Source organism: Streptomyces sp. AA1529 (assembly GCF_000280905.1).
Lineage (GTDB): Bacteria > Actinomycetota > Actinomycetes > Streptomycetales > Streptomycetaceae > Streptomyces.
In genome coordinates this window covers 1-47,691 of sequence record NZ_ALAP01000031.1, presented here as the reverse complement: position 1 = coordinate 47,691, position 47,691 = coordinate 1, and the positions used below count along the sequence as shown (strand labels likewise).

The following is a 47,691-nucleotide window of genomic DNA, read 5'->3' as shown; positions in this document are numbered from 1 at the left end:
CATCCCGCGCGCCGCCCGGCTCCCCCGCCGGGAGCCGGGGGCGCTCCCCCGGTGGGTCAGACCTCGACGTCCTCCAGGATGCCGAGCGCGTCGGGCACCAGGACGGCGGCCGAGAAGTAGGCGCTCACCAGGTAGGAGACCAGCGCCCGCTCGTCGATGCCCATGAAGCGCACGTTCAGGGAGGGTTCGATCTCGTCCGGGATCCCGGTCTGGTGCAGCCCGATGACGCCCTGGTCCTCCGCCCCGGTGCGCATGGCCAGCACCGAGGTGGTGCCGTCCGCCCGGATCGGGATCTTGTCGCAGGGCAGCAGCGGGATGCCCCGCCAGGCGTGTGCCGTGCTGCCCTCGACCTGGACGCGCTCGGGGTAGATGCCGCGGCTGCTGCACTCCCGGCCGAAAGCGGCGACGGCCCGCGGATGCGCCAGCAGGTACCGGGTCTTGCGGCGGCGGGAGATCAGCTCGTCCAGGTCCTCCGGCGTGGGCGCGCCGGTGCGGGAGCGGATGCGCTGGGTCAGGTCGGCGTTGTGCAGCAATCCGAACTCGCGGCTGTTGACCAGCTCGTGCTCCTGGCGCTCGCGCAGCGCCTCGACGGTGAGCCGCAACTGCTCCTGCACCTGGTTCATCGGGTCGTTGTAGAGGTCGGCGACCCTGGTGTGGACGCGCAGCACGGTCTGGGCGACGGCCAGCTCGTACTGGCGCGGGTTCAGTTCGTAGTCGACGAACGTGCCGGGCAGCGGAATCTCACCGAGATGGCCGGAGGCCAGGGCGATGTCGGCCTCTCCGCGCCGGTTCTGCGCGGGCAGGGTGCGGGTGAGGGCGGTGTCGAGGTGGTGGCGCAGCGGCGGGGAGGCTTCGGCCGTCCGCCGGAACGTCTCGCGGGGCAGCGCCAGCACGGTGCAGCGGGTGGTGGCGCGCAGGGTCTGCTGCCAGTTGCCGGGGTCCGGGGTGAGGATCTGGTCACCGGCGTGGTCGCCGTCGGCGATGACACCGAGTTCGATGTCGTCGTCGTACTGTCCGGCGGCTTCCTGGACGACCCGGCCGTGCGCGATCAGCAGCAGTTCGTCCGCGGGTTCGCCGCGCACGGCCAGTGCGTCGCCGGGCTCGTACTCGCGCTGGACGAACCCGTCGGCCAGGGCGCGCAGGGCCGCTTCGTCGGCCAGGCCGCGCAGCAGCGGGATCTCCCGCAGCTCGGCGGGGATGACGTCGACCTCGGCACCGGTGGAGACGAACTCGATCCGGCCGTCGCCCAGGGTGTGGGTGAGCCGCCGGTTGACGCGGAAGGTGCCGCCGGTGGTCTCCGTCCAGGGCAGGACGCGCAGCAGCCAGCGCGGGGAGATCCCCTGCATCTGGGGCGGTGTCTTGGTCGTGGTGGTGAGCTTGCGGGCGGCCGCCGTGGAGAGGCTGGCGCGGTCCTGCCGCAGTTCTTCGGGATGCGTGGTCATGTGTGCCCGGTTTCCTGGTGTTTCCGACTGCCTGTTTTCCTGAGGACGCTTGTCCGGTCACCGCCGAGGACGGTTTTCCGGGCCGGGGACCGATGCCCCGGCGCGCGGGTCAGTGGCCGATCTCGACGTCCTCGAGAACTCCGAGCGCGTCGGGCACGAGAACGGCGGCGGAGTAATAGGCGCTCACCAGATACGACATGACGGCCTTCTCGTTGATCCCCATGAAGCGGACCGAGAGACCCGGGCTGTACTCGTCGGGAATTCCCGTCTGGTGGAGTCCGACCACGCCCTGGGCCTTCTCGCCGGTGCGCATCGCCAGGACGGAGGTGCTGCCCTGCGGGGTGACCGGGATCTTGTTGCAGGGCAGGATGGGGACGCCGCGCCAGGCGGGCACCGAGTGCCCCTCGTGGTCGACGGACTGCGGGTAGAGCCCGCGCCTGCTGCACTCCCGGCCGATCGCGGCGATCGCCCTGGGGTGGGCCAGGATGACGCCGGGGTCCTTCCACACGGTGGCCAGCAGCTCGTCCAGGTCGTCCGGGGTGGGCGGTCCGGAGCGGGTGTGGACGCGCTGCCGCGTCCCGGCGTTGTGCAGCAGGCCGATCTCGCGGTTGTTGACCAGCTCGTGCTCCTGGCGCTCGCGCAGCGCCTCGACGGTGAGCCGGAGCTGCTCCTCGAGCTGGTTCATCGGGTGGTTGTACAGGTCGGCGACCCTGGTGTGGACGCGCAGCACGGTCTGGGCGACCTCGAGTTCGTACTCGCGGGGGCTCAGCTCGTAGTCGACGAACGTGCCCGGCAGCGGCGCCTCCCCCACGTGTCCGGACGCCAGCTCGATCGCGGACTCGCCGTCCCCGGTCCGCTGCGAGGGGATGAGGGCACCGGCGGATGCCAGGTGGGAGCGGAGCGAGCCGGCGCCGGCCAGTACGGCGTCGAACGCGCTGCGCTCCAGGGTGAGGACGGTACCGCTGGTGAGCGCGGTCAGGGTGCGGTCCCAGGTGCCCGTCTCGCCGGTCATCAGCTGATCGCCGACGAAGTCGCCGTCCGCGAGCACGCCCTGGGTGACGTCCTCGTCGTACCGGCCCCGGACCGACTGGCGCAGTTTGCCGTGTGCGATCAGTACCAGCCGGTCGGCGGGCCGGCCCTCCTCCAGAATCACCTCGCCGGGGCGGAAGTCGCGCTGCTCGCACCGGTCGGCGAGGGTCTCCAGCACCGCGTGGTCGTCGTAGCCGCGCAGCAGCGGCAGCTCGGTGAGCTCCAACGGGATGACCCGGACCTCGGCGCCGGTGGAGACGAACTCCACCCGGCCGTCCCCGAGTGTGTGGGACAGCCGCCGGTTCACCCGGAAGGTGCCGCCCGTCACCTGCACCCACGGCAGGGCCCGCAGCAGCCACCTCGAGGTGATCCCCTGCATCTGCGGGGGCGTCTTCGTGGTGGTCGCGAGATTCCGTGCCGCTTCCGTGGCGAGGCTCTGCTGCGCCTGGTCCGCACTCCCGTTTCCGGAATTCCGCTCCGCCGCAGTCGTCATCCGACACCGCCAATCCTTGTGATGCGCCGTCATATGGCCTGATGCGCAGAGAAGTTAAATGGGTCGCGGGAGAGGCGGCAATCGCCCGAAAGAGATGGGCACGCCCCGAATGCCCGCGCGATCCACGGGTAAGATCACCAATTTTTCTTACCGAGCGTGACAATCTCGCGGAGCACCTCACCGTGTGCGACATTCACACCGCATCGCGGCCCTGCCCACTCCCCGGCCCGAGCAGATGTGCGGAAAAAGTGGGCGTACACATGTCCGACCCGCGCCCGGTGTCCGGCACCGGAAGGCCACTCAGTAAACTCTGCGGATCACGAGGGGAAAGCAGCGAGCCCGCGACCAGCCCGAGGACGGAGAGGGGACCGACGGACCCGAAGAACCGGCAGCCGGTCGCACGGCAGCCGGTGAGCTGTACGGCCCGGGGCTCGACGCCTCCTCCCGTGCGGGTACCGCACCCGGTGGACGAACGGCGAGAGGGGGTGCAGCGGTGCGCGCTGTCTCCGGTCTGTGGCGCTGGCGGAGGAACCCGCTGTACCGGCGCACCGACCGCCGGGAGGCGTGGCTGACCCTGTGTGCGGTGCTGCTGATCGCTCTCGCCGCCCCGCTGGCGGGATGGGCCGCCACCGAGACGGCCCACGCGGCACTGCTGCGCACCGCACACGAGCAGCAGCACCAGCGGTCGCGGATCCCGGCGACGGTCCAGCACGTGCGGGTGCTGCCGCCGTTGGACTCCGAGACCGAGACCGGCGCCGGGGCGCAGAACCGCCATCGGATCACCGCGCGGTGGGAGGGGCCGGACGGCACCCCGCACACCGGCGTCGTCGTGCTCCGGCACCCCGTGGAGCCCGGCGCCCGCTTCCCGGTGTGGACGGACGCGCACGGGCGCCTGACCTCCCGTCCGATGAGCACGCACAGCGCCCGCTCCTACTCGCTGCTGGCCGGACTGGCCATCGGCGCGCTCACCGCCGGAGGGCTGGAGGCCGCCAGGCGGCTGACCGTACGGTTGCTGCTGCGGCGCCGGTACGCACGCTGGGACGAGGAGTGGGTGCGCATCGGCCCCGACTGGGGCCGCACCGGAACCAGCACCTGACAACCGCCCCTTCCCGGCATGTCGGTTCCGAGCGGGTGTCCGCGCCGGTCACTCGGTCGGACCCGTCACCGCAGAGCACCAGCGCACGCTACGGTGGTGCGGCCGGCCCGGACAGCGCACGCAGCGCTCCGCGCGACCGGCGCAACGCATCTCCGCACGCACGAGGTTGGGGCACAGCACTCCATGGCACAGGGCTCGGTCCAGGTGACGCACAGCGGCACGTCGCGGTGGCGGCGGCGCACGGGCGAATACGCGTCGTTGTCCGCCGCGCTGGAGGTTGCGGGCGACGGCGACGTCCTCACCGTGGCACCCGGCACCTACCGGGAGAACCTGGTCATCGAGCGCATGGTGACGCTGCGCGGCCCCGAACGCGGCGGCTCCGGACCGGTCCGGATCGCCCCCGCGGACGGGGTGGCGCTCACCGTGCGGTCCGCCGCGCTGGTCCAGGACCTGCAGATCGAGGGCCAGGACTCGGCCGTGCCCGCCGTGCTCGTGGAGGACGCGGCGCCGGAGCTGGCCGGGCTGCGGGTGATGACCCGCTCGGCCTCCGGGATCGAGGTGCGCGGCGGGGCCCGGCCCACGGTGCGGCGCTGCACCGTGGACAACCCGGCCGGGATCGGCTTCAGCATCACCGGGGGCGCCGGGGGCGTCTTCGAGGAGTGCGAGGTGGTGGCGGCGGGCCAGTCCGGCGTCCTGGTGCGGGACGGCGCCCGGCCGCGGCTCGCGCACTGCAGGGTGCACCTCGCCTCGGGCGCGGGCATCGCGCTGCAGGGCGAGGGCAGCACGCTGGAGGCGCTGGGCTGCGAGGTGTACGAGATCAAGGGCAGCGGCCTGCGCGTCGCCGGGCGCGCCAGCGGGCACTTCACCGACTGCCGGGTGCACCGCACCTCGACCGACGGGGTCACCCTGGACACCGACGCCGTGCTCACCCTCGCCGACTGCGACATCCACGACATCCCGGAGAACGCGGTCGACCTGCGGTCCCGCTCGGTGCTGACGCTGACCCGCTCCACGGTGCGCCGGTTCGGCCGCAACGGCCTGTCGGTGTGGGACCCGGGAACCCGCGCGGACGCCAACGGCTGCGAGATACACGAGAGCACCGGCGACTACCCGGCGGTGTGGGTCAGCGACGGTGCCACCGCGGTACTGGACACCTGCCGGGTGCATTCGGTGCCCGACGCGCTCTTCGTCCTGGACCGGGGCTCCCGTGCCGACGTCCTGGACAGCGACCTCTCCCAGGTGCGCGGCACCGCCGTCTCGGTGAGCGACGGCGCGGTCGTGCAGCTGGACGACTGCCGCATCAGCAAGGCCGGCACCGGCGCCTGGTTCCGCGACCACGGCAGCGGCGGAGTGCTCAACGGCTGCACCATCGACCAGGCCGCGACCGGAGTGATCGTCACCAAGGGCGCCGATCCCACCATCGAACGCTGCACGGTCAGCGGTTCCGGCGAGGCCGGGTTCTACGTGTCCGCCGAGGGACGCGGTACGTTCCACAACTGCCGGGTGTCCGGCTCGCGCGGCTACGGCTTCCATGTGATCGACGGCTGCCGCACCACGCTGCGCCGCTGCCGCACCGAGCGGTGCACGCGCGGCGGCTACGAGTTCGCCGAGGAGGGCCCGACCGTCGAGGACTGCAGCAGCGACGAGAGCGCCGCCGCGGTCACCGCGACGCCCGCCGCCGCACCGGTCTCCCCCGCCCCGCCCGCCGACGGCTCGGCGGGACTGCTGACCGCGCAGGCCGCGGTGCCCCGGCAGCGCTCGGAGAGCCCGTCGCCGGCAACGGCACCGGCGGCGTCCGCACCCGGCGACGACGCGGCCGACGCGAACGGGGACGAGGAGGCACCGCGCCCCGCCAAGGAAGTGCTGGGCGAACTCGACGAGCTGGTCGGGCTGGACGCGGTCAAGCGCGAGGTCCGGGCGCTCACCGACATGATCGAGGTCGGCCGCAGACGGCAGCGCGCCGGGCTGAAGGCGGCGTCCGCGCGGCGGCACCTGGTCTTCACCGGGTCGCCCGGCACCGGCAAGACCACGGTGGCCCGCCTCTACGGCGAGATCCTGCACTCCCTGGGGGTGCTGCGCCGCGGGCATCTGGTGGAGGTCTCCCGCGTGGACCTGGTCGGCGAGCACATCGGGTCCACGGCGCTGCGCACCCAGGAGGCGTTCGAGAAGGCCAGGGGCGGCGTGCTGTTCATCGACGAGGCGTATGCGCTCGCCCCGCAGGACTCGGGCCGCGACTTCGGCCGCGAGGCCATCGACACCCTGGTGAAGCTGATGGAGGACCACCGGGACGACGTGGTGGTCATCGTGGCGGGCTACACCACCGAGATGGAGCACTTCCTGGCCGCCAACCCCGGTGTGGCCTCGCGCTTCTCCCGCACGATCACCTTCGGGGACTACGCGCCCGAGGAGCTGCTGAGCATCGTCGAGCAGCAGGCCGAGGAGCAGGAGTACCACCTGGGCGGCGGCACGCGGCAGGCGCTGCTGGAGTACTTCGGACAGCTTCCCAAGGGCCCCTCGTTCGGCAACGGGCGCACCGCGCGGCAGACCTTCGAGGCGATGGTCGAGCGGCACGCGGGCCGGGTCGCGCAGCTTCCCGACCCGAGCACCGAGGACCTCACCCTGCTCTACCCCTCGGATCTGCCCGGCCCGGGCTGAGCGGCCCGCCGGCCCGGCGCACCGGGCCTCCGCCGGTCCGGCTGCCGGCCGGGACGCCGGACGGCTTCCTGCGGCGGACGCCGGGGCGCGACGGCCCGCCGCGCGCGGTCCGCGAGGCGGGCCAGCAGCCCGGCCCGCTCCTCGGCGAAGGCCGGATCCGCCTGGTAGTCCCCGTGCGCCAGGATCGGTTCGGGCAGCGGCAGCTCGCGGGTGCGGCCGTAGGCGACGGGGTCGCGCAGCGGACCGCGGTCGACCCCGAGGCACGCTTCGGGCGGTCCGGGCTCGGGGGCACCGGCGCGCTCGGGCCGCACGGGACCGCCGATCGGGTCGGTCAGCCGCCACAGGTTGCGCCAGCACTCCAGATCACCGTGCAGGGCGGCCAGCCGGTGCGGACCGAAGTAGGCGGGGAACCAGCGCCCGTACAGCCGTTCCAGGGGTGAGCCGTAGGTGAGGAGGGCGACCTGGCGGCGGGTACCGGGATCCAGTTGCCAGACCGCCGCTGCCGCCAGGACGCTGCCCTGCGAGTGGCCGGAGATCACCAGGCGCCGCTCGGGCCGCCCGTCGGTCCACATCGCCATCCGCCAGGCCAGGTCGGGCACGGCGCGCTCGGCGTAGCAGGGCGGCGCGAACGGGTGGGCGCAGCGCGGCCAGAAGGTGCCCACGTCCCACAGGATGCCGATGGTGCGGCGGGCCGAGGCGTCCCGGTAGGCGCGGCGGCCCCAGGCGAGCAGCAGGACGAAGGCGAACCCGACCAGCCAGGAGCCGAGAGCCTGCACGGCGTCGGCGGTTCCCGCGACGACGCCGGGGGCCCCGTCCGTGGCGCGCCCGGGAACCTGACCGGTCAGCAGCGTGCCGAGCACGGCCGCACCGCCCATCACGAGTGTGGCGGCGGCGACGGCGGCCACCAGCCGGGGTGCCCGGTCGGTGAGGCCGGCGCGGGCGATCGTGGCGGCGATCCGGCGGGAGCGGGACGGGTCGGGCAGCGACGCGGGGTACCCGGCCGCCACGTCGTCGGTGAGTCGCCGGGTGTCGCGCCACACGTGCACGGCGGACCAGCCCGCCAGCAGCAGCACCAGGGCGAGCAGGACGGGGATGACGGACGCCTGCCAGGTGAGGACGGCCGGCGGGCCCGCGATGCGGCCGCCGCTGCCGCCGGACCCGCCGGGGCCGTCGAGCCAGTCACCGACCCGTTGGCAGACCCCGCCGGAGAGCACGCCGCCCAGCGAGCAGGCGAGCATCGCCACGCATCCGGAGGCCGTCCCGTGCAGCGCCGTGCGAGGGACCCGCGTGCGGCGGTGCAGTCGCAGACCCAGCACGCCGAGCGCGACCACGAGCGTGCCCTGGAGCACCGCGAGGACGCTGAACGTCTCGTCGCCGGGGAGGGTACCGCCGGAGGTCCATTCCGGACGGCTCCAGCCGGTGTGCACGACGGCCGACAGCAGCACGGCGAGGGAGGCCGGGGGCAGCCCGCGCACCGCGAGCGTGTCGGCACCGTCGTCGGGTTCGGTCTCCTTGCGGCCCCGGCCGCAGACGACGAACAGCACCCAGGCGGCTCCCGCCAGCACCAGTCCCGTCAGCAGCCGTCCGGACAGGTCCAGCGCGGTGCTGCCGCCGGGTGCCCGGTCGTGCCGGGCGGTGGCGGCGGTGAGCGCGGCGGCGACGGTCAGGAACCCGGCGGCGGTGTGCGCGGCGCGCAGCCGGGCGACGAGGCGCTTGCCGTACCAGAAGCCCGGCAGCGACAGCGGGGGCCGCCCCTCGGCCGCGGGGGCGTCCTCGGGGACGGTGCGCTCCAGCGGCGGCTGGGATTCGTAGGCGCTCCAGGTGCGGTGCGAGAGCCACCACAGCAGGGCGGTCACGGCGGCCGGCAGCACGGCGGCCAGGGCCAGCCGGCGGCCCGGCTGGCTCCACCAACTGCCCGGGGCCGCGGTCTCCTCGGGCGCCGCCAGGAACGCCAGCCAGGAGCGTTCCCCGGCGCAGCGGGCGGCCCCGGCGCACTGCCAGGCGACCAGGTCGAGTGCGACCTCGCAGGCCGCGGCGACCAGCAGCACCGTCAGGGAGAGCGCCAGCAGCCGGACCAGCAGGCCGTGCAGCCGTACGGTGCGGGCACGGCCGCGGGAGGCGGGCCGGGTCCAGTGGGCCAGGTTGGCCACCATGAACGGCAGCAGGATCAGCCACAGGGCGCGGGCGCCGTTGCCGGAGGTCAGGTTCGACCAGCAGTAGGCCTCCGGTACCGCTCTGCCCGTGTAGTCCTCCGGGCGCTGCTCGGCGTCCGTGTCGTCCGTGCGCCGGTGGATGGCCGCCGTGCCGTCCCCGGTGACGCGTTCGGTGCGCGGGTCGCCGAGCATCTCGGCGGCGGTCGTCCCGCCCACTCCGTGTACGAGCAGTTCCAGTGCGAGGCCCGGCGCGTCGCCGGGTGCGCCGCTGGGTGCGTGGTCTGTCGGCACTGTGCTTCCCCCCGGTTCCCCCGAACGGTGTGTCAGCTTCGTGTCGGCCGGTGCCAGCATCACTGCCCGCGCCGCGCCGTGCCAGCCCCCCACGGGTGAAAGCGGGGTGCGCGGGGGCTCGATCGAGACAGCGGCGCGGCTGTGGCGCGCGTGGGAGGATGGGCCGACCGGAGGCCTCCCCACAGCCCCGACACCCGGTCGCGAAAGGAACGGAGACAGCGGCAGTGAGCGACAACCAGAACCTCCTCGCCGAACAGCGGCGCGCGCTGATCCTGGAGGAGGTGCGGCGCCGGGGCGGCGCCCGGGTCAACGAGCTGACCAGGAAGCTGTCGGTCTCGGACATGACGGTGCGGCGCGACCTGGACGCGCTGGCCCGGCAGGGCGCCCTGGAGAAGGTGCACGGCGGCGCCGTGCCGGTCGCCGAGGCCAGTACGCACGAGCCGGGGTTCGAGGCGAAGTCCTCGCTGGAGCTGAGCGCGAAGGAGGACATCGCGCGGGCGGCGGCCACCATGGCCCAGCCGGGCACCGCGATCGCGCTCTCGGGCGGTACGACGACGTTCGCGCTGGCGCGGCACCTGCTGGAGGTGCCGAACCTGACGGTGGTCACCAACTCGGTGCGGGTCGCCGACGTCTTCCACGCGGCGCAGCGGAGCGGCGCCGGGGCGGGAACGGCGGGGACCCGTCCGGGCGCGGCGACGGTGGTGCTGACGGGCGGGGTGCGGACGCCCTCGGACTCGCTGGTGGGTTCGGTGGCGGACGCGGCGATCCGCTCGCTCCACTTCGACGCGCTGTTCCTGGGGGTGCACGGCATATCGGTGGAGGCCGGGCTCTCCACCCCGAATCTGGCGGAGGCGGAGACGAACCGGCAGTTCGTGGGCTCGGCCCGCCGGGTCATCGTGGTCGCGGACCACACCAAGTGGGGCACGGTGGGGCTGAGTTCGTTCGCCTCGCTGGACCAGGTGGACGCGCTGGTGACGGACGGCGGGCTGCCGGCGGCGGCGCGGGAGGAGATCCAGGAGCGGCTGCCGGAGCTGGTGGTGGCCGGCGAGCAGGACGGCGAGGGCTTCGCGGGCGCGCTCTGACCCCGGGCCCGCGGCCGCCCGGCGCGGCGCCGGGCGGCGGGACGGGACGGGCAGCGGGACGGGACGGGCTACTGCGGCTCGGCCCACTCCCCCGAGGCCAGGAACCGCTCCAGGGTGCGCGTGTAGGGAGCGATCTCCAGGCCCTGCCGGGCCAGCCAGGAGTCGGCGTAGTACTTGTCCAGATACCGCTCGCCCGGGTCGCACAGCAGGGTGACGACGCTGCCCTGCTCGCCGGCGGCCAGCATCCGGGCGACGATCCGCAGGCTGCTCCACAGCCCGGTGCCGGTGGACCCGCCGGCCTTGCGGCCCAGCACCCGGTCCAGCTGCCGTACGGCGGCCACGCTGGCGGCGTCCGGGACCTTCATCATCCGGTCGACGGCGGCGGGCACGAAGCTGGGTTCCATCCGGGGCCGTCCGATGCCCTCGATCCGGGAGCCGCAGTCGCTGGTGGCCTCCGGGTCGCCGCGGGTCCAGCCGTCGAAGAAGCAGGAGTTCTCCGGGTCGGGGACGCAGACCCGGGTGTCGTACTGCATGTAGCGGATGTAGCGGGCGAAGGTCGCCGAGGTGCCCCCGGTTCCGGCGGTGGCGACGATCCACGCCGGTTCCGGGTACCGCTCCCCGGCGAGCTGCTGGTAGACGGACTCGGCGATGTTGTTGTTGCCCCGCCAGTCGGTGGCCCGTTCGGCGTAGGTGAACTGGTCCATGAAGTGGCCGCCGCTCTCCGCGGCGAGCCGAGCCGAGACCTCGTAGACGGTACGGGGATCGTCCACCAGGTGGCAGGTGCCGCCGTGGAACTCGATCAGCCGGGTCTTCTCGCTGCTCGTCGTGCGCGGCATCACCGCGATGAACGGGACGCCGATCAGCTTGGCGAAGTACGCCTCGCTCACCGCGGTGGAGCCGCTGGACGCCTCGATGACGGGCCGTCCCTGCCGGATCCAGCCGTTGCACAGCGCGTGCAGGAACAGCGAGCGCGCCAGGCGGTGCTTGAGACTGCCGGTGGGGTGGGTCGACTCGTCCTTGAGGTACAGGTCGACGCCCCATTCCTCGGGCAGCGGGAAGGCCAGCAGGTGGGTGTCGGCGCTGCGGCCGCTCTCGGCCCGCACCTTGCGTACCGCCTCCTTCAGCCAGCCGCGGCGGTCGGGGTCGCTGCGGTCCACGTCCTGGGTGGGGAGGCCGGGGACGGGAGGGGCGGGTTCGGTGGTGCTCACAGGCCGATCATAGAGGGGGGTCGGTAGACAGCGGTGGACATGGGCATGCTCCCGGCAAGGGGCTGGGCTCTCCGGGGGTGTACGCGCACCGCCCGGGGGTACCCCGGTACCTCTGCCGGGCAGATCCGGTGGGAGCCGGTGGGAGGCGGTGTGCAGTGGCGGAGCCGGAGTTCGACGCGACTGGGGTGGGGATCAGCCGGATGCTCCGCTCCCTCACCCGGGCCGGCCATGTGCTGGTGCGGGACGGGGAACTGGTGCTGCTGACCAGCTACGGCAGCGAGATCGACAGCGCGCCGGTCGACGAGGTGCGGATCAGCGGCTACGGGCTGCGCGACCAGGTACCGGCGACGCTGCGCGGCAGAAGCTACCTGCTGCGCCTGGGCCAGGAGCACCGGGAGGGCCTGCTGTCGGCCCTGCGGACGGCACGGGCGAAGGCCGCCGCGGAGCGCGGTGTGCTGGGCCGGTGAAGACGATCACCTGCCGCCGCTCCGTGACCGGATCGTCGCAGCGCGTTTGCGCCGCGGCCGGTCCGCTCCCATCCTGGCCCTGTAGCGCACATCACATGTGATCCGTCCCCGCCCGCCGGCGGCCCCTCGTGAGGGAGTCACAGCCGTGATCAGTCCACCGAGCAGCACCCCTGCACCGGCCCCGGCGCGGCACTGCGCCGTGGAGTTCCAGGCGCTGCCCCCGCGCATAGGGCAGGTCCGAAGAATCGTCTCCGCGCAGCTGCGGTACTGGCGGCTGGACGCCGTCCTGGACGTCGCGGCCCTCCTGCTGACGGAGTTGCTGGCCAACGTCCACCGGCACGCGGATCCCCGGCGCTGCGACGCCGGTCCGGCTCCCGCCGACAAGCACTGCACCGTGGAACTGTCCCTGGTCGGGGACCGGCTGACGGTCTCGGTGCACGACCACGACCCCCGACTGCCGCGGGTCCGCGGCGCGGCGTCCGACGAGCCGCTGCCCACCAGCGGGCGCGGCCTCGCCCTGGTGGCGTCGCTCAGCGAGAGCTGGGGGGTGCGGGCCCGGCCCGACGGCTCGGGAAAGACCGTGTGGTTCTCGCTGCCGGTGCCGGCCCCGGAGCCGGCCGCGCCGGCCGGGGGCCGTACCTGCCGTGCCGCCCGGGACGCCGCCGCACCCCGGCAGCCGGCCGCCGGTCCGGCCCCGGTGCCGCCCCCGGCCGAGGTGGAGCCGGCGGCAGCGGGCTGAGGAGGCATCGGCGCCCGGCGCCACCCCCGGTGACCGGCACCGGCACCCACCGCGCCATGCCCCGCAGCGGGCCGCGGGTCCGCCGGGTCGGGCGGAGCAGGGCCGGCTCCCAGGCCTCGCGGGGACCGCGAGGATGAGGGTGTCGGTGCCCGGCGGCACGCCGAGCGCCGCCGGTCCCCCGCAGCCGCCGAGTCGAGGGCAGGGGTCGTCGGGCTGCGGCGGTGCGGCTCGTCATATGCCGCCCGGGCGCTCCGCGTGCCGCTCGCGGGTGCTCTCGGCCAGCACGGAGGTGCGCCGCCAGTACTCGTCCTCGTCGATCTCGCCCTGCGCGAAGCGGCGGTCCAGGAGTTCCAGCGGGCTCTCGGTGCCGTGCGGGGCCTGCTGCCGCCGCTGCCAGGGTCCGCGGCGGCCCCGGAGGACCGTGCGGCGCAGCAGGAGGACGCAGGCCGCGACGAGGGCGGCCCAGATGAGCGGGAAGAACAGGATCCAGGGGCCGGGTCCCCCCGCGCCGTGCCAGTGGGCCAGGGTCTGCATGGTCGTCAACTCCTCGGTAGCGGCCGGGTGGTGCTTTGCGCTACCGAGACTGCGCGCGGGGAGGGGCTCGGCGCATCGTACGGCCGGCGGCGGTGCGGCTACCTCTCCGGGAGCAGCGCGGGGGGTGCCGGGCTGCTCCACGGTCGCACGCGGGGCGGCCCGGCGCGGCTACCCCACCGGGCGAGGGCCGCCGCGCGTCGGGGCGGCGGCCTCGCGGCGCATGCACACCCGGGGCCGGCGGTCCAGCCCGGCGGCGGTCTCCCGGGACCGGATCGCGCGCGGACACTGCCGGGTGGGCGGCTCGTCGTCGGCGATCTCCGGCATGCCGATGCCGCGGAACCACCGGCCCGCCGCCCGTTCGACCTCCTGGAGCCTGCCGAGCTCACGTGCGGCACCCGCTCGGATGCGCATGGGGGTCATCCCCCCAGCACCGCGAGCGGGTCGTCGAGCACCGGCTGCCAGGCCGACTCGGCGGCCCCGACGAGGGAGTTGTGCGCCAGCTCGCTGGGCAGGACGGGGACGCCGCCGCTGCGCCCCCACAGGCTGCGGTCCGCGACGACGCCGCGCAGCCGTTCGCCGTCGGCCTCGACCAGGGCGCGGTGCAGTCCGGCGAGCACGATCCGGTCGGGGTTGAGGATGTTGACGAGTCCGGCGAGTCCGAGTCCGAGCCGGTCGACGAGCCGGCCGGCCGCCTCGCGGACCGCGGGGTCGGTGCCGTACTCCGTGCGGAGCAGTTCGGCGGCCTGGGTGAGCAGGGAGGTCCCGGGGCTGGCCGGACGCCCGGCGGCGGCGAGGAGCGCCGCGGGGTCGGTCTCCACGTCCAGGCAGCCGCGGCTGCCGCAGTGGCAGGGGCGGCCGTCGGGATCCACCGTCAGATGGCCGACCTCCAGGGCCAGGCCCGAACTCCCGGTGTGCAGCCGCCCGTCCAGCACGAGCGCGCCGCCCACGCCGTGGTGGCCGGTGCCGACGACGAGCAGGTGGCGGGCTCCGCGTCCGGCACCGTGCCGGTGCTCGGCCAGCGCGGCGACGTTCAGGTCGTTGCCGGCGAAGCCGGTGACGGTGGCGCCGTCGGCGCCGGTGACCCCGGCCTCGGCGAGGCAGGCGCGGAAGGTGTCGCGCACCGGGGCACCCGCCTCCCAGGCGAGGTGCAGCGGGTTGAGCGCGGTGCCCTCCGGTTCGGCCACCGCGGAGGGCACGGCGAGTCCCGCGCCCACGCAGCGCCGTCCGCGGGAGCGCAGCAACTCCGCGCCCGCGGCCACGACTTCGCTGATGACCTGCGCGGGGTCGGCGTCCACGGTGCCGCAGCCGGGCGCCGTGGCGACGATGCGCCCGCCGAGACCGACCAGCGCCGCGCGGTAGCCGTCCGCGTGGATCTGCGCGGCGAGCGCGACGGGTCCGGCGGGATCGACGGCGAGCCGGTGCGAGGGCCGGCCCTGGCTGCCCACGGGTGCGGTGGGGTGGGGGTCGACGGTGATGAGTCCGAGGGCCTCCAGTTCGGCGGCGACGGCTCCCGCTGTCGCGCGGGTCACCCCCAGTTCGGCCGTGAGCACGGCGCGGGTGGGCGCCTGACCGGTGTGGACCAGCTCCAGTGCGGGCCCCAGGGCCGAACGCCCTCTTTCCAACCTCGTTGTACGTGTGCGGGTCACGCCTCTATTCTCTCTTTGTGCCGACACTAAACAAAATACGGTCGGCGCTCGCCGGTGCGAAGGAGCGCGGCGGCCGGTACCCCGCCGCTCCCCACCGTCCGGACCTGCGCCGCTTCCGCCACGCCCTGACCGTCTTCTTCGCTCTCGATGGCTTCCTCTTCGCCGGATGGGTCGTCCGGATCCCCGCAGTCAAGGCCCGGACGGGCGCCTCGGACAGCGCGCTCGGCCTGGCGCTGCTCGGCCTCTCGGCGGGCGCCGTGGTCACCATGATGGCGACCGGACGGCTGTGCTCCCGCTTCGGCAACCAACCCGTCCTGCTCGGCTGCGGATTCCTGCTGCCCCTCAGCGTGGCACTTCCGCCGCTCACCCGCTCCCCGCTCGCCCTCGGCCTCGTGCTGCTGGTCTTCGGCGCCGCGTACGGCGGGATGAACGTCGCCCTCAACAGCACCGCGGTCGACCTGGTGGCGGCGCTGGACCGCCCCGCGATGCCGGGCTTCCACGCCGCCTTCAGCCTCGGCGGCATGCTCGGCGCGGGCCTGGGCGGCCTGCTGGCGGGCGCGTTGAGCCCCACCCGGCACCTGCTGCTGCTCGCCGCGGCCGGGCTGGCCCTGGCCGCGCTCGCCGCCCGGCCGCTGCTGCGCTTCCCGCTGACCGCCGCCCGGCGCCCGCCGCGCCCCCGCCGTGCCGGCCCGGCGCCCGGACACGACACACCGGGGGCGGACGCCGGTCCCGTACCCGCGCCGGATCCGCCCCACCGCGCCCGCCGGGCGGTCGCGATCCTGGGGGCGATCGCACTGTGCACCGCGTACGGCGAGGGAGCGCTGGCCGACTGGAGCGCGCTGCACCTGGCGGAGGACCTGGGCGCCGGCCCGGCCCTGGCCGCCGCCGGCTACTCGGTGTTCGCCGGCGCCATGACGGTGGGGCGGCTCTCCGGCACGACGCTCGTCGAGCGCCTGGGGCCCGGCCGCGTACTGATCTGGGGCGGGGCGCTGGGCTGCTGCGGCATGCTGCTGGGCGCGCTCGCACCGTCGGTGTGGGCGGTCCTCGCGGGTTTCGTCCTGACCGGCCTCGGCCTGGCCAACGTCTTCCCCATCGCCATCGGACGGGCAGGGGATCTGGCCGGGCCCGGCGGGGTGGCGGCGGCCTCCACGCTCGGATACGGCGGAATCCTGCTGGGCCCGGTGGCGATCGGGTTCCTGGCGGAGCGGTTCTCGTTGCAGGCGGCGCTGTTGACGGTCGCACTGCTGGCGGGAGCCGCCGCGCTGACCGCGGCGGCGGCACGGCGCGCCGTGCTGCCGGGCGGGTGAGCACGGGCCGGGCTCCAGCTGGCCGGATCCTTGCGTTCATCGTCACTCCAGCCAGTGGTCCGGCGGCCCCGCGGCCCGCAGAGTGGTGCGCATGAACGACACCTGGACGCTGGATCGCAGCTACGAAAGTGCCCTGGGGACCGTACGCTGGGCCGCCCTGGGCGACCCCGCGCTGCCGCCCGTCGTACTGCTGCACGGGACACCCTGGTCCTCCTACACCTGGCGGAACGTCGCCCGGAGCCTCGCCGGAGGCCACCACGTCCACGTGTGGGACATGCCCGGATACGGCACTTCGGCCAAGTACGCGGGGCAGGAGGTGTCGCTGCGCGCCCAGGGCGAGCTGTTCGCCGAACTGCTGGACCACTGGGGCCTGGAGCAGCCCGCCGTGGTGGCGCACGACTTCGGCGGCGCCGTGGCGCTGCGCGCACACCTGCTGCACGGTGCGCGCTACTCCCGGCTGGCGCTGGTGGACGTCGTGGCTCTGGCCCCCTGGGGGTCCCCGGCCTACCGGCTGCTGGGCGAGCACTCCGAGGTGTTCGCCCAGCTCCCGCCCGCACTGCACGCGGCGCTGGTACGGGAGTACGTCTCCTCCGTCGGCGGTCCCGGCCTGCCCGGGGACGTCGTGGCGCAGCTGGCCGCGCCGTGGCTGGACCCGGCGGGACGGAGCGCGTTCTACCGGCAGATCGCCCAGAACGACCAGCGCTGGACCGACGAGATCGAGCACCGGTACGGCGAGCTGGCGCTGCCCGTCCTCGTCTGCTGGGGCACCGACGACGCCTGGATCCCGGTCGAGCGCGCGCACCGGCTGGTCGCGGCGATCCCGGGCGCCCGGCTGCGGCTGCTCGAGGGCGCCGGACATCTGGTCCAGGAGGATGCCACCGCGGAGCTGACGAGGACGCTCGCGGGCTTCCTGGAGGAGTGAGCGGATGCCGCCGGCCGGACCGGCCGGCGGCCCGCCAGCCCGGCGCCGGCCCGGCGCGGGAGTGATCACCGCCGCCTGTTACTCAACAGTAGGAGCGTGGTAGCTTCACGGCCATGGCTCACGTGCTGCGCACCCCGAAGGGGTTGCTGCGCGCCCTGAACTGGTACCCGCCGTACCGGTTCGCGGGCATCCGCGTCCTGGAGATCGCCGACGACTGGAGCAGCGCCCGGGTCCGGCTGAAGCTCGGCCGGCTGAACCGGAACTACTTCGGCACCCAGTTCGGCGGGTCGCTCTATTCCATGAGCGACCCCTTCTGGGCGCTGCTGGCGGTCAACCGGCTCGGCCCGGACTACGTGGTGTGGGACAAGAGCGCAGAGGTCGAGTTCGTCTCACCCGGCCGCGGCGACGTCTACGCCGACTTCGAACTCACCGAGGACCGGCTGGAGGAGATCCGCGCCGCGACGGCGGACGGCGCCAAAGCGCTGCCCTGGTTCGAATCGACGGTCACCGCGGCCGACGGCACCGTGGTCGCCCGCGTCCGCAAACAGCTCTACGTGCGCCGCAAACGGGACAGGTGACGGGAGGCGGTCCGCTCTCCCGGCTCCGGCGCGCGGAGTCCCGCCCCCGGGGGTCCGGCTCCCCCGGTTCACCGCGCGGGTTCCGGCCGGAGCGGCTCCGGGCGCGGCGCTCAGCCGAGCCAGCCCGGGCGCACCAGGCCGGATTCGTAGGCCAGGACGACGAGCTGGGCACGGTCGCGGGCGCCCAGCTTGACCATCGTCCGGCTCACATGGGTCTTGGCGGTCAGCGGCGAGACGACGAGCCGGCGGGCGATCTCCTCGTTGGAGAGCCCGATCCCCACCAGCGCCATCACCTCCCGCTCGCGCTCGGTGAGTTCGGCCAGCCCCTCGACCGCGGCCGGCTCCTTGGAGCGGGCCGCGAACTCCTCGATCAGCCGCCGCGTGACGCCGGGCGACAGCAGCGCGTCCCCGTCCACCACGGCACGGACGGCCCGCAGCAGTTCGTCCGGCTCGGTGTCCTTGACGAGGAACCCCGAGGCTCCCGACCGCAGCGCCTCGAACACGTACTCGTCCAGCTCGAAGGTGGTCAGCATGACCACCTTGACCGCGCTCAGCTCCGGGTCGGAGGTGATCCGCCTGGTGGCCACCAGGCCGTCGACCAGTGGCATCCGGATGTCCATCAGCACCAGATCGGGGGCGCGTTCGCGTACCAGCGCGACCGCCTCCGCGCCGTCGGCCGCCTCCCCCGCCACCTCGATGTCGGGCTGCGCGTCCAGCAGCGCACGGAATCCGGCCCGCACCAGAACCTGGTCGTCGGCGAGCAGCACACGGATCACGGTCTCTCTCCTCGGTTCGCCGGGCCGCTCACTGTAGCGGCGCCTGCTCCTCGCCGGAGGACAGCGGAAGCGTCGCGCACACCCGGAAGCCCCCGTCCGCGCGCGGGCCCGCCTCGACGGTGCCGCCGAAAGCGGCGATCCGCTCGCGCATCCCCACCAGCCCGTTGCCGCCGCCGGGCGGCCCCGAGCCGGTGGCCGGGCCGTCGTCGTCGACACGCAGCTCCAGCACGTCCCCGCCGTAGCGGACCCGTACGCGAGCGGTGCGCGAGCCCGAGTGGCGCACGACGTTGGTGAGCGCCTCCTGGACGACGCGGAACGCCGCCAGGTCCGTCCCCGGCGCCAGCGGCACCGGCGTGCCCTCGGTTCCGGTGGTCACCCGCAGCCCGGCGCCCGCCGCCTGCTCGGCCAGTTCGCCGAGCCGGCCGAGGCCCGGTGCGGGCGCGCGGGGCGCCTCCCCCGGCGTCCGGAGCGTCGCGAGCACCTGGCGCACCTCGCCGAGCGCCTCCCTGCTGGCGGACTTGATGGTGCCGAGCGCGGTACGCGCCTGCTCCGGGTCCGAGTCCAGCAGCGCGAGCCCGACCCCGGCCTGGACGTTGATCACGGAGATGCTGTGCGCCAGCACGTCGTGCAGCTCCCGGGCGATGCGCAGCCGCTCCTCGTCCGCCCGGCGCTGCGCGGCCTCCGCCTCCTCCCGCTCCCGCCGGGCCCGCTCGGCGGATCGCACCCGGGCCAGTTCACCGGCCGTGCACAGCGCCACCGCCCAGGCGGCCATGAACAGGTCGGTACCCCAGGCCCCCGGCCCGTCCCCTCCCGGCGGCAGCCAGCGGTAGCAGACGTGGGCCGCCAGCAGCCGGCCCACCAGCAGCATCGCCAGCGCGCTCCAGGTCGCGTACCGGTACCCGGCGACGAGCGCGCCGAACCCGGCCACCACGACGCTGAGCAGCACCGGCCCATAGGGGTATCCGGCCGCCAGGTACCCCAGCGTCACCGCCGAGGTCCCGAACACCGCGGTACGCGGGAAGCGCCGGCGCAGCAGCAGCAGGAGCGGCCCGAGCGCGAGCAGCAGCCGCGCTGCGGGGTCCAGCTCCGCGGCGGTGTCCCGCTGGTTGTGCGCGGCGAAACCCGAACCGACCTGCTGGATCACGAGAACGGCGAGCGAGGAGGGCCAGGGCAGGCGCCGGGGCCGGGGGCCGGTCCCGAACCGGGGCCACCACCGGAAAGGCGTTCCCGGCGTCCCCGCGGCCGGTGCCGGCCCGGAGCCGGTGGTCCGGGGCTGCTCCGCGGTGCCGGACGCCGGGCTGGGAGAGGACGGTGTGCTGGTCACGTCCTGCACGCTAGCCGCGCCGCGGGCGGCGCCGCGTCAGCCGGGCGCGGTGGTCCCGGCTACTCCGCGGGGAGTACGCGGGCGGTTCCCGCGGGCGAACGCCTCGGCGGGGCGCGGCTCAGCGGCGGAGGCCCACCTGGTCGGCGAGACGCTCGGCGGCGTGGTCGAAGAACGCGTCCCGTGCGTCGATCACGTTGGCGAACTGGCCGAACAGCTCGAAGCCGACCAGTCCGAACAGCTGCGCCCACGCGGCCACCGCCTCCGCGGCGACCGCCGGGGGCAGCGGCACCGCCAACTCCCCGACCAGCCGTTCGGTGTCCCGCAGTACCGGCGCGGGCGCGACCGCGGCACGGGCGGGCACGCGCAGCGCCCCGACCGCGTAGGCGTCGCTCAGCACCGTCAGCAGCGCCAGAGCGGCGCGGGAGGCCGGCCGGATGGTGGCGGAAGGTGCCGCGTACCCGGGCACGGGCGAGCCGTAGAGCAGCGCGTACTCGTGCGGATGCGCCAGGCTCCAGCCGCGGACGGCGCGGCAGACGGCGCGCCAGCGGACGAGGTGCGAGTCTCCCGCCGACTCGGCTTCGGCGAGCGCCTCCTCGGCGGCTGCCCCCAGCGCGTCGTAGGCGTCCATGATCAGTGCGGTCAACAGCTCGTCGCGGCTGGGGAAGTAGCGGTAGAGGGCGGAGGAGGCCACCCCGAGTTCGCGGGCGACGGCGCGGAGGGAGAGCCGGGAGGCGCCCTGCTCGGCGAGCTGGCGGCGCGCCTCTTCCTTGATCGCTTCGGTGATCTCACCCCGCGCCCGCTGGCGGGCGCCCTGCATCCTGCTCATACGGAGCAGTGTGCCAGCTGCGGGAGCAGTGCTCAACAGTGAGAGCACCGCTCACCATACCGCTCACCGCCGCGCACCTCCGCGCACCGCCCGCCACTCATCGCACGCCACGCACCGCCCCGGCATGCCGCGGTCTCCGCCGGCGCCCGGTGTGCGAACAGCGCACAGCAGCGAGAGCACCGCTCACATCCCGGGCCGGCGCGGTCCCCGAGCGCCGACGATATGGCACCCGGCGGGTCACCCGGGGTCACCAGCCGATCCCCGCCGCCACCGGCCGGTGGTCACTGCCCGTCGCCGGCAGCAGCCACGCGCTCTTCGGCTCCACACCGCGGACCAGGATCCGGTCGATCCGCGCCATCGGGAACCTCGCGGGCCAGCTGAAGCCGAACCCGTCCCCGGCGACCTCCTGGGCGGAGCGCAGCCGCGAGGTGAGGCCGGCGAACGCGCGGTCGTCCATGGTGCCGTTGAAGTCGCCGAGCACCAGCATCCGCTCGCCGCGCTCGGCGGCGACGGCCGCGGCGAGCTTCCTCGCGCCCGCGTCCCGCGAGTCCGTCCAGAACCCGCTCCCGGGCATCACCCGCACGGACCCCAGATGCACCACGTACACGGCCAGCGGCCCCTTCCCGGTGACCACCGTGGTGCGCAGCGCGCGGGGCGGTTCCTCCGGCCCCTCGGCCCGCGCCTGCTCGGCCAGCGGCCCGGCATCGCCCCGCAGGACGTCGACCGGCCGGGTGTCCGACAGCGGCAGCCTGCTCCACAGGCCGACCGTGCCCCGCACGGTGTGGTACGGGTACTCCTTCGCCAGCTCCTTCCCGTAGCTGCCCACGGCCCGGTCGGTCAGTTCCTCGAGCGCCAGCAGATCCGCACCGGAGGCCGCCAGCTCACGGGCGGTGCCGACCGGATCGGGGTTCTCGGCGGCGACGTTGTGACTGACCACGGTGAGGTCACCGCCCCCGTGGGAGCTGTCGCCCAGCAGCCCGCCGAACAGGTTCAGCCACACCGTGACCGGCAACAGCGACGCGACGGCCGCGGAGGCGGAGCGGCGCCGCAGCGCCCCGGCGAGCAGCACCGGGACGAACAGGCCGAACCACGGCAGGAAGGTCTCCACCAGGCTGCCCAGCCCGGCCCGGTCGGTGAGCTGCCCGTGCAGCAGCAGAAGCAGGCCGAGCAGCAGCCCACCCGCCGTGAGCAGCGGGCCGCGCCGCCACGGGCCCGGCCGGGGGCGGTCCTCGGTCCGGGCTCCTGCGCCATCGGCCGCCGGACTGTCCGCTCCGGTCGCCGCCGGGTCCGCCTGGATCATCGTCGTCTGCTCCCGCTCGTCCGTGCTCTCGCTGTTCACCGGGACTCCCTGCTCACTGCCGCATGCGCGGGTCACGGGTGGGGTCGGCATATCTCCGCGGGCAGCCACCGGTGGTCGCCCCGGCGCGCAGTTCGTAGTGCCAGGGTTCGTTCTCGTAGATCCGGCACAGCCCGTAGGCGGCACCGTGCCGGGACAGCCACTCCGTCGCCCGGGAGCCTCCGACGTCCACCGCCTTGCCCGCGACATGCGGGGAAGTCGCCGCGGTGGCCACCCAACGGGCGGCCTCCTCCGCTGATCCGTACCGGGCGACCGCCTGGCGAAGGAGGTCGTTCTGGTACGCGGGCGAACGCCAGCCGCTGTTGACGTGGAAGGTGACACCGCGGCTCGCGGCGTCCTTCGCCGCCCGGCGCAGGGCCTTGAGCAGTTGCGGATCGAGTTCGGCCACGGCCGGATAGGTGTCGTCGAAGACGGTCACCCCGTCGGGGACGACACCGTCGGCCGCACCCACCCCGCCACCGGGCCCGCCGCGTGGCGGGGTGGAGTCCGGGGGCGCCGCGGCCGGGGGGCCGGAGGCCGACGCGGAGGCCGTGGCCGGCGTGGCGGCCCGGGAGGACGCGGCGGGCGAGAGCGGCGCGGACTGCGACGCCCGAGGGGTGAGAACGGCGGCGCCTCCCGCCGTGACTGCCGCTGCGGCCACGACGGCCGTCAGGCCGGCGGCGGTCAGCCGGCGAGCACGCAGGGGCGGTTCCCCTGCCGGGGACTGGAATCGGAACATACCGCGAGTGAAGACAACCGGGTGTTGCCGGCACGTATGCGATTCTCGATACGCGGACGATATGTGCCGACTCATATCCTCGATGCATGCGTGTCTTGATCGTCGAGGATGAGCCCTATCTGGCCGATGCGATCCGCGACGGCCTGCGGCTGGAAGCGATCGCGGCCGACATCGCCGGCGACGGCGACACCGCCATGGAGCTGCTCGGCATCAACAGCTACGACATCGCCGTCCTCGACCGCGACGTCCCCGGCCCTTCCGGCGACGAGATCACCAGACGCATCGTCGCCTCCGGCAGCGGCATGCCCGTGCTCATGCTCACCGCCGCCGACCGCCTCGACGACAAGGCCTCCGGGTTCGAGCTCGGCGCCGACGACTACCTCACCAAGCCCTTCGAGCTACTGGAGCTGGTGCTCAGGCTGCGGGCCCTCGACCGGCGGCGCGGCCACAACCGGCCTCCGGTACGGCAGATCGCGGGCCTGCGCCTCGATCCGTTCCGCCGCGAGGTCTACCGCGACGACCGCTACATCGCGCTCACCCGCAAGCAGTTCGCGGTCCTGGACATCCTCGTCGCCGCCGAGGGCGGGGTCGTCAGCGCCGAGGAACTGCTGGAGCGGGCGTGGGACGAGAACGCCGACCCGTTCACCAACGCTGTCCGCATCACGGTCTCGGCGCTGCGCAAGCGCCTCGGCGAACCCTGGATCATCGCCACCGTGCCGGGCGTCGGCTACCGCATCGACACCGCACCCGCCGCCGGGCACGGTGGTGCCGTCCGTGGTTAGGCAGCCCGGCTTGAGCGTGCGCCTCAAACTCACCCTCAGCTACGCCGGCTTCCTCATGCTCGCGGGTGCCCTGCTGCTCGTCGCCGTGGGAGTGTTCCTGCTGCGGCAGGGATGGCTGCAGACCAATGAGTCGGGGGCGGTACGACTCACACCGGGCACCCTCTTCGTGCGCGACTTCGCCCCGACGGCAGCCGCTGTGCTGGTGTTCCTCCTGGTGTTCGGCCTCCTGGGCGGATGGGTCCTCGCCGGACGCATGCTCGCGCCGCTGGACCGCATCACCCGTGCCACCCGCACGGCAGCGGCCGGATCGCTGTCCCACCGGATCCGGCTGCCGGGTCGCAGGGACGAGTTCCGCGAGCTGGCGGACGCCTTCGACACGATGCTCGCGCAGCTCGAAGCACACGTCGCGGAACAGCAGAGGTTCGCCGCCAACGCCTCGCACGAGCTGCGCACCCCCTTGGCGATCTCGAAGACGCTCCTCGACGTCGCACGCGCCGATCCGCACCGCGACACCGGGGAACTCGTCGACCGCCTCCACACCGTCAACACCCGGGCGATCGACCTCACCGAGGCACTGCTCCTGCTCAGCCGGGCCGGCCGGCGGTCCTTCACCCGGGAGGACGTCGACCTGTCCCTGGTCGCGGAAGAAGCAGCCGAAACGCTGCACCCACTCGCGGAGAACCACGGCGTCACCCTGGAGACCAGCGGCGACATCGCCCCCACGAGCGGTTCGCCCGCACTCCTGCTGCAGCTCACCACGAACCTCGTGCACAACGCGATCGTCCACAACGTGCCGGAAGAGGGCCCGGAAGAGGGCACCGTGCGGGTGCACACCGGCGTCCGGCCCGGGTCCGTGGTGCTCACCGTCGAGAACACCGGCGAGCGGCTCACCCCGCAACTGGTCGCGACCCTCACCGAACCCTTCCGGCGCGGCAGCGAGCGCGTCCGCACCGACCAGGCCGGCGTCGGGCTGGGCCTGGCCATCGTCAAGACCGTGACCGAGGCCCACGGGGGAACCCTCACCCTCACCCCGCGCCCGGCCGGCGGGCTCCGGATCACCGTGGAGTTGCCCGCGGCGTCCGGAGGGTGAGCCCGGGGTCCTGTCCCGGGGGTCCATCTTTTGCGAGAGCACTGCTCTTGTTTTGGAGCACCAGAAGTGCAACACTGCTTCACGACGAGAGCAGTGCTCTCGATTCGGATCACCGATTTCGATGGCCGATCCGACCACGGAGCGCCCCGCGGGTCCGCTTCCCGCCCATCCGACCACTCCTCGACGGAGGACACCGATGTCACCCGAGCCGTACGTCAAGCGCCCCGGCTGGTTCACCAACAAGGTGCTGAACCGGACCGTCTCCTGGCTCTCCAGGAGAGGCGTCAGCCTGGCGGGTTCACGTGTACTGGCGGTCAAGGGCCGCAAGAGCGGCGAGTGGCGCCGCACACCGGTCAACCCGCTCCGGCACGAGGGAGGGCTCTACCTGGTCGCGGCCCGCGGGCACGTCCAGTGGACGCGCAACATGCGGGCCGCGGGCGGCGGCGAGCTGTTCCACGGCCGACGGGGCCGGCACTTCACCGCCGCCGAGGTGCCCGACGCGGAGAAGCCGGAGATCCTGCGGGCCTATCTGCGCAAGTGGAAGTGGGAGGTCGGGGCGTTCTTCGAGGTGGGCCCGGACTCCTCCGACGAGGAGATCCGGGCGGTGGCGGACCGCCATCCCGTCTTCCGGCTCACCCTGACCGACTGAGGGGCGCAACCGCCGGGCGCACCCACGGGGACCGTACCTGCCGTCGGCGTGTGCCGCGCCTTCCCCCTCGGCAACGGCCGGGCGCGCGGGGACCGTACGCTCCGTACGCGACGGGACGCGTCAGCGCTCCCGACGGGCCGCAGTGCGCACCCCTCCGGCGGACCCCGCAGCCGACCGGGCCTCCGCGGCCCCAGCCTCCGCAGACCACCGGCCCGGGACGGAGCCCGGAGCCGACCCGGACCCGTGCGCGCCATGGAGCCCGGGGTGACGTTCCCCTCCGGGCCCCGACGGTGTCGGCCGGCGCCGCTGCCGGCACCCGGAGCCGCCGACAGCGGACCGTGCGCCCGGGGCGACGGTCGCGCGGCTACGCCCGGCGGCCTCCCGCGGCCGGCTCGTCACCCCCGCCGCCGTCACCGTCGTCCCCTCCCTCGCGGCTGCCGGAGGTGTCGCCGCCACCGGTTCCAAACGCGGAGTCCGCTGTCCCGGATGCGGACGCGCCGTCCGCCGCCCGGGATTCCGCGGCCTCACGACGGTCGAAGGTGTCCAGCGCCCGCCGGGCGAGCGGGTGGACCCGGACGACCTCGGCCAGGGAGGTGGCGCCGCGGGCGAAGCGGGCGAAGACGTTCCACGCGGGACGGAATCCGGTGAGCGCGGCGTGGAAGACCCCGGGGCGGCGGGAGAAGATCCGCAGCAGCCGCCGTCCCACCGCCATCTCGACGCCGAGACCGGCCTTGATCGCGAAGGCGTAGTTGAGGGCCTGCCGGCGCGCGTCCACCGCGTCGTGCGCCTCGGCGATCCGGACGGCCCACTCCCCCGCCAGGCGCCCCGAGCGCAGCGCGAAGGAGATGCCCTCGCGGGTCCAGGGCTCCAGCAGACCGGCCGCATCTCCGCAGACCAGCACCCGGCCGCGGGAGAGCGGCGAGTCCTCGGCCCGGCAGCGGGTCAGATGGCCGGAGGAGACGCGGGGTTCGAAACCGGCCAGACCGAGGCGGCCGATGAAGTCGTCGAGGTAGCGCTTGGTGGCAGCGCCCTCGCCGCGTGCCGAGATGACCCCCACGGTGAGGGTGTCGCCCTTGGGGAAGACCCAGCCGTAACTTCCGGGCAGCGGGCCCCAGTCCACCAGCACCCGCCCGGCCCAGTCCTCCGCCACGCTCTCCGGGACCGGGATCTCGGCCTCCAGGCCGAGGTCGACCTGGTCCATCCGGACCCCGACGTGGGCACCTATCCGGCTGGCGCTGCCGTCGGCGCCGACCACGGCGCGGGCGAGGACCGGCTGCTCCTCACCCGCCAGGACGACGGCGACCGTGCGGCGGTCGGGCACGGCCGGGCCGTGCTGCTCGACCCGGGAGACCGAGGCGCCGGTACGGATCTCCGCACCGGCCTTGACGGCGGACTCGACCAGGCCGTTGTCGAACTCGTCGCGGTTGACGAGCCCGAAGAGCATGCTGCGCGAGCGCCGGGTACGGGACAGCTTGCCGTTGAGCGCGAAGGTCACGGCGTGCACCCGCTCCCGCAGCGGCAGATCGAAGCCGGGAGGCAGCGCGTCGCGGGACGGGCCGATGATGCCGCCGCCGCAGGTCTTGTACCGGGGCAGTTCGGCCTTCTCCAGCAGCAGCACGCTGCGGCCCGCGACCGCGGCCGCGTAGGCGGCCGCGGCCCCGGCGGGCCCGGCGCCGACCACGACCACGTCCCAGACGGGGCGCTCCTCGCCGCCGGCCGCGCTCCCTTCGAGGGGCTGGTCCGCCGGATCCGCCCCGGAGTTCTCCGCAGGCTCGACGTCCTCGTTCCCGGCTGCGTGCTCGCTGCTCACGATGTGTTGTGCTCCCGCTTGACCTCGGCGTACGGATGGCCCACCGCATCCTACGGGCCCGCCCATGTGCGATACACATGTCTCCGTACACGTGTGCCAACGTCGCGCCCACAAGGAGCGTTCCCATGCAGCACCCCCCGTCCGACCCGACGGCCATGCCTCACTCATCTGCTTCGTCTGCTTCCTCCGGGTACTCCGGACCGGCCGCACCGGGTTCCGGTGCCGGTGCCGGACGGGGAGTGGCCGCGACGGTGGCCTCGCTGATGCCGCGGGCGCGGACGGAACTCGCCGAGCTGGTGGCCTTCCGCTCGGTGGCGGATCCGGAGCAGTTCCCCAGGAGCGAGTGCGAGGGCGCGGCCGACTGGGTCGCGGAGGCGCTGCGCGCCGAGGGCTTCCAGGACGTGGCCGCCCTGGAGACACCGGACGGCACCCGTTCCGTGTACGGATTCCTGCCCGGCCCGGCAGGAGCTCCCACGGTGCTGCTGTACGCGCACTACGACGTGCAGCCGCCGCTGGACGAAGCGGCCTGGCACACGCCGCCGTTCGAGCTCACCGACGGCGCCGACGGGCGCTGGTACGGGCGGGGCGCGGCGGACTGCAAGGGCGGATTCATCATGCACCTGCTGGCCCTGCGGGCCGTGCGGGAGAACGGCGGACTGCCCGTCTCGGTGAAGATGATCGTGGAGGGCTCCGAGGAGCAGGGCACCGGCGGTCTGGAGCAGTACGCGCGGCAGCACCCCGAACTGCTGGCGGCCGACACCATCGTCATCGGGGACGCGGGCAACTTCCGCTGCGGCCTGCCGACCGTGACGGCTTCGCTGCGCGGAATGACCCTGCTGCGGGTCCAGGTGGACACCCTCGAGGGCAATCTGCACTCGGGGCTGTTCGGCGGAGCGGCTCCCGACGCGCTGGCGGCGCTGCTCCGTACGCTGGACTCGCTGCGGGACGCCGAGGGCAACACCGTCGTCGACGGCCTGGCGGCGGACGCCCGGTGGGAGGGGATGGCTTATCCGGAGGAGGACTTCCGCCGGGACGCGAAGGTGCTGGACGGGGTCGGTCTGAGCGGCGGCGGGGCCGTCGCCGACCGGCTGTGGGCCCGGCCCGCGGTGACGGTCCTGGGCATCGACTGCCCGCCCGTGGTCGGTGCGACCCCCTCGGTGCACGCATCGGCACGTGCGCTGGTCTCGCTGCGGATCCCGCCGGGCGCGGATGTGGAGCAGGCCATCGAACTGCTGGTGGCGCACGTGGAGTCGCACGTGCCGTGGCGGGCGCGGGTGTCGACGGAGGTCGTGGGCAAGGGCCAGCCCTTCACCGCCGACACCTCCAGCCCGGCGTACGCCGCGATGGCCACGGCGCTGAGCGCGGCCTACGGCGGACAGGAGATGCAGGTCGCGGGGATGGGCGGCTCGATCCCGCTGTGCAACGCGCTGGACGCGCTCTACCCGGACGCGGAGATCCTGCTCATCGGTCTGAGCGAGCCCGAGGCGCAGATCCACGCCGTCAACGAGAGCGTTGACCCGCGCGAGCTGGAGCGGATGGCGGTGGCCGAGGCGCTGTTCCTGCGCGGCTACGCGGAGCAGGCCGCGGGGGCCTGAGCCCGGGCCCGGGCACGCACCCCTGGTGTCCGCGGCGGGCCCGGACCGGAGACGGCTCCGGCTCCGGCTCCGGCTCCGGCTCCGGCTCCGGCTCCGGCTCCGGCTCCGGCAGCAGGCTCGGTCCCGCACACGGGACCGGTCCCCGCCCGGCACCAGGGGCCGGCCCGGACGGCGGAGAGGCGGTCGCCGGGGCGCCGCCGGGCGGAGAGGAGGCGGCCCGGCTCAGCGCAGCAGCCTGCTCGGATCGGCCGCGCCGGTCGGGACGCCGCCCTCCAGGTACAGCGGCTGTCCCGCACGGCGGGCCCGCAGGGCGCAGCGGAGCCGCTCCAGCCGCACCGGAGGCAGCAGTTCCGCGGCCTCGTCCTCGGTGACGAACCGCCAGTCACGGAGTTCGGCGCTGGGGAGCAGGAGAGCGGCGGCCTCCCCCGGGGCGAGCCGTCCGCCGTCGAAGAGCAGCCGCATCCCGCCGAACCCCGGCGGCCGCGGCGCTTCCCAGTCGGCGACGAGCAGCCCGAGCTCACCGGTCAGCCGCAGCCCGAGTTCCTCGAACACCTCGCGCACTCCGGCGGCGCTGGGGGCCTCCCCGCGCTCCACGACGCCGCCGGGGAACTCCCAGCCGGGCTTGTAGGTCGGGTCGACGAGCAGCACCCGGTCGCGGTCGTCGAACAGCAGGATTCCGGCGGCGACCGTCTCGGCCGTCGGCTCGGGGGTCTGCACGATGTCCACGGCGCCCTCCCCCGCGCCGATCGCCTCGGCGAGGCGCTCGGCGGTGTGCCGCGGACCGAGGTGGGTGGTGTCGATGGTGTGTGCTTCCGACTCGATCCAGGCCAGCGCCTCCTGGTAGGGACGCAGATGGCTCAGGCACCAGGCCCTGGCGGTGCCGCCGTCCGCGGCGGCGCGGCTGTCGATCCGCTCGCGCAGCACTGCCTCCTCGGCGTGCAGCAGCAGGTGCCGTACGGGGATGCGGCGCGCGGCGAAGGCGCCGAACATCTCGTCCCGGTACTCGCGGCGCAGCAGCGTCATGGGTGTGATCAGCGGCCCGGGGACCTCGCTCAGCAGAGCGGCGGCCGTGTCCGCCACGAGCCGCCGCCACGAGCGCAGGTCCTGGAAGTCGGCTATCTGTGCCAGGTGTTCCTTCGGCAGCATCCAGCGCAGTTCCGCGCCGATGACTTCGGGATCGTAGAGCGTGCTGCCTGGGAGCAGGTCCAGGAGTTCGTACGCCGCAGTGGTCTTGCCCGCGCCGAAAGCGCCGTTCAGCCAGACGATCACGGTGTTTCCCCCTCATCCGTTGTCCCCGTTCAGCTGCCCGCATCACCCGGTGCGGGAAACGCGCCGGGGCGGCTCTCCCGGCGCTGAACGAGGCACGGCGCCCGCGCCCCGGCGCGTATTGCAGGCGCGTGCGACCCCTGGGAGGGGGATCGGTGTCCACGGACGGAAGTGTCCGGCCCCGATCCGGGCGGCGGCCCGGCCGCCGGTCACGGGCCGCCGGTCACGGGCCGCCGGTCGCGGGCCGCGGGCCGCCGGTCGCGGGACCGTCGGAGGGCCGGTCGGTCGATCCGCGGCCGAGGGGCCCGGCGACGGCCGAGCGGGCGGCAGCCGGTCCGCGGCTGACTGCCGGGAACGGCGCGGGGCGGCGTCAGCGGGAAGACCAGCCGGGATCGCGACCGGAGAGCATGAGCAGCCGTTCGAAGGGAGTGGCACCGGGAGGCGGCGGAATCTCCTCGCCGAAGACCCCCGCCTTGCGGGCCATGGGCGCCATCTCCGCGAAGGCGGGCCCCGCTTCGTCGAGCACGGCCGGATCGGGCCGGTAGTCCTGGTCCGTGGCGCGGGCGAGGTCCCAGCCGTGCACCAGCAGATCTCCCATCACCATGTGCGCGACGGTGCGCTGCGGCAGCCCCATGCCCTGCGAGACACCCTCCAGTGCGTCGGGGGCGGACCACGCCTTCGTCAGCCCGGCCGTCTCCTCCCGGAAGCGGGCGCGCCAGTCCCCCGTGAGCCGGTCAGGGGTGCTGCTGAAGTCCGCGGTGCCCCGGCCGGCCAGCGCCTGGAAGCCGATGACGACGTGGAGGAGGTGGTTGAGCAGAGCCCGCACATCGTAGTCGGCACACGGCGTGGGCAGGTCCAGCTGCTCGTCCCGTACCCCGCGGACCACGGGGTCGGTCGCGCGGGCCGCACTGTCGAGAAGAGGGGGGATCGTGTTCGTCATACCGCCACGCTAGGCCGGGCCCGCGGCGGCGACTTGAAGAAACACGACATAGGATCCACGTCATGGCAGGTCGCAGCGCTCCCCCGGGGAGCGGGAGCGACGGCGACGCTCCCCGCCGGGACACCCGGGGCATCGTGCAGGCCTCCGGTCTGCTGGCGCGGGTCGACTTCCGGCGCAGGCTCCCCGCCGAACCACTGCGCCGCTGGATCGAGCACTACTGGCTGATCGACTGGAATCTCGAGCAGCCCTACGTCGCCCGGGTCGTGCCGCACCCGTGCGTCAACCTCGTCCTCGAACGGCGCGGCCCGGCGGCTGCGGCACCGGCGACGGGGCTGGTGTCCGGGGTGGGCACCGGCGTGTTCGCCACCGAACTCGAGTCCGTCGGACGGGTCGTCGGGGTGCAGTTCCGGCCCGGTGGGTTCCGGCCCTTCCTGACCGCGCCACGCCCCCTCGCGCAGCTCACCGGTGGAGGGCTCGCGCTCGACGAGGCATTCGGCCCGGACGGCGCCCTGCTGCCGGCCCGGGTGCTGGCCCCGGACCGGGAGGGAGAGCGGGTCGCCGCGCTCGACGCCTTCCTGCTCTCCCTGCGTCCTGCCGCCGACCCGGCGGCCGAACAGGCCATGGCCCTGGCGCACCGGGTGCGCACGGACCGCTCGGTGCGGCGGGTCGAGCATCTCGCCGCGGCGGGGGGCCGCTCCGTGCGGAGTCTCCAGCGGCTGTTCGCCACGTACGTCGGGGTCACTCCGAAGTGGACGATCCTGCGGTACCGGGTCCACGAGGCGATGGAGCGCGCCGGGGGCCCCGGGACCGACTGGGCCCGGCTCGCCGCCGAGCTCGGCTACAGCGACCAGTCCCATCTCATCCGGGACTTCACCGCCGCGGTGGGCGTCTCCCCCGCGGCGTACGCCCGCGCCGTGGCGGCGGAGCCGCGCCCTCCGGCCTCCCCCGGCCCGGAGGACCGCGCCCCGGAGAACGCCCCGGGGACCGGGTACGCGGGGCCGGCCGGCGGAGGGCCCGGCCACGGAGGGCAGAACCGGCTCCCCTGACCACCCGGATCCGCGGCCAGGGGGCTCAGACCGCGCCGGTCTCCAGCAGTTTCCAGCCCGCGGCCCCCGCGCCGATCAGCCCGGCGTCGGTACCGGTGGCGGCGGGGGCCAGTGCGAGGTCCTGGACGTAGGGCAGGGTCGCGTACCGCTTGAGCTCCGTACGCAGCGGGGCGAAGAGCACCTCGCCCGCGCGGGCCACACCGCCGCCGACGACCGCGATATCGACCTCGACGAGGGTGGCGGTGGCGGCGATGGCGGCCGCCAGGGCGCGAGCGGCCTGTTCGAAGGCGTCGCGGGCGGGCGGGTCGCCCGCGCGGGCGGCGGCGGCCACGCCCGCGGCGGTGGCGTCCTGGTCGGGGCCGGGGCGCCAGCCCGCCTCCAGGGCGCGGCGCGCGATGTTGGTGCCGCTGGCGACGGTCTCGACGCAGCCGTAGGAGCCGCAGGGGCACTGGGCCCCGTCCATGTCGACACTGATGTGGCCGATGTGCCCGGCGTTCCCGGTGGGGCCCGGATGGAGGGCGCCTCCCAGGATCAGGCCCCCGCCGACGCCCGTCGAGACAACCATGCACAGGGCGTCGGAATGGCCCTTGGCGGCACCCTGCCAGTGTTCGGCCGCCGCGATCGCCGGGCCGTCGCCGATGAGCGCGACGGGGAGCCCGCCCGCCCCGTCGCGGACCCCGGCGACGAGCGGGTGGGCGCGCCAGGCGGGGATGTTGACCGGGCTGACGGTGCCGGCCTTGGCGTCCACGGGGCCGGCGCTGCCGATGCCGACCGCGCCGACGCGGTACCAGTGCGGGGTCGCGGTCAGTTCACCGAGCACCTCGTCCACGGTCGCGGCCATCCGCTCGGCGCTCTCCTGCGCGGGGGTGGGCCGCTGGGTGCGGGCCAGGAGCCCGCCACCGCTGTCCACCAGGGCACCCGCGATCTTGGTGCCACCGATGTCGAGCGCGGCGACGAGGTCGTTGGGCATGGTCGGTCGGCTCCTGCGCGTGCGGTGGCGGGCCCGCACGGTGCGCGGGGCGGACCGCACAAGTCTTGCAAGACTTCCGTGATCTGACAACGTTGTCCAGACCTGCCGCGCCGACGCCGCTATGCTGCTCCGTACCGCGATCACCGAACCCGCCCGCAGCACCGGCGCACCCCTCGCCGGACCGCACCCACCGCCCATCCACCCCGCACCGCGCCGACCTCCGCTCCCCAGGACAAGGACAGCAGCCGTGGCCGCCGACGCCTCCGACCCCGCCCGCCCCCCGCTCCCCGGGAGCCCCCGCGCCGCAGGGACGCGCCGCGGCGGGCGCCGCCACGCGGGCCGGCCGACGATGAAGGACGTCGCCGCCCAGGCGGGTGTCGGCCTCAAGACCGTCTCCCGGGTCGTCAACGGCGAGGCGGGGGTCTCCCAGGACACCGAGCAGCGGGTGCAGGAGGCCATCACCTCGCTCGGCTTCCGGCGCAACGACAGTGCCCGCGTGCTGCGCAAGGGGACCACGGCCAGCATCGGCCTGGTGCTGGAGGACCTCGCCGACCCGTTCTACTCCCCGCTCAGCAGGGCGGTCGAGGAGGTCGCCCGCGCGCACGGGGCGCTGCTGATCAACGGGTCCAGTGCGGAGGACCCGGAGCGGGAGCAGGAACTCGCGCTGGCACTGTGCGCCCGCCGCGTCGACGGCCTGGTGATCATCCCGGCCAGTGACGACCACCGCTATCTGGCCCCCGAGATCGCCGCGGGTGTCGCCACCGTCTTCGTCGACCGGCCCCCGGGGCGGATAGCCGCGGACCTGGTGCTCTCCGACAACTTCGAGGGCGCACGCGAGGGGGTCGCCCATCTGATCGCACACGGGCACCGGCGGATCGGGTACATCGGCGACCGGCCCGGGATCCACACCGCGGAGGAGCGGCTGCGCGGCTACCGGGCCGCGATGGCCGAGGCGGGGCTGCCGGTGGCGGAGGCCTGGGTGGCGCCCGGCGGCACGGACGCCGACCGGGTGCGGGCCGACGCGGTCCGGATGCTGGCGGGCGGTCGCGGCGGCGAGCCGGTGACGGCGCTCTTCTCGGGCAACAACCGGGTGACGGTCACGCTGGTGCGCGTGCTGGCCGCACCCGAGCGGCGGGAGCGGCCGGTGGCGCTGGTGGGGTTCGACGACTTCGAGCTGGCCGATCTGCTCTCGCCGCCGGTCACGGTCGTCGCCCAGGACCCGGCCGACCTCGGCCGCAGCGCGGCCGAACTGCTCTTCAGGCGGCTGGACGGCGCCGACGACGAACCGCGTACGGTCTCACGGCCGACGACGCTGATCGCCCGCGGCTCGGGCGAGATCCCACCCAGCGGCTGAGCGCGCCCCCGTTCGGGCAGGGGGAGAGAAGGCGGAGCGTCGGCTGCCGGGCGCTCCCGGCGCGGCTCCGGCGCGCGCCCGCACGGCCGTCTCCCGCAGTGCGGACGGGGCCGTCCGCGCGCCCAACTCCCGTGCTTAAGTGGGTACATGGCTGACACGACCCCGGAAGGGACACCCGCGGCGGATTCCGCGGCGGCACCCGCCACCCCGTCCGCTCCCGCCGTGCTCACCGCGGCGCCCGGCTACCAGGTGCGGCGCCTGTACCAGGCGTATCTCGCGGGGTGGTTGCGTACGGTCGGCCCGACGCTGACCGGACCGCAGTTCGCCGTCCTGACGACGGTCGGGGCAAGCCCCGGCTGCGACCAGAGTTCGCTGGCCGCCGCCGTCGCCCTGGACACCTCCACCATGGCGGACCTGGCCCGGCGCCTGGAGGACCGCGGGCTGCTCGAGCGGCGGACCGCGGCGGCGGACGGCCGCCGCAAGCTGCTCTTCCTCACGGCGGAGGGCGAACAAGCGCTCCGCGAGGCCGACGGCCGGGTGCGGGAGCTCGACGAGCGGCTCCTGGCCCCCTACGAGCCCGCGGACCGGGAACGGCTGCTGCGCGAGCTGACCGCTCTGGCCGACGGCTGGGAGCGGCTGGGCGCCGACGTCTGACCGGGCGCCCGCCCGGTCCGGGAACGGCGGACGGAACGCCTCGCGGCGGCCGGCGGCACGGCACGGCACGGACCTGGCCCCCTCCCGGCCGCTGCGCCCGGGCGTCCCTTCCGGCCGCACCGGGACCGGGCGGCCGCGCGAGACCTGGGCGGCCGCCCGGAGAACGGGCGGGCTCAGCGGCCCGCGAGGCGGTCGAGCCCGGAGCGGTCCAGCCCGGAGACCGCGGTGACCTCGGCCGCGTCGAGTGCGCCGCAGTCGAGGCCGCGCAGCAGATAGCCGCTGAGCGCGCGGGCGGTCGCCGGCTCGTCCAGCACCTCGCCGCCGGCCTGCTCGACATAGGCGGCCAGCCGTTCACCGGCCCGCCGCATGCCCTCGCGGTAGAAGGCGTACACGGCGGCGTAGCGGGTGGGCAGATGGCCGGGGTGCATGTCCCAGCCCTGGTAATAGGCACGCGACAGCGAGCGCCTGACCAGTGAGTGGTGCAGCCGCCAGGCGTCGTGGACCTGCTCCCGGCCGCCGGTGGGGATGACGTTGGTGGAGCCGTCGGAGAGCCGGACCCCGGTTCCCGCGGCGGCGACCTGCATGACGGCCTTGGCGTGGTCGGCCGCGGGATGGTCCATGGCCTGGTGGGCGGCCGAGACTCCGCAGGAGGCGCTGTAGTCGAAGGTGCCGTAGTGCAGCGAGGTGGCGCGGCCCTCGGCGGCGTCGATCAGCCGGGCGACGGTGGCCCGGCCGTCGGCGCCGAGGATCGCCTGTGTGGTCTCGATCTGGATCTCGAACCCGATCCGGCCCGGCGCCAGGCCGCGGGCCTTCTCGAACTCCTCGCACAGCCGGGCCATCGCGGTGACCTGCTCGGGGTAGGTCACCTTCGGCAGGGTGAGCACCAGTCCGCCGGGCAGTCCTCCCGCCTCCATGAGGCCGGTCAGGAAGAGGTCGAGGGTGCGGATGCCGCGGTCGCGGACGGCCGCCTCCATGCACTTCATCCGGATGCCCGCGCAGGCGGGAGCGGGTCCCGGGGCGCCTTCGGCGAAGGTGTCGGCGAGCAGTGCGGCGGCCCGGAGGGCGGCGGCGTCCTCCTCGTCGTCGGGCCGGACGCCGTAGCCGTCCTCGAAGTCGATGCGCAGGTCCTCCACGGGCTCCCGGCGCAGCTTGTCCAGGATCCGCGTGTGGACCGGCCCGGCCAGCGCCTCATCCATGCCCAGTACCCGGGCGAGGGAGGCGGCGTCCGGCGCGTGCGCCTCGAGCAGTGCCCGGGCGGTTTCGCCCCATTCCCGTACGGTGCCGGGCGTAACGGTGTCGGCGGGGACATAGACGGTGTGCACCGGCTGCCGGGTGCTCGGCTCCCCCGGGTAGCGGCGGGCGAGTTCGGCGTCCACCGGCTCCAGCAGCCGGGACACCCCTTCCAGCACGCCGCTGCCCAAGCTGGTCCCCACGGTCCCGCCCTGCGCCATCTGTACTCCCTCTCCCGCACTCCGACCTGACATCAACAAAACGTTGAAGTCGGTGCCGTGACGCTAATGGCGGCCTGACCAGCCAGTCAAGGGCTCCCCGGGAGCGGGTACGGCGGAGCCACCGGAGCGAGCGGGGAACGGCCCGAACCACGGTTTCCGGTCGTCGTGAAACACGATGATCAGGCCATACGGGCAGGGCGAAAGCGTCAGACGGGGGGTGTCGCCGCAGGCCGCGGGAGCAGGAAGGCGTCACTTTGCGCCACTGATTCAATGCGAAACGTTACCGAAACGGCGGGGGTCGATGTGCTTTGTTCACGCGGACTCGGCAAACTCACTTTCGCCGATAGATCCGGCACTTACCCCAAAGCGGAAGGAAGCACACAATGCGGAAGACCGCACCCTGGCGCACCGTCCTCACCACGGCGGCTGCTGTCACGGGCGCCGTCAGCGCCCTCGCGCTCACGGCAGCACCCGCCGAGGCCGCGCCTGCCAAGGCCACCTCGCTGTACGCCCCCTCGGCCCTGGTGCTCACCATCGCGGACGGCGAGAGCGCCGCGACCACGGCACCCCAGCGTGCCGTCACCCTGAACTGCATGCCGGCCCCGTCCGGCAGCCACCCCGCCGCGCAGGACGCGTGCGCCCGACTGCGGGCCTCCGGCGGGAACTTCGACGCCCTGGCCGAGGGCGGCGAGCAGACCTTCTGCACCAAGGAATGGCGGCCCGTCGTGGTGACCGCCCAGGGGGTGTGGCAGGGCGAGCGCGTGAACTACGAGCACACCTTCGCCAACGCCTGCCAGAAGCGGATCGAGGGCAGCTCCGTCTTCGCCTTCTGACCGACCCCCGGAAGCCGCCGACGGAGCCCACCCGGCCCCCGGAGGCGGCGCGGGAGGAACGTACCGAGCCCCGCACCTGACCGGTGCGGGGCTCAGCCGTCGAACTGCCGGGTCGAGCTGCCGGGGAATCAGCCCTTGCGGGCCTTGATCTCCTCGGTGAGCTGGGGGACGACCTGGAAGAGGTCGCCGACGACGCCGTAGTCGACCAGGTCGAAGATCGGGGCCTCGGAGTCCTTGTTGATGGCCACGATCGTCTTCGAGGTCTGCATTCCGGCGCGGTGCTGGATCGCCCCGGAGATGCCGGTGGCGATGTAGAGCTGCGGAGAGACGCTCTTGCCGGTCTGGCCCACCTGGTGGGAGTGCGGGTACCAGCCGGCGTCGACCGCGGCGCGGGAGGCGCCCACTGCGGCGCCCAGCGAGTCGGCCAGGCCCTCGATCAGCGGGAAGTTCTCGGCGCCGTTGAGGCCGCGGCCGCCGGAGACCACGATCGCGGCCTCGGTCAGCTCGGGGCGGCCGGTGGACTCGCGCGGGGTGCGCGAAGTGACCTTGGTACCGGTGGCGGTGTCGCCGAAGCCGACCGCCAGCTCCTCGACCGCGCCCGCGGCGGGAGCCGCCTCCGGGGTGGCCGAGTTGGGCTTGACGGTGATGACCGGAGTGCCCTTGGTGATCCGGGACTTGGTGGTGAAGGCGGCGGCGAAGACCGACTGCGTGGCCACCGGGCCCTCGTCACCGGCCTCCAGGTCGACCGCGTCGGTGACGATGCCGGAGCCGAGGCGGACCGCGAGCCGTGCCGCGATCTCCTTGCCCTCCGCGGAGGAGGGCACCAGCACGGCGGCGGGCGAGACGGCGTCATGGGCCGCCTGCAGCGCGTCCACCTTGGGGACGACGAGGTAGTCGGCGAACTCGGACGCGTCGGCGGCCAGTACGCGGGTGGCGCCGTACTCGCCGAGGGTCTTGGCGGCGTCCGCGGCGTTCGGGCCGAGGTGCACGGCGACCGGTTCGCCCAGCCGGCGGGCGAGGGTCAGCAGTTCGAGGGTGGGCTTGCGGACGGCGCCGTCCACGTGGTCGACGTAGACAAGGACTTCAGCCATGGGGTGCTCTCCTGCGGAAGATCAGTGGGAGGTCGGTGGGACGAGGGTGCGACCGGTTCCGGGCGGCGTCGCCGCGGCGGCCGGGCCGTCTCAGACGAACTTGCGCTCCGCGAGGAACGCGGCGAGCTGCTTGCCGCCCTCGCCCTCGTCGTCGACGACGGTGCCCGCGGCACGCGGGGGGCGCTCGGCCACGTCCTCGACCTTGGTCCAGGCGCCTTCCAGGCCGACCTCTTCGGCCTCGATGTCCAGGTCGTCGAGGTCCAGCGACTCGACGGGCTTCTTCTTGGCGGCCATGATCCCCTTGAAGGAGGGGTAGCGGGCCTCGCCGGACTGGTCGGTGACGGAGGCGACCGCCGGGAGCGGGGCCTCGAGCTGCTCGGTGGCGGTGTCGCCGTCGCGGCGCCCGGTCACCTTGCCGTCCGCCACGGAGACCTCGGACAGCAGGGTCACCTGCGGCACGCCCAGCCGCTCGGCCAGCATCGCGGGCAGCACGCCCATCGTGCCGTCGGTGGAGGCCATGCCGCAGACGACCAGGTCGTAGCCGGTCTTCTCGATGGCCTTGGCCAGGACGTGGGAGGTACCCAGCGCGTCGGTGCCGTGCAGGTCGTCGTCCTCGACGTGCACGGCCTTGTCCGCGCCCATGGACAGCGCCTTGCGCAGGGCGTCCTTGGCGTCCTCCGGGCCCACGGTGAGCACGGTGATCTCCGCGTCGTCGACCCCGTCCGAGTCGGCGATCTGCAGGGCCTGCTCGACCGCGTACTCGTCCAGCTCGGAGAGCAGCCCGTCGACCGACTCGCGGTCGGTGGTCCGGTCCTCCGCGAAGTGCCGGTCACCGGTGGCGTCGGGCACGTACTTCACACAGACAACGATCCTCAAGCTCACGCCGGCTCTCCTACTGCTTCGACTCACGGGTTCCGGTCCGGTGGGACCGGGCGTCCGTCCACAATATTACTCGTCAGTACATCCAGCACGTTCCCCGTTCTCAAGACCGCCGAACTGTGACGTTGCCAACCGTCGCCGACGGGGAGCGGGAACAGCCCAACTCCATCACGCGGGACGGTGCGAAGCGAGTGCCCCGGGGCAGGATCTCGATCACTCCGGACCCTCGGCCGCGGGGGACGTGTCGACCGCGGCACCCAGCGCCGCGATGACGTCCGCCTTGCGCGGCTGCCCCGTCGCGCGCCGGACGATCCGGCCCCGGGCGTCGAGGACGAACACCGTGGGTGTGCCGGTCACCTCCAGCTCGCGCACGAGCGCCAGGTGCTCCTCGGCGTCGACCTCCAGGTGTACGACGCCCTCGACCATGGCGGCCACCTCGGCAAGCGTGCGGCGAGTGGCACGGCAGGGCTGGCAGAAGGCGCTGGAGAACTGCACGAGGGTGGCCCGCTCCCCCAGCCGCGCACCGGCACCGAGCACCTCGGGGTTCAGCCGCTCCACCCGCTCCACCCGCTCCACCACGAAGACCTCCATTCCTGTGATTCCTGCGATTACCGCGATTCCCGCGTGCATACGGACAAGTCTGCCGTGAGGGTAGCCAGGAGCAACGCTTTGGGGAACGATCAGCCGCAGTCGGAAGTTACGCCCCCGTAAGTACCGGCATCCCGAGACGAAGGGTTACCCCGACGTGGCAGATCTCCTCTACCCGCCGGTGATCGGTGCGGCACGAGCGTGGTTCAAGGCTCTCGACCTGCGCTTCGACATCCGCGGCACCGAACATGTGCCCTCCCGCGGCGGCGCCGTGCTGGTGAGCAACCACATCAGCTACCTCGACTTCCTCTTCACCGGCCTCGCCGCGCGCCCCGCAAAACGGCTGGTGCGCTTCATGGCCAAGGAGTCGGTCTTCCGGCACAAGGTCTCCGGACCGCTGATGCGCGCGATGAAGCACATACCGGTGGACCGCTCGCGGGGTGAGCACGCGTACGAGCACGCGCTGCGGGCACTGCGGTCCGGCGAGGTCGTGGGCGTCTTCCCGGAGGCGACCATCTCCCCGTCCTTCACGCTGAAGGACTTCAAGAGCGGCGCGGCCCGGCTGGCACAGGACGCCCGGGTACCGCTCGTCCCGATGGCGCTGTGGGGCACCCAGCGGCTGTGGACCAAGGGACACAAGCGGGACTTCGGCCGCAACCACTTCCCCGTCGGCATCCGGGTGGGCGAGCCGATCGAGGCGGAGCCGCACGAGTCGGTGCGCGGCGTCACCCAGCAGCTGCGCGAGCGGATGCAGGAGCTGCTGGAGGCGGCGCAGCGCGCCTACCCGGCCACGCCCCGGACGCCGGACGACACCTGGTGGCTGCCGGCCCACCTCGGCGGCACCGCACCCACCCCCGCGCAGGCCCGCACGCAGTGACCGGGTGACCGCCGTGACCGGGTGACCGCCCACCGGACGCCGGACTGCGCCCCGTGGTCCGACGGCGGGCCGGTGCGCCGGCCAGGGCCGGACTCTACCCGCCTGCCCGGTCGCCGTCCGCCCGGTCGCCGTCCGCGAGCAGCCGCAGCAGCGGGGCCGTGGCCAGCACCCGCTCGGCGTCCTCGTCCGGCAGCGCGCCGAGCCGCTCCAGAAGCACCGCGGCCTCGCCGTGGGCCACCCCGCGCAGCGCGGCGAAGCCCTCCTCGGTGACGGCCACACGCGCGGCGCGGCCGTCGGTGGGGTCGGGCTCCCGGCGGACGAGCCCCGCGGTCTGCAGCTCCGCCACCGCCGCGGTGGCGGTCGGCTGGGAGCAGGGGACCCGGTCGGCGATGACACCGATCCGGCTGGGACCGGCCTCCGTCAGCAGCGCCAGGACGATCAGCTGGGTGGGCTGCAGCCCGCCGGTCGGCCCGGCCCGGCGCAGCGACCGCAGCACCCGGTGCAGGGCCAGGACCATCTCGAACGCCGCGTCCTGCCGGGTCCCCATCGCTCCCCCACGAGTTCACCCCGGCACTCTCGGCGGATCAGGAACCGGCCGGGTCCTGCTGTTGATCAGGAGAGTGTAAGCGTGGGCGCGTACATGTCGATCCACAGCGCCAGATCGAGGGCGCGCTCCATGCCGTACCGGGCGTTCCGGGTGCTCCCTGCTGCCGGGGTCCGGGCCATCCGCTCCAGCCGCTCCCTGCTGACCAGGTCGAAGACCGGGTGGGAGGGCGCCGCCAGCAGTTCCTCGACGTTCCGCTGCAGCGCCCTGTGGTACTTCGGGTCCTGCGTGGCCGGGTAGGGGCTCTTGGCCCGGTCGTAGACGGAACGGGGCAGCACGTCTGCCGTCGCCTCGCGCAGCAGGCTCTTCTCCCGGCCGTCGAACGATTTCAGGGCCCAGGGCGTGTTGTAGACGTACTCGACCAGCCGGTGGTCGCAGAAGGGCACCCGGACCTCCAGACCGACGGCCATGCTCGCGCGGTCCTTGCGGTCGAGCAGGACGCGGACGAACCGGGTCAGATGGAGGTGGCACAGCACCCGCATCCGGTACTCGAAGTCGCTCTCCCCCTCGGCACGCCGGATCCCGGAGACCGCGTCAGCGTAGCTGTCCCGCTCGTAGCCGGGCAGATCGAGAGCACGGGCGACGGAGTCGTCGAGCAGACCGCCCGCCACGCCGGGGCTGTGGGCGCCCCGCACCAGCCACGGGAACGTGCCGCCCCGGCGCGCGTCCTCGTCGAAGAACTGCTTGTAGCCGCCGAACACCTCGTCGGCCGACTCCCCGGACAGCGCGACCGTGGACCGGCGCCGGACGGCCTCGAAGAGCAGATGGAGCGAGGCGTCCATGTCCCCGAAGCCCGCGGGGATGTCGCGGGCCCGCACGACCCGGGCGCGGAGCTCGGGATCGGCCAGTTCCTCGGAGCCGAGGACGATGTCCTGGTGCTCGGTGGCGGATTCGCGGGCGACGTCGTGCACGAAGGGCGTGTCGGGGGTGGCACGGAGTTCGTCGGCGACGAAGTTCTCGGTCCGGCCGACGAAGTCGACGGCGAAGCTGCGCACGGTCCCGCCGCTCGCGCGCAGCTGCCGGGCCGCCAGCGCCGTCATCGCCGAGGAGTCGAGACCGCCGGAGAGCAGCGTGCAGCGGGGTACGTCGGAGACGAGCTGGCGGGAGACGATGTCGTCCAGCAGCTCACGCACCCGCTCGACGGTCTCCCGCCTGCCGTCGGTGTGCGGTCGGGTCTCCAGCCTCCAGTAGACGCGGGTGCGCAGGCCGTCGCGGCCGACGGTCACCACCGTGCCGGGCTCGACCTCGCGCATGCCCTCCCATATCGCCTGGCCTGGTGTCCTGACGAGGGTGAACAGCTCGCGGAGGCCGTCGGCGCCGACCGCGCGGCGGGCCAGCGGGTTGGCCAGCAGCGCCTTGGGCTCGGAGCCGAACAGCACACCGTCGGCGGTCTCGGCGTAGTAGAGGGGTTTGACGCCCATCCGGTCGCGGACCAGGGTCAGCCGCCCCGAGCGGCCGTCCCAGACGGCGAACGCGTACATGCCGTTCAGCCGTTCGGCCAGGTCGGCACCCCATTCCAGATAGGCGCGCAGCACGACTTCGGTGTCCGACCGGGTGCGGAAGCGGTGACCGCGGTCGGACAGTTCACGACGCAGCTCGCCGTGGTTGTAGGTCTCGCCGGAGTAGACGAGCACGACGGGGCCCTCGGGGGTCTCGACGGCCATCGGCTGGCTCCCGCCGGGGAGGTCGATGATCGCGAGCCTGCGGTGGCCCAGGGCGACGGGGCCGGCGATCCAGGTTCCGGCCTCGTCCGGACCGCGGCAGGCCATGGTCTCCGTCATGGCCTCGGCGGTCGCGCGCTCGGCCGCCAGGTTCCGTTCGTAGGCGACCCATCCGGTGATTCCGCACATGTTGCCCCTCCGTCCGGTTCCGATCTCCGGCGGCGCGGTCGGCGCACCGCCACTGCCCCCGGAGAGAGCCGGCCGAAGGACCCACCGGAGATCAGATGTATCGACCATCTATGCATCTGGCTCTCTTTCACCTTCCCGCTCCCGGCAAACCCCAGGGGCCGGCGCACCGCATGGTTCACGCCACCGGGAGCCGCCGTGGAGGCGCCCCGCGGCTCCCGGGGCGCCCCCGACTACGGGGTGCGTGCGGACGGTCCGGATCGCGGAGCGGCCTCCCCCGCCCGCGGCGCGCCGGCCCCGTCGCCCGGCGCGGGGCCGGTGACCGGGGCCGCGTCCGCCACCGCGAGGCGCCGCGAGCGGATCTGCCGGGCCCGGTCGAGCAGGATGAGCGGCACGGCGGCCGCGGCGAGGGCGGCCCCGATCAGGCAGACCGAGGTGAGAGCGGCACCCCGGGCGAGCGAGGCGGCCGCGAGCACGGGGGTGATGCTGATGCCCAGCTGGAAGGCCGAGACGGTGGTGGCCCCGGCGAGGGTCGGCGCCTCGGCCGCGATGGCGAAGACGCGTCCGTAGAGGGCGGGGTTGAGGACGAACGCGGCGATGCCCGCCAGGAGGACCGTGGGCACCACCGCCCACACCCGGTGGATCGCGGCGACCATCACGACCGACAGGAGCACGGTCGCCGACGCGCCGGTGAGGAGCGCGAGGTGCGGGCGCCGGTCGGAGACCCGGCCGCCGACGGACAGCCCCACGAAGGCTCCGACCCCGAACAGCGCCAGGACCCCCGGGACGGCCGCCTCGGAGAGGGCGGTGATGTCCTCGAGCATCGCGGCCAGGTAGTTGAACGTGATCATGTATGCGGCCGTGGTGAGGACGGTGATCCCGTAGATGCCCCACAGCGCCGGTCTGCGCATCGTGGCCAGCTCCCGCGGCACGCTCGGCCCGGCGGACCGCTCGGCGCGCGGAGCGGCGGCGGGAAGCCCGGACAGACAGCCGAGGATCCCCGCGGCCGTCAGGACCACGACGGCCCAGAAACCGCCGCGCCACTCGGTGAAGTGGCTGAGCAGCGTGCCCGCCGGACCGCCGGCGACCATGGCCACGCTCAGCCCGCTGACCACGACTCCGGAGGCGCGGGCGTTGCGGTCCGGTGTCACCAGGCTGATCGCGGTGGCCGACGCGACGGCGAAGTAGCCCGCGTAGGCGATGCCCGAGACCACCCTGGTGACCAGCAGCACCCGGTAGTCGCCCAGCAGTCCGACGGCGACGCAGGCGGCGAAGACGCCCTGGGTCACCACCAGCGCGGTGCGGCGCGGCCAGTGCAGACTGAGCACGGCGAACGGCGGTCCGCCGACCACCACACCGAGCGCGAACGCGGTGATCAGGAACCCGGCCGAGGAGAGCGTGATGTCCAGGTCCTCGGCCACCGCCGGCAGCACGCCGGCCATCAGGAACTCCGCGCTTCCCATCGCGAACAGGCTGAACCCCAGCAGGTACACGCCGAGGGGCAGCCTGTCGGGGCGGCCGGCGCGGGAGGTCTCCGCGGTGCCCGCCATCAGAGCGCACCCCCCGGGACCGGCTGCTCGCCCCGGACCGCGGCGGACAGCTCCCGTTCGAGGAGCCAGGCGCTCATGTTGACGGCGGCGGTCGAGCCGGCCCCCGCGGCCGTGACGACCTGCGCCCGGGGATTGACCACGTTCCCGGCCGCCCAGACCCCGGGGACGCCCGTGGCGCCCTGCGCGTCGACGGCGACGAGCCCGCTCACCGGGTCCCGGCCCGCTCCCAGCATGGCCAGGATCGCGTCGTGCGGTGCGGGCCGGGGCGCCACGAAGACGGCCTCGCACACGAGGGACTCGCCGTTGTCCAGCTCGATCCCGACCGCGTCCCCCTCCCGTGTACCGGCGGGTGACCCGACCCGGGTGACCCGCCCGTCGACCAGGCGCACTCCGTACGCCGTGAGGCGCTGCCGCTCGGCGGCGGCGACCTCGATGCCGTTGACGCAGAACGCCACCGTCGGGCTGTAGCGGCGCAGCAGCGCGGCGAGATGCACCGACACCGCCGCCATGGGGCCGCCGAGCACGGCGAGGGAGCGTCCCCGTACTTCGTGGCCGTGGCAGTGCGGGCAGTGGTGCACCTGGGATGCCCACCGTTCGGACAGTCCGGGGATGTCGGGCAGTTCGTCGGTCAGTCCGGTGGCGACCAGTACCGACCGGGCGCGTACCGTGCGCTGGTCCCCGAGCCGCAGCTCGAACGTCCCGTCCGCGGTGCGCCGTGCCCCGGCCACCGACGCGCGCAGGAGCGTTCCGCCGTACCGGCCGAACTCGCTCTGCCCGGTCGCGACGAACTCCCCCGGCGCCATGCCGTCCCGGGTCGGATACCCGTGCATCCGGTCGGCGGGCCCGTTGCGGGGAGCGCCGCCGTCGACGATCAGGGGCGCGAACCGCGCCCGTGCGAGCACGATCCCGGCAGCCAGGCCGGCGGCCCCGCCGCCGACGACGACGGCGTCCCGGATACTTCCTGCAGCGGTTGCTGCGTCCATTGCGGATCACCTCCACCGACAGAATCGGGAGGGCGTTCCACTTTCGACAAAGTCTCTTGCCGATTCCGGGACACATTGGTTTGACTGCACCCATGGATCAGCAACCGAGCGTCGGCGCCGTGCTCGAACAGATCGCTCCCCGGCTGCGCCGCGCCCGTCAGAAGAAGGGCGTCAGCCTGGCCGACCTGGCGCGCGCCACCGGCATCTCGACGAGCACGCTGTCGCGGCTGGAGTCGGCGCAGCGCAAGCCGAGCCTCGAACTGCTCCTGCCGATCACCGGTGCGCTCGGCATCCCGCTCGACGAGGTGGTGGCCGCGCCCCGGATACTCGACCCGCGGGTGCCGCAGCAGCCCACCAAGAAGGACGGCCGGGTGCTGATCCCGCTGTCGCGGCAGCAGGGAGAACCCCGCGCCTACAAGATGACCATCCCCGCGCACGACGATGCGCCCCATCTGCGGACCCATGCGGGCCACGAGTGGCTCTATGTGCTCCGCGGGCAGCTCCGCGTCCGGCTGGGCGACCAGGACTTCGTCGCGGGAGCGGGCGAAGCCGCCGAGTTCGACTGCCGGATTCCGCACTGGTTCGGCGCGGCCGGACGCGGGGACGTCGAAGTGCTCAGCCTCTTCGGAAAGCAGGGCGAGCGCATCCACCTGCGCACCCCGCGCCGCTGACGCGGGGGCCCGCCGTGCGTCCGCCCGGACGGCGCTCGCAGTCGGGAGGCCGACCGGCCGGAGGCGAGGCCGCCGGCGGGCCGGCCGCGGACGCGCCCGGCTCCGGCGGGGCCGGTGGGTCGGCCCCGCCGCCCGGCCGATGCGGCTAGAGCGCCGTGTCCAGCAACTGCCACAGCCGGGCCGGACCCGTGGCCTGCCGCAGCGCCCGCACCACCACCGGGTGCGGCTCGGCGTAGAGCACGGGGTAGTCGCACTCCCCCTTCTCCGGCCACACCGGAAAGGCGAGTTGTTCGCGGTCCAACCTGAACTGGGCGTTCACTCCCGGCTTGTTGCCCCGCGCGTCCTGCCGCACCCAGTGCCGCGAGTCCGGGAGCCGCACCGCGATCAGCCCGTGAAGGACGTTCAGCTTCTGATAGCAGAAGCCCGCGGGGACGCCCTCCGCACGCAGCAGGGCGACCAGGGCGTGGGACTTGGCGTGGCAGATGCCGATCCGCTGGGCGAGCACGTCCGAGGCCCGACAGGTGATCCGCCAGTCCTCGACGTCGGCGGAGTGCGGGATGGTGTCACGGACGAATTCGTAGGCGGCACGGGCGTAGGCGGCCGCGTCGCCGTCGGTGCCGGAACGCAGCCGCGCTGCCGTCTCCCGCACCAGGGGATGGGTGTGGTCGACGACGTCGTCGGCGGCGAGGTAGGCGGAGTCGTCAGCGGTGACGGGGGTGAGCTTCATGCCGCGCCAGCGTACGGCGCGGCCCGCCGCAACTCAATACAATTACGACGGACCGCATAAGTATTCGGCAGGTCTGCGGAGCGCCCGGTGCTAGCGCCCCATCTCCTCGCGGAGCGCGGCGAGGAAGCCGTCCACGTCCTGTTCGGTGGTGTCGAACGAGCACATCCAGCGCACCTCGCCCACCGCCTCGTCCCAGAAGTAGAAGCGGTAGCGCTTCTGCAGGCGCTCGCTCACCTCGTGCGGCAGCCGCGCGAAGACGGCGTTCGCCTGCACCGGGTAGCGGATCTCCACACCCGCCACCTCGCGCACCCCCGCCGCCAGGCGCTGGGCCAGCGCATTGGAGTGCCGTGCGTTGCGCAACCACAGGTCGCCCGCGAGCAGGGCCTCCAACTGCACGGATATGAAGCGCATCTTGGAGGCGAGCTGCATCGACAGCTTGCGCAGATGCTTCATATGGCGGACCGCGTCCGGATTCAGCACCACGACGGCCTCGCCGAAGAGCATGCCGTTCTTGGTGCCGCCGAAGGAGAGGATGTCCACGCCCGCCGCGTTGGTGAACGCGCGCATCGGGACGTCCAGCGCCGCCGCCGCGTTGGCGATCCGCGCCCCGTCGAGGTGGACGAACATGCCCCGCTCGTGCGCGTGGTCGCACAGTGCGCGGATCTCCTCCACCGTGTAGAGCGTGCCCAGTTCGGTGTTCTGGGCGAAGGAGACCACCTGCGGCATGGCCCGGTGCTCGTCGTCCCAGCCGAACGCCTCCCGGTCGATCAGCTCCGGCGTCAGCTTGCCGT

44 protein-coding genes are annotated in these 47,691 nt (G+C 74.1%); 18 read left to right on the top strand and 26 right to left on the bottom strand.

What is annotated here, in order from left to right:
* Window positions 1–56 precede the first annotated feature (56 nt).
* Both A949_RS0109330 and A949_RS0109325 read right to left on the bottom strand, forming a co-directional pair.
* A complete protein-coding gene (locus A949_RS0109330; RefSeq protein ID WP_019355743.1) occupies window positions 57–1,442 on the bottom strand; it encodes a family 2B encapsulin nanocompartment shell protein in 1,386 nt (461 codons plus the stop codon).
* A 109-nt stretch (window positions 1,443–1,551) separates the two neighbouring features.
* Complete coding sequence (locus A949_RS0109325) at window positions 1,552–2,964, bottom strand: family 2B encapsulin nanocompartment shell protein (RefSeq protein ID WP_019355742.1); 1,413 nt, start codon at window positions 2,962–2,964, stop codon at window positions 1,552–1,554.
* A 493-nt stretch (window positions 2,965–3,457) separates the two neighbouring features.
* Here A949_RS0109325 and A949_RS0109320 point away from each other — a divergent pair, with 493 nt between their 5' ends.
* Both A949_RS0109320 and A949_RS0109315 read left to right on the top strand, forming a co-directional pair.
* Entirely contained in the window at window positions 3,458–4,060 is a 603-nt protein-coding gene (locus A949_RS0109320; protein WP_019355741.1) for an Rv1733c family protein, read from the top strand.
* 183 nt (window positions 4,061–4,243) lie between these two features.
* Entirely contained in the window at window positions 4,244–6,715 is a 2,472-nt protein-coding gene (locus tag A949_RS0109315) for a right-handed parallel beta-helix repeat-containing protein (RefSeq protein WP_019355740.1), read from the top strand.
* On the opposite strand, the gene A949_RS32970 is transcribed toward A949_RS0109315, so the two are convergent.
* Window positions 6,685–9,219 (bottom strand): hypothetical protein, encoded by a 2,535-nt coding sequence (locus A949_RS32970; protein ID WP_443332990.1) that lies wholly within the window; start codon window positions 9,217–9,219, stop codon window positions 6,685–6,687. The genes A949_RS0109315 and A949_RS32970 overlap by 31 nt on opposite strands.
* 164 nt (window positions 9,220–9,383) lie before the next feature.
* Between A949_RS32970 and A949_RS0109305 the strand changes: the two genes are divergently transcribed.
* Window positions 9,384–10,241: a DeoR/GlpR family DNA-binding transcription regulator gene (locus A949_RS0109305; protein ID WP_019355738.1), complete on the top strand. Its 858-nt coding sequence runs from the start codon at window positions 9,384–9,386 to the stop codon at window positions 10,239–10,241.
* Between the two features lie 68 nt (window positions 10,242–10,309).
* On the opposite strand, the gene A949_RS0109300 is transcribed toward A949_RS0109305, so the two are convergent.
* On the bottom strand, window positions 10,310–11,449 hold the full coding sequence (locus tag A949_RS0109300) for a PLP-dependent cysteine synthase family protein (RefSeq protein WP_019355737.1): 1,140 nt from the start codon (window positions 11,447–11,449) through the stop codon (window positions 10,310–10,312).
* A 155-nt stretch (window positions 11,450–11,604) separates the two neighbouring features.
* On the opposite strand from A949_RS0109300, the gene A949_RS0109295 reads away from it, so the two are divergent.
* Window positions 11,605–11,916 carry a hypothetical protein gene (locus tag A949_RS0109295; protein WP_019355736.1) on the top strand — a complete coding sequence of 104 codons (312 nt, stop codon included), beginning with the start codon at window positions 11,605–11,607 and terminating at the stop codon, window positions 11,914–11,916.
* Window positions 11,917–12,061: 145 nt separating this feature from the next.
* Window positions 12,062–12,655: an ATP-binding protein gene (locus tag A949_RS32965; protein WP_019355735.1), complete on the top strand. Its 594-nt coding sequence runs from the start codon at window positions 12,062–12,064 to the stop codon at window positions 12,653–12,655.
* Between the two features lie 231 nt (window positions 12,656–12,886).
* Here the strand turns inward: A949_RS32965 and A949_RS0109285 are convergent, their stop codons facing one another.
* The 3 genes from A949_RS0109285 to A949_RS0109275 all read right to left on the bottom strand — a co-directional run bounded on the left by A949_RS0109285 (window position 12,887) and on the right by A949_RS0109275 (window position 14,835).
* Complete coding sequence (locus A949_RS0109285; RefSeq protein WP_019355734.1) at window positions 12,887–13,189, bottom strand: SHOCT domain-containing protein; 303 nt, start codon at window positions 13,187–13,189, stop codon at window positions 12,887–12,889.
* A gap of 168 nt (window positions 13,190–13,357) precedes the next feature.
* Entirely contained in the window at window positions 13,358–13,600 is a 243-nt protein-coding gene (locus A949_RS0109280; protein ID WP_019355733.1) for a hypothetical protein, read from the bottom strand.
* A gap of 5 nt (window positions 13,601–13,605) precedes the next feature.
* Window positions 13,606–14,835 (bottom strand): ROK family protein, encoded by a 1,230-nt coding sequence (locus tag A949_RS0109275; protein WP_026004483.1) that lies wholly within the window; start codon window positions 14,833–14,835, stop codon window positions 13,606–13,608.
* 17 nt (window positions 14,836–14,852) lie between these two features.
* Between A949_RS0109275 and A949_RS0109270 the strand changes: the two genes are divergently transcribed.
* From A949_RS0109270 to A949_RS0109260, 3 genes are all read left to right on the top strand, one after another.
* Window positions 14,853–16,142: an MFS transporter gene (locus A949_RS0109270; RefSeq protein ID WP_019355731.1), complete on the top strand. Its 1,290-nt coding sequence runs from the start codon at window positions 14,853–14,855 to the stop codon at window positions 16,140–16,142.
* A gap of 91 nt (window positions 16,143–16,233) precedes the next feature.
* Entirely contained in the window at window positions 16,234–17,064 is an 831-nt protein-coding gene (locus A949_RS0109265) for an alpha/beta fold hydrolase (RefSeq protein ID WP_019355730.1), read from the top strand.
* A 113-nt stretch (window positions 17,065–17,177) separates the two neighbouring features.
* Window positions 17,178–17,642: a DUF4442 domain-containing protein gene (locus A949_RS0109260; RefSeq protein ID WP_019355729.1), complete on the top strand. Its 465-nt coding sequence runs from the start codon at window positions 17,178–17,180 to the stop codon at window positions 17,640–17,642.
* A gap of 110 nt (window positions 17,643–17,752) precedes the next feature.
* Here A949_RS0109260 and A949_RS0109255 read toward each other — a convergent pair whose 3' ends face one another.
* The 5 genes from A949_RS0109255 to A949_RS0109235 all read right to left on the bottom strand — a co-directional run bounded on the left by A949_RS0109255 (window position 17,753) and on the right by A949_RS0109235 (window position 22,643).
* Complete coding sequence (locus A949_RS0109255; RefSeq protein ID WP_019355728.1) at window positions 17,753–18,418, bottom strand: response regulator; 666 nt, start codon at window positions 18,416–18,418, stop codon at window positions 17,753–17,755.
* 28 nt (window positions 18,419–18,446) lie between these two features.
* Window positions 18,447–19,742, bottom strand: a complete 1,296-nt coding sequence (locus A949_RS0109250) for a histidine kinase (RefSeq protein WP_019355727.1) — start codon at window positions 19,740–19,742, stop codon at window positions 18,447–18,449.
* Window positions 19,743–19,860: 118 nt separating this feature from the next.
* Complete coding sequence (locus A949_RS0109245; protein ID WP_026004482.1) at window positions 19,861–20,568, bottom strand: TetR/AcrR family transcriptional regulator; 708 nt, start codon at window positions 20,566–20,568, stop codon at window positions 19,861–19,863.
* A gap of 247 nt (window positions 20,569–20,815) precedes the next feature.
* Window positions 20,816–21,868, bottom strand: a complete 1,053-nt coding sequence (locus tag A949_RS0109240; protein WP_026004481.1) for an endonuclease/exonuclease/phosphatase family protein — start codon at window positions 21,866–21,868, stop codon at window positions 20,816–20,818.
* Window positions 21,869–21,920: 52 nt separating this feature from the next.
* A complete protein-coding gene (locus tag A949_RS0109235) occupies window positions 21,921–22,643 on the bottom strand; it encodes a M15 family metallopeptidase (RefSeq protein ID WP_019355724.1) in 723 nt (240 codons plus the stop codon).
* 86 nt (window positions 22,644–22,729) lie between these two features.
* On the opposite strand from A949_RS0109235, the gene A949_RS0109230 reads away from it, so the two are divergent.
* The 3 genes from A949_RS0109230 to A949_RS0109220 all read left to right on the top strand — a co-directional run bounded on the left by A949_RS0109230 (window position 22,730) and on the right by A949_RS0109220 (window position 25,164).
* Complete coding sequence (locus A949_RS0109230) at window positions 22,730–23,425, top strand: response regulator transcription factor (RefSeq protein ID WP_019355723.1); 696 nt, start codon at window positions 22,730–22,732, stop codon at window positions 23,423–23,425.
* A gap of 16 nt (window positions 23,426–23,441) precedes the next feature.
* Window positions 23,442–24,515 (top strand): sensor histidine kinase, encoded by a 1,074-nt coding sequence (locus A949_RS0109225; RefSeq protein ID WP_019355722.1) that lies wholly within the window; start codon window positions 23,442–23,444, stop codon window positions 24,513–24,515.
* Window positions 24,516–24,711: 196 nt separating this feature from the next.
* Window positions 24,712–25,164, top strand: coding sequence for a nitroreductase family deazaflavin-dependent oxidoreductase (locus A949_RS0109220; protein ID WP_019355721.1), 453 nt, complete (start codon window positions 24,712–24,714; stop codon window positions 25,162–25,164).
* Window positions 25,165–25,528: 364 nt separating this feature from the next.
* On the opposite strand, the gene A949_RS0109215 is transcribed toward A949_RS0109220, so the two are convergent.
* A complete protein-coding gene (locus A949_RS0109215) occupies window positions 25,529–26,974 on the bottom strand; it encodes a geranylgeranyl reductase family protein (RefSeq protein ID WP_019355720.1) in 1,446 nt (481 codons plus the stop codon).
* 239 nt (window positions 26,975–27,213) lie between these two features.
* On the opposite strand from A949_RS0109215, the gene A949_RS0109210 reads away from it, so the two are divergent.
* Window positions 27,214–28,569: a M20/M25/M40 family metallo-hydrolase gene (locus A949_RS0109210; protein WP_019355719.1), complete on the top strand. Its 1,356-nt coding sequence runs from the start codon at window positions 27,214–27,216 to the stop codon at window positions 28,567–28,569.
* A gap of 222 nt (window positions 28,570–28,791) precedes the next feature.
* Here the strand turns inward: A949_RS0109210 and A949_RS0109205 are convergent, their stop codons facing one another.
* A complete protein-coding gene (locus A949_RS0109205) occupies window positions 28,792–29,838 on the bottom strand; it encodes an NUDIX hydrolase (RefSeq protein ID WP_019355718.1) in 1,047 nt (348 codons plus the stop codon).
* Window positions 29,839–30,205: 367 nt separating this feature from the next.
* Complete coding sequence (locus A949_RS0109200; protein WP_019355717.1) at window positions 30,206–30,775, bottom strand: TIGR03086 family metal-binding protein; 570 nt, start codon at window positions 30,773–30,775, stop codon at window positions 30,206–30,208.
* 62 nt (window positions 30,776–30,837) lie between these two features.
* Between A949_RS0109200 and A949_RS0109195 the strand changes: the two genes are divergently transcribed.
* Window positions 30,838–31,821 carry a helix-turn-helix domain-containing protein gene (locus A949_RS0109195; RefSeq protein ID WP_019355716.1) on the top strand — a complete coding sequence of 328 codons (984 nt, stop codon included), beginning with the start codon at window positions 30,838–30,840 and terminating at the stop codon, window positions 31,819–31,821.
* Between the two features lie 25 nt (window positions 31,822–31,846).
* Here A949_RS0109195 and A949_RS0109190 read toward each other — a convergent pair whose 3' ends face one another.
* Complete coding sequence (locus A949_RS0109190; protein WP_019355715.1) at window positions 31,847–32,791, bottom strand: ROK family protein; 945 nt, start codon at window positions 32,789–32,791, stop codon at window positions 31,847–31,849.
* A 349-nt stretch (window positions 32,792–33,140) separates the two neighbouring features.
* Between A949_RS0109190 and A949_RS0109185 the strand changes: the two genes are divergently transcribed.
* The gene (locus A949_RS0109185; RefSeq protein ID WP_051019440.1) at window positions 33,141–34,145 is read left to right on the top strand and encodes a LacI family DNA-binding transcriptional regulator; all 1,005 of its coding nucleotides are present in this window, start codon (window positions 33,141–33,143) and stop codon (window positions 34,143–34,145) included.
* Between the two features lie 147 nt (window positions 34,146–34,292).
* Window positions 34,293–34,799 (top strand): MarR family winged helix-turn-helix transcriptional regulator, encoded by a 507-nt coding sequence (locus A949_RS0109180; protein ID WP_019355713.1) that lies wholly within the window; start codon window positions 34,293–34,295, stop codon window positions 34,797–34,799.
* Between the two features lie 173 nt (window positions 34,800–34,972).
* On the opposite strand, the gene A949_RS0109175 is transcribed toward A949_RS0109180, so the two are convergent.
* On the bottom strand, window positions 34,973–36,250 hold the full coding sequence (locus tag A949_RS0109175) for a DUF6986 family protein (protein ID WP_019355712.1): 1,278 nt from the start codon (window positions 36,248–36,250) through the stop codon (window positions 34,973–34,975).
* A gap of 383 nt (window positions 36,251–36,633) precedes the next feature.
* Here A949_RS0109175 and A949_RS0109170 point away from each other — a divergent pair, with 383 nt between their 5' ends.
* Window positions 36,634–37,083: a subtilase-type protease inhibitor gene (locus tag A949_RS0109170; RefSeq protein WP_019355711.1), complete on the top strand. Its 450-nt coding sequence runs from the start codon at window positions 36,634–36,636 to the stop codon at window positions 37,081–37,083.
* Window positions 37,084–37,211: 128 nt separating this feature from the next.
* Here the strand turns inward: A949_RS0109170 and A949_RS0109165 are convergent, their stop codons facing one another.
* The 3 genes from A949_RS0109165 to A949_RS0109155 form a co-directional block, all read right to left on the bottom strand.
* The gene (locus A949_RS0109165) at window positions 37,212–38,174 is read right to left on the bottom strand and encodes an electron transfer flavoprotein subunit alpha/FixB family protein (protein WP_019355710.1); all 963 of its coding nucleotides are present in this window, start codon (window positions 38,172–38,174) and stop codon (window positions 37,212–37,214) included.
* Between the two features lie 90 nt (window positions 38,175–38,264).
* Window positions 38,265–39,056 (bottom strand): electron transfer flavoprotein subunit beta/FixA family protein, encoded by a 792-nt coding sequence (locus A949_RS0109160; protein WP_078534828.1) that lies wholly within the window; start codon window positions 39,054–39,056, stop codon window positions 38,265–38,267.
* Between the two features lie 210 nt (window positions 39,057–39,266).
* On the bottom strand, window positions 39,267–39,644 hold the full coding sequence (locus tag A949_RS0109155) for a TlpA family protein disulfide reductase (RefSeq protein ID WP_019355708.1): 378 nt from the start codon (window positions 39,642–39,644) through the stop codon (window positions 39,267–39,269).
* Between the two features lie 154 nt (window positions 39,645–39,798).
* Here A949_RS0109155 and A949_RS0109150 point away from each other — a divergent pair, with 154 nt between their 5' ends.
* A complete protein-coding gene (locus tag A949_RS0109150) occupies window positions 39,799–40,518 on the top strand; it encodes a lysophospholipid acyltransferase family protein (RefSeq protein ID WP_019355707.1) in 720 nt (239 codons plus the stop codon).
* A gap of 94 nt (window positions 40,519–40,612) precedes the next feature.
* Here A949_RS0109150 and A949_RS0109145 read toward each other — a convergent pair whose 3' ends face one another.
* The 4 genes from A949_RS0109145 to A949_RS0109130 all read right to left on the bottom strand — a co-directional run bounded on the left by A949_RS0109145 (window position 40,613) and on the right by A949_RS0109130 (window position 45,502).
* The gene (locus tag A949_RS0109145) at window positions 40,613–41,065 is read right to left on the bottom strand and encodes a MarR family winged helix-turn-helix transcriptional regulator (protein ID WP_019355706.1); all 453 of its coding nucleotides are present in this window, start codon (window positions 41,063–41,065) and stop codon (window positions 40,613–40,615) included.
* Window positions 41,066–41,130: 65 nt separating this feature from the next.
* Window positions 41,131–42,972 carry an asparagine synthase (glutamine-hydrolyzing) gene (asnB, locus tag A949_RS0109140; protein ID WP_019355705.1) on the bottom strand — a complete coding sequence of 614 codons (1,842 nt, stop codon included), beginning with the start codon at window positions 42,970–42,972 and terminating at the stop codon, window positions 41,131–41,133.
* A gap of 230 nt (window positions 42,973–43,202) precedes the next feature.
* On the bottom strand, window positions 43,203–44,519 hold the full coding sequence (locus tag A949_RS32960) for an MFS transporter (protein ID WP_019355704.1): 1,317 nt from the start codon (window positions 44,517–44,519) through the stop codon (window positions 43,203–43,205).
* Window positions 44,519–45,502, bottom strand: a complete 984-nt coding sequence (locus tag A949_RS0109130) for an NAD(P)/FAD-dependent oxidoreductase (RefSeq protein WP_019355703.1) — start codon at window positions 45,500–45,502, stop codon at window positions 44,519–44,521. Before A949_RS0109130 ends, A949_RS32960 begins: the two co-directional genes overlap by 1 nt.
* Window positions 45,503–45,594: 92 nt before the next feature.
* On the opposite strand from A949_RS0109130, the gene A949_RS0109125 reads away from it, so the two are divergent.
* Complete coding sequence (locus A949_RS0109125) at window positions 45,595–46,173, top strand: helix-turn-helix domain-containing protein (RefSeq protein ID WP_019355702.1); 579 nt, start codon at window positions 45,595–45,597, stop codon at window positions 46,171–46,173.
* 145 nt (window positions 46,174–46,318) lie between these two features.
* Here A949_RS0109125 and A949_RS0109120 read toward each other — a convergent pair whose 3' ends face one another.
* Together A949_RS0109120 and A949_RS0109115 are read right to left on the bottom strand one after the other, a co-directional pair.
* A complete protein-coding gene (locus A949_RS0109120; protein WP_019355701.1) occupies window positions 46,319–46,900 on the bottom strand; it encodes a transglutaminase-like domain-containing protein in 582 nt (193 codons plus the stop codon).
* Between the two features lie 90 nt (window positions 46,901–46,990).
* A partial coding sequence (locus tag A949_RS0109115; protein ID WP_019355700.1) for a threonine aldolase family protein occupies window positions 46,991–47,691 on the bottom strand: 701 nt, incomplete at its 5' end.

Excerpts from the sequence above, each read along its gene's own strand:
- A949_RS0109330 (WP_019355743.1), bottom strand. The coding sequence starts at position 1,442 with ATGACCACGCATCCCGAAGAACTGCGGCAGGACCGCGCCAGCCTCTCC.
- A949_RS0109325 (WP_019355742.1), bottom strand. The coding sequence starts at position 2,964 with ATGACGACTGCGGCGGAGCGGAATTCCGGAAACGGGAGTGCGGACCAG.
- A949_RS0109315 (WP_019355740.1), top strand. The coding sequence starts at position 4,244 with ATGGCACAGGGCTCGGTCCAGGTGACGCACAGCGGCACGTCGCGGTGG.
- A949_RS32970 (WP_443332990.1), bottom strand. The coding sequence starts at position 9,219 with ATGCTGGCACCGGCCGACACGAAGCTGACACACCGTTCGGGGGAACCG.
- A949_RS0109285 (WP_019355734.1), bottom strand. The coding sequence starts at position 13,189 with ATGCAGACCCTGGCCCACTGGCACGGCGCGGGGGGACCCGGCCCCTGG.
- A949_RS0109280 (WP_019355733.1), bottom strand. The coding sequence starts at position 13,600 with ATGCGCATCCGAGCGGGTGCCGCACGTGAGCTCGGCAGGCTCCAGGAG.
- A949_RS0109265 (WP_019355730.1), top strand. The coding sequence starts at position 16,234 with ATGAACGACACCTGGACGCTGGATCGCAGCTACGAAAGTGCCCTGGGG.
- A949_RS0109260 (WP_019355729.1), top strand. The coding sequence starts at position 17,178 with ATGGCTCACGTGCTGCGCACCCCGAAGGGGTTGCTGCGCGCCCTGAAC.
- A949_RS0109245 (WP_026004482.1), bottom strand. The coding sequence starts at position 20,568 with ATGAGCAGGATGCAGGGCGCCCGCCAGCGGGCGCGGGGTGAGATCACC.
- A949_RS0109240 (WP_026004481.1), bottom strand. The coding sequence starts at position 21,868 with ATGATCCAGGCGGACCCGGCGGCGACCGGAGCGGACAGTCCGGCGGCC.
- A949_RS0109235 (WP_019355724.1), bottom strand. The coding sequence starts at position 22,643 with ATGTTCCGATTCCAGTCCCCGGCAGGGGAACCGCCCCTGCGTGCTCGC.
- A949_RS0109230 (WP_019355723.1), top strand. The coding sequence starts at position 22,730 with ATGCGTGTCTTGATCGTCGAGGATGAGCCCTATCTGGCCGATGCGATC.
- A949_RS0109220 (WP_019355721.1), top strand. The coding sequence starts at position 24,712 with ATGTCACCCGAGCCGTACGTCAAGCGCCCCGGCTGGTTCACCAACAAG.
- A949_RS0109200 (WP_019355717.1), bottom strand. The coding sequence starts at position 30,775 with ATGACGAACACGATCCCCCCTCTTCTCGACAGTGCGGCCCGCGCGACC.
- A949_RS0109195 (WP_019355716.1), top strand. The coding sequence starts at position 30,838 with ATGGCAGGTCGCAGCGCTCCCCCGGGGAGCGGGAGCGACGGCGACGCT.
- A949_RS0109190 (WP_019355715.1), bottom strand. The coding sequence starts at position 32,791 with ATGCCCAACGACCTCGTCGCCGCGCTCGACATCGGTGGCACCAAGATC.
- A949_RS0109185 (WP_051019440.1), top strand. The coding sequence starts at position 33,141 with ATGAAGGACGTCGCCGCCCAGGCGGGTGTCGGCCTCAAGACCGTCTCC.
- A949_RS0109180 (WP_019355713.1), top strand. The coding sequence starts at position 34,293 with ATGGCTGACACGACCCCGGAAGGGACACCCGCGGCGGATTCCGCGGCG.
- A949_RS0109175 (WP_019355712.1), bottom strand. The coding sequence starts at position 36,250 with ATGGCGCAGGGCGGGACCGTGGGGACCAGCTTGGGCAGCGGCGTGCTG.
- A949_RS0109170 (WP_019355711.1), top strand. The coding sequence starts at position 36,634 with ATGCGGAAGACCGCACCCTGGCGCACCGTCCTCACCACGGCGGCTGCT.
- A949_RS0109165 (WP_019355710.1), bottom strand. The coding sequence starts at position 38,174 with ATGGCTGAAGTCCTTGTCTACGTCGACCACGTGGACGGCGCCGTCCGC.
- A949_RS0109155 (WP_019355708.1), bottom strand. The coding sequence starts at position 39,644 with ATGGAGGTCTTCGTGGTGGAGCGGGTGGAGCGGGTGGAGCGGCTGAAC.
- A949_RS0109145 (WP_019355706.1), bottom strand. The coding sequence starts at position 41,065 with ATGGGGACCCGGCAGGACGCGGCGTTCGAGATGGTCCTGGCCCTGCAC.
- asnB (WP_019355705.1), bottom strand. The coding sequence starts at position 42,972 with ATGTGCGGAATCACCGGATGGGTCGCCTACGAACGGAACCTGGCGGCC.
- A949_RS32960 (WP_019355704.1), bottom strand. The coding sequence starts at position 44,519 with ATGGCGGGCACCGCGGAGACCTCCCGCGCCGGCCGCCCCGACAGGCTG.
- A949_RS0109130 (WP_019355703.1), bottom strand. The coding sequence starts at position 45,502 with ATGGACGCAGCAACCGCTGCAGGAAGTATCCGGGACGCCGTCGTCGTC.
- A949_RS0109125 (WP_019355702.1), top strand. The coding sequence starts at position 45,595 with ATGGATCAGCAACCGAGCGTCGGCGCCGTGCTCGAACAGATCGCTCCC.
- A949_RS0109120 (WP_019355701.1), bottom strand. The coding sequence starts at position 46,900 with ATGAAGCTCACCCCCGTCACCGCTGACGACTCCGCCTACCTCGCCGCC.